49 protein-coding genes, 1 tRNA gene and 1 pseudogene (1 of these 51 running past the window's edge) are annotated in these 57,671 nt (G+C 36.1%); 26 read left to right on the plus strand and 25 right to left on the minus strand.

Annotated elements, in window-relative coordinates; translation table 11 throughout:
• Window positions 1–353: 353 nt before the first annotated feature.
• The 10 genes and pseudogenes from purT to tsaE all read right to left on the minus strand — a co-directional run bounded on the left by purT (window position 354) and on the right by tsaE (window position 10,998).
• Window positions 354–1,535, minus strand: a complete 1,182-nt coding sequence (purT, locus tag ACGH6R_RS06860; protein WP_411599249.1) for a formate-dependent phosphoribosylglycinamide formyltransferase — start codon at window positions 1,533–1,535, stop codon at window positions 354–356.
• 75 nt (window positions 1,536–1,610) lie between these two features.
• The gene (locus ACGH6R_RS06865) at window positions 1,611–2,909 is read right to left on the minus strand and encodes an adenylosuccinate synthase (protein WP_411599250.1); all 1,299 of its coding nucleotides are present in this window, start codon (window positions 2,907–2,909) and stop codon (window positions 1,611–1,613) included.
• A gap of 18 nt (window positions 2,910–2,927) precedes the next feature.
• On the minus strand, window positions 2,928–3,875 hold the full coding sequence (gene hflC, locus ACGH6R_RS06870; RefSeq protein WP_267351185.1) for a protease modulator HflC: 948 nt from the start codon (window positions 3,873–3,875) through the stop codon (window positions 2,928–2,930).
• A 10-nt stretch (window positions 3,876–3,885) separates the two neighbouring features.
• Window positions 3,886–5,091, minus strand: coding sequence for an FtsH protease activity modulator HflK (hflK, locus tag ACGH6R_RS06875; RefSeq protein WP_411599251.1), 1,206 nt, complete (start codon window positions 5,089–5,091; stop codon window positions 3,886–3,888).
• A gap of 23 nt (window positions 5,092–5,114) precedes the next feature.
• The gene (gene hflX, locus ACGH6R_RS06880) at window positions 5,115–6,410 is read right to left on the minus strand and encodes a ribosome rescue GTPase HflX (protein WP_267360540.1); all 1,296 of its coding nucleotides are present in this window, start codon (window positions 6,408–6,410) and stop codon (window positions 5,115–5,117) included.
• A gap of 21 nt (window positions 6,411–6,431) precedes the next feature.
• Window positions 6,432–6,677 (minus strand): RNA chaperone Hfq, encoded by a 246-nt coding sequence (gene hfq, locus ACGH6R_RS06885; protein ID WP_220216206.1) that lies wholly within the window; start codon window positions 6,675–6,677, stop codon window positions 6,432–6,434.
• A 292-nt stretch (window positions 6,678–6,969) separates the two neighbouring features.
• The gene (miaA, locus tag ACGH6R_RS06890; RefSeq protein ID WP_267351180.1) at window positions 6,970–7,878 is read right to left on the minus strand and encodes a tRNA (adenosine(37)-N6)-dimethylallyltransferase MiaA; all 909 of its coding nucleotides are present in this window, start codon (window positions 7,876–7,878) and stop codon (window positions 6,970–6,972) included.
• On the minus strand, window positions 7,875–9,746 hold the full coding sequence (gene mutL / locus ACGH6R_RS06895) for a DNA mismatch repair endonuclease MutL (RefSeq protein ID WP_411599252.1): 1,872 nt from the start codon (window positions 9,744–9,746) through the stop codon (window positions 7,875–7,877). Before mutL ends, miaA begins: the two co-directional genes overlap by 4 nt.
• Window positions 9,747–9,766: 20 nt before the next feature.
• Window positions 9,767–10,471 (minus strand): annotated as a pseudogene (locus ACGH6R_RS06900) (N-acetylmuramoyl-L-alanine amidase); the annotation flags it as partial.
• 41 nt (window positions 10,472–10,512) lie between these two features.
• Complete coding sequence (gene tsaE / locus ACGH6R_RS06905) at window positions 10,513–10,998, minus strand: tRNA (adenosine(37)-N6)-threonylcarbamoyltransferase complex ATPase subunit type 1 TsaE (protein WP_267360535.1); 486 nt, start codon at window positions 10,996–10,998, stop codon at window positions 10,513–10,515.
• 132 nt (window positions 10,999–11,130) lie between these two features.
• On the opposite strand from tsaE, the gene tusB reads away from it, so the two are divergent.
• The 3 genes from tusB (at window position 11,131) to ACGH6R_RS06920 (ending at window position 13,221) form a co-directional block, all read left to right on the plus strand.
• Entirely contained in the window at window positions 11,131–11,412 is a 282-nt protein-coding gene (tusB, locus tag ACGH6R_RS06910; RefSeq protein ID WP_065558459.1) for a sulfurtransferase complex subunit TusB, read from the plus strand.
• Between the two features lie 134 nt (window positions 11,413–11,546).
• Window positions 11,547–12,110, plus strand: coding sequence for a Sua5/YciO/YrdC/YwlC family protein (locus tag ACGH6R_RS06915; protein ID WP_411599253.1), 564 nt, complete (start codon window positions 11,547–11,549; stop codon window positions 12,108–12,110).
• A gap of 4 nt (window positions 12,111–12,114) precedes the next feature.
• Complete coding sequence (locus ACGH6R_RS06920) at window positions 12,115–13,221, plus strand: anhydro-N-acetylmuramic acid kinase (RefSeq protein ID WP_411599254.1); 1,107 nt, start codon at window positions 12,115–12,117, stop codon at window positions 13,219–13,221.
• A gap of 6 nt (window positions 13,222–13,227) precedes the next feature.
• On the opposite strand, the gene ACGH6R_RS06925 is transcribed toward ACGH6R_RS06920, so the two are convergent.
• Together ACGH6R_RS06925 and hda are read right to left on the minus strand one after the other, a co-directional pair.
• Complete coding sequence (locus ACGH6R_RS06925; protein ID WP_411599255.1) at window positions 13,228–14,007, minus strand: Cof-type HAD-IIB family hydrolase; 780 nt, start codon at window positions 14,005–14,007, stop codon at window positions 13,228–13,230.
• Window position 14,008: 1 nt separating this feature from the next.
• Window positions 14,009–14,692 carry a DnaA inactivator Hda gene (gene hda / locus ACGH6R_RS06930; protein WP_081299048.1) on the minus strand — a complete coding sequence of 228 codons (684 nt, stop codon included), beginning with the start codon at window positions 14,690–14,692 and terminating at the stop codon, window positions 14,009–14,011.
• Between the two features lie 575 nt (window positions 14,693–15,267).
• Between hda and mnmG the strand changes: the two genes are divergently transcribed.
• Window positions 15,268–17,160 (plus strand): tRNA uridine-5-carboxymethylaminomethyl(34) synthesis enzyme MnmG, encoded by a 1,893-nt coding sequence (gene mnmG, locus ACGH6R_RS06935; RefSeq protein WP_267351168.1) that lies wholly within the window; start codon window positions 15,268–15,270, stop codon window positions 17,158–17,160.
• Entirely contained in the window at window positions 17,138–17,746 is a 609-nt protein-coding gene (gene rsmG, locus ACGH6R_RS06940) for a 16S rRNA (guanine(527)-N(7))-methyltransferase RsmG (RefSeq protein WP_267379479.1), read from the plus strand. Before mnmG ends, rsmG begins: the two co-directional genes overlap by 23 nt.
• A gap of 33 nt (window positions 17,747–17,779) precedes the next feature.
• Here rsmG and ACGH6R_RS06945 read toward each other — a convergent pair whose 3' ends face one another.
• Window positions 17,780–19,015 carry an N-acetylmuramoyl-L-alanine amidase gene (locus ACGH6R_RS06945; protein ID WP_411599256.1) on the minus strand — a complete coding sequence of 412 codons (1,236 nt, stop codon included), beginning with the start codon at window positions 19,013–19,015 and terminating at the stop codon, window positions 17,780–17,782.
• 1,066 nt (window positions 19,016–20,081) lie between these two features.
• Here ACGH6R_RS06945 and miaB point away from each other — a divergent pair.
• From miaB to ispC, 13 genes are all read left to right on the plus strand, one after another.
• Window positions 20,082–21,509, plus strand: a complete 1,428-nt coding sequence (gene miaB / locus ACGH6R_RS06950) for a tRNA (N6-isopentenyl adenosine(37)-C2)-methylthiotransferase MiaB (protein ID WP_267351163.1) — start codon at window positions 20,082–20,084, stop codon at window positions 21,507–21,509.
• A gap of 63 nt (window positions 21,510–21,572) precedes the next feature.
• On the plus strand, window positions 21,573–22,052 hold the full coding sequence (locus ACGH6R_RS06955) for a zinc-ribbon domain-containing protein (protein ID WP_065558468.1): 480 nt from the start codon (window positions 21,573–21,575) through the stop codon (window positions 22,050–22,052).
• Between the two features lie 24 nt (window positions 22,053–22,076).
• Window positions 22,077–23,093: a PhoH family protein gene (locus ACGH6R_RS06960; RefSeq protein ID WP_411599257.1), complete on the plus strand. Its 1,017-nt coding sequence runs from the start codon at window positions 22,077–22,079 to the stop codon at window positions 23,091–23,093.
• A complete protein-coding gene (gene mrdA, locus ACGH6R_RS06965) occupies window positions 23,054–25,048 on the plus strand; it encodes a penicillin-binding protein 2 (RefSeq protein ID WP_411599258.1) in 1,995 nt (664 codons plus the stop codon). The genes ACGH6R_RS06960 and mrdA overlap by 40 nt, the downstream gene beginning before the upstream one ends.
• A gap of 2 nt (window positions 25,049–25,050) precedes the next feature.
• The gene (gene mrdB / locus ACGH6R_RS06970; protein ID WP_411599259.1) at window positions 25,051–26,157 is read left to right on the plus strand and encodes a peptidoglycan glycosyltransferase MrdB; all 1,107 of its coding nucleotides are present in this window, start codon (window positions 25,051–25,053) and stop codon (window positions 26,155–26,157) included.
• A 14-nt stretch (window positions 26,158–26,171) separates the two neighbouring features.
• A complete protein-coding gene (locus tag ACGH6R_RS06975; protein ID WP_267379494.1) occupies window positions 26,172–27,353 on the plus strand; it encodes a serine hydrolase in 1,182 nt (393 codons plus the stop codon).
• A gap of 589 nt (window positions 27,354–27,942) precedes the next feature.
• A complete protein-coding gene (rpsB, locus tag ACGH6R_RS06980; protein ID WP_065558472.1) occupies window positions 27,943–28,680 on the plus strand; it encodes a 30S ribosomal protein S2 in 738 nt (245 codons plus the stop codon).
• 88 nt (window positions 28,681–28,768) lie between these two features.
• The gene (gene tsf / locus ACGH6R_RS06985; protein ID WP_411596778.1) at window positions 28,769–29,629 is read left to right on the plus strand and encodes a translation elongation factor Ts; all 861 of its coding nucleotides are present in this window, start codon (window positions 28,769–28,771) and stop codon (window positions 29,627–29,629) included.
• A 120-nt stretch (window positions 29,630–29,749) separates the two neighbouring features.
• Window positions 29,750–30,484: a UMP kinase gene (gene pyrH / locus ACGH6R_RS06990; protein ID WP_065633747.1), complete on the plus strand. Its 735-nt coding sequence runs from the start codon at window positions 29,750–29,752 to the stop codon at window positions 30,482–30,484.
• 29 nt (window positions 30,485–30,513) lie between these two features.
• Window positions 30,514–31,071, plus strand: a complete 558-nt coding sequence (frr, locus tag ACGH6R_RS06995) for a ribosome recycling factor (protein WP_065558475.1) — start codon at window positions 30,514–30,516, stop codon at window positions 31,069–31,071.
• Window positions 31,072–31,722: 651 nt separating this feature from the next.
• Window positions 31,723–32,388 (plus strand): deoxyribose-phosphate aldolase, encoded by a 666-nt coding sequence (gene deoC / locus ACGH6R_RS07000; protein WP_220216240.1) that lies wholly within the window; start codon window positions 31,723–31,725, stop codon window positions 32,386–32,388.
• A gap of 54 nt (window positions 32,389–32,442) precedes the next feature.
• Window positions 32,443–33,204, plus strand: a complete 762-nt coding sequence (deoR, locus tag ACGH6R_RS07005; RefSeq protein ID WP_267359017.1) for a DNA-binding transcriptional repressor DeoR — start codon at window positions 32,443–32,445, stop codon at window positions 33,202–33,204.
• A 2-nt stretch (window positions 33,205–33,206) separates the two neighbouring features.
• Window positions 33,207–34,388 (plus strand): 1-deoxy-D-xylulose-5-phosphate reductoisomerase, encoded by a 1,182-nt coding sequence (gene ispC / locus ACGH6R_RS07010; protein ID WP_411599260.1) that lies wholly within the window; start codon window positions 33,207–33,209, stop codon window positions 34,386–34,388.
• On the opposite strand, the gene ACGH6R_RS07015 is transcribed toward ispC, so the two are convergent.
• Both ACGH6R_RS07015 and ACGH6R_RS07020 read right to left on the minus strand, forming a co-directional pair.
• Window positions 34,385–34,918 carry a sugar O-acetyltransferase gene (locus ACGH6R_RS07015; protein WP_411599261.1) on the minus strand — a complete coding sequence of 178 codons (534 nt, stop codon included), beginning with the start codon at window positions 34,916–34,918 and terminating at the stop codon, window positions 34,385–34,387. The genes ispC and ACGH6R_RS07015 overlap by 4 nt on opposite strands.
• Window positions 34,919–34,940: 22 nt before the next feature.
• Complete coding sequence (locus ACGH6R_RS07020; protein ID WP_267350181.1) at window positions 34,941–35,900, minus strand: aminoimidazole riboside kinase; 960 nt, start codon at window positions 35,898–35,900, stop codon at window positions 34,941–34,943.
• 284 nt (window positions 35,901–36,184) lie between these two features.
• Between ACGH6R_RS07020 and ACGH6R_RS07025 the strand changes: the two genes are divergently transcribed.
• Window positions 36,185–37,657: a glycoside hydrolase family 32 protein gene (locus ACGH6R_RS07025; protein WP_411599262.1), complete on the plus strand. Its 1,473-nt coding sequence runs from the start codon at window positions 36,185–36,187 to the stop codon at window positions 37,655–37,657.
• Window positions 37,658–37,699: 42 nt separating this feature from the next.
• On the opposite strand, the gene ACGH6R_RS07030 is transcribed toward ACGH6R_RS07025, so the two are convergent.
• On the minus strand, window positions 37,700–38,704 hold the full coding sequence (locus ACGH6R_RS07030) for a LacI family DNA-binding transcriptional regulator (protein WP_411599263.1): 1,005 nt from the start codon (window positions 38,702–38,704) through the stop codon (window positions 37,700–37,702).
• A gap of 200 nt (window positions 38,705–38,904) precedes the next feature.
• On the opposite strand from ACGH6R_RS07030, the gene ACGH6R_RS07035 reads away from it, so the two are divergent.
• Both ACGH6R_RS07035 and cysE read left to right on the plus strand, forming a co-directional pair.
• Window positions 38,905–40,173 (plus strand): oligosaccharide MFS transporter, encoded by a 1,269-nt coding sequence (locus tag ACGH6R_RS07035; protein ID WP_411589529.1) that lies wholly within the window; start codon window positions 38,905–38,907, stop codon window positions 40,171–40,173.
• Between the two features lie 168 nt (window positions 40,174–40,341).
• Window positions 40,342–41,154 carry a serine O-acetyltransferase gene (gene cysE / locus ACGH6R_RS07040; RefSeq protein ID WP_411589693.1) on the plus strand — a complete coding sequence of 271 codons (813 nt, stop codon included), beginning with the start codon at window positions 40,342–40,344 and terminating at the stop codon, window positions 41,152–41,154.
• Window positions 41,155–41,172: 18 nt separating this feature from the next.
• On the opposite strand, the gene ACGH6R_RS07045 is transcribed toward cysE, so the two are convergent.
• Genes ACGH6R_RS07045 through recN form a run of 5 tightly spaced genes read right to left on the minus strand, consistent with a single transcriptional unit; the run spans window position 41,173 to window position 46,036 of the window.
• On the minus strand, window positions 41,173–42,009 hold the full coding sequence (locus ACGH6R_RS07045) for a mechanosensitive ion channel domain-containing protein (RefSeq protein ID WP_267350191.1): 837 nt from the start codon (window positions 42,007–42,009) through the stop codon (window positions 41,173–41,175).
• 54 nt (window positions 42,010–42,063) lie between these two features.
• Window positions 42,064–42,657 carry a nucleoid occlusion factor SlmA gene (slmA, locus tag ACGH6R_RS07050; protein WP_065558483.1) on the minus strand — a complete coding sequence of 198 codons (594 nt, stop codon included), beginning with the start codon at window positions 42,655–42,657 and terminating at the stop codon, window positions 42,064–42,066.
• On the minus strand, window positions 42,654–43,112 hold the full coding sequence (dut, locus tag ACGH6R_RS07055) for a dUTP diphosphatase (protein WP_065558484.1): 459 nt from the start codon (window positions 43,110–43,112) through the stop codon (window positions 42,654–42,656). The genes slmA and dut overlap by 4 nt, the downstream gene beginning before the upstream one ends.
• Entirely contained in the window at window positions 43,096–44,325 is a 1,230-nt protein-coding gene (gene coaBC, locus ACGH6R_RS07060) for a bifunctional phosphopantothenoylcysteine decarboxylase/phosphopantothenate--cysteine ligase CoaBC (RefSeq protein WP_411589696.1), read from the minus strand. The genes dut and coaBC overlap by 17 nt, the downstream gene beginning before the upstream one ends.
• A gap of 49 nt (window positions 44,326–44,374) precedes the next feature.
• Window positions 44,375–46,036: a DNA repair protein RecN gene (recN, locus tag ACGH6R_RS07065; protein WP_411599264.1), complete on the minus strand. Its 1,662-nt coding sequence runs from the start codon at window positions 46,034–46,036 to the stop codon at window positions 44,375–44,377.
• A 345-nt stretch (window positions 46,037–46,381) separates the two neighbouring features.
• Between recN and ACGH6R_RS07070 the strand changes: the two genes are divergently transcribed.
• The 3 genes from ACGH6R_RS07070 (at window position 46,382) to metF (ending at window position 50,372) form a co-directional block, all read left to right on the plus strand.
• Window positions 46,382–46,933 (plus strand): YagU family protein, encoded by a 552-nt coding sequence (locus ACGH6R_RS07070; protein ID WP_065558486.1) that lies wholly within the window; start codon window positions 46,382–46,384, stop codon window positions 46,931–46,933.
• A 178-nt stretch (window positions 46,934–47,111) separates the two neighbouring features.
• Window positions 47,112–49,385, plus strand: coding sequence for a 5-methyltetrahydropteroyltriglutamate--homocysteine S-methyltransferase (gene metE, locus ACGH6R_RS07075; RefSeq protein ID WP_220216252.1), 2,274 nt, complete (start codon window positions 47,112–47,114; stop codon window positions 49,383–49,385).
• 111 nt (window positions 49,386–49,496) lie between these two features.
• On the plus strand, window positions 49,497–50,372 hold the full coding sequence (gene metF, locus ACGH6R_RS07080; protein WP_220216253.1) for a methylenetetrahydrofolate reductase [NAD(P)H]: 876 nt from the start codon (window positions 49,497–49,499) through the stop codon (window positions 50,370–50,372).
• Window positions 50,373–50,409: 37 nt separating this feature from the next.
• Here metF and ACGH6R_RS07085 read toward each other — a convergent pair.
• The 3 genes from ACGH6R_RS07085 to carA form a co-directional block, all read right to left on the minus strand.
• Window positions 50,410–50,486 (minus strand) — tRNA-Met (locus ACGH6R_RS07085).
• A 390-nt stretch (window positions 50,487–50,876) separates the two neighbouring features.
• Window positions 50,877–54,092: a carbamoyl-phosphate synthase large subunit gene (gene carB / locus ACGH6R_RS07090; RefSeq protein WP_411599265.1), complete on the minus strand. Its 3,216-nt coding sequence runs from the start codon at window positions 54,090–54,092 to the stop codon at window positions 50,877–50,879.
• Window position 54,093: 1 nt separating this feature from the next.
• The gene (gene carA / locus ACGH6R_RS07095) at window positions 54,094–55,254 is read right to left on the minus strand and encodes a glutamine-hydrolyzing carbamoyl-phosphate synthase small subunit (protein WP_411599266.1); all 1,161 of its coding nucleotides are present in this window, start codon (window positions 55,252–55,254) and stop codon (window positions 54,094–54,096) included.
• Between the two features lie 268 nt (window positions 55,255–55,522).
• On the opposite strand from carA, the gene argF reads away from it, so the two are divergent.
• Window positions 55,523–56,533 (plus strand): ornithine carbamoyltransferase, encoded by a 1,011-nt coding sequence (gene argF / locus ACGH6R_RS07100; protein WP_411599267.1) that lies wholly within the window; start codon window positions 55,523–55,525, stop codon window positions 56,531–56,533.
• Window positions 56,534–56,630: 97 nt separating this feature from the next.
• Entirely contained in the window at window positions 56,631–57,134 is a 504-nt protein-coding gene (locus ACGH6R_RS07105; protein WP_267358989.1) for a phosphatidylglycerophosphatase A, read from the plus strand.
• Window positions 57,135–57,243: 109 nt separating this feature from the next.
• Here the strand turns inward: ACGH6R_RS07105 and nadK are convergent, their stop codons facing one another.
• A protein-coding gene (gene nadK, locus ACGH6R_RS07110) for an NAD(+) kinase (protein WP_411599268.1) crosses the window boundary here: on the minus strand, window positions 57,244–57,671 show its 3' portion. The gene runs 451 nt beyond the window's last position; only the last 428 of its 879 coding nucleotides appear in the window; its start codon lies beyond the right edge, outside the window — the gene reads right to left on this strand; its stop codon occupies window positions 57,244–57,246.

Below are 57,671 nucleotides of genomic sequence, written 5' to 3' on the forward strand. Positions count from 1 at the left end.
GTGTTAAGCCTGCCGCCAGCGTTCAATCTGAGCCATGATCAAACTCTTCAATTTAAAGTTTGATGCTCAATAACTGTTTCTGACATATTCAAATGAATCTTCAGTGTCACTTATCAAGACTTAATTTTTTCAGTCCGTAGACTTTAATTTTTCGTCTCGCAAGTGCCCACACAGATTGTCTGTTTCTTCTTTTTAAAGAGCTGACAGCTTTTTTACCTTATCAAGTTTTGTTGATTTAGTTTGCTGTCTCAAGGGTTGCGTATGTTACTCACTTCACTTGATGTCGTCAACCCTTATTTTGGTTTTTTTATTATTTTTGGGTTGAGTGATTGCTTTTTATTCAAAACAAGGCGTTATAGTATAAATTTTATCTGATTTGTAACCTGTTTAGCTTTATCTATCGCATCGTTTATATTATTTGCTCTTGCTAATGCTACCCCCATTCTTCTTACCCCTTTAACCTCAGGTTTACCAAACAGACGTAAATCGGTCTGTTCAACGCGTAGTGCTTGGGCTAAATGAATAAAAGAAACTTGATTTGAGTCACCTTCTACCATTATTACAGCGGACGCACTCGCCCCATATTGTTCAATCGTTGGAATAGGCAACCCTAAGATAGCTCTTGCATGTAACGAAAATTCGGAAAGATTTTGTGATATTAAAGTCACCATTCCGGTATCATGAGGACGAGGTGAAACTTCACTAAACCATACTTGATCACCTTTTACAAATAACTCAACCCCAAATAACCCTCTACCTCCTAGCGCTTCCGTTATTTTTGATGCAATCTCTTTTGACAAATTTAGCGCTTGGTCAGACATGTGTTGTGGTTGCCAGGATTCACGATAATCACCATTTTCTTGTCGATGTCCAATCGGTTCACAATAAGATACGCCATCAATATGTCTTACTGTTAATAAGGTAATTTCATAATCAAAATCGATAAAACCCTCAATAATGACTTTACCACTGCCTGCTCGCCCACCTTCTTGAGCATATCGCCATGCAGATTCTAGGTCACTATTATTTTGTAAAAAAGATTGTCCTTTACCAGATGAACTCATCACAGGTTTAACCAAACAAGGAAAACCAATTTCATTAACAGCTTTTTCAAACTCTATAAAATTTGTCGCAAATCGATAAGGAGAAGTCGGTAATTTTAATTTTTCAGCGGCTAAACGACGAATCCCTTCTCGATCCATTGTTAATTGCGTTGCTTTTGCGGTAGGGATAACATTAAAACCTTGTTGTTCTAATTCTACTAATGTATCTGTTGCAATGGCTTCAATTTCTGGCACGATATAATCTGGTTTTTCTTTTTCAATTACGCTTTTTAGCTCATGACCATTTAACATGTCAATAATATAGTAACGATGCGCAACTTGCATTGCAGGTGCGTTAGCATAACGATCAACGGCAATCACCTCACAACCAAACCGCTGTAATTCAATAACAAGCTCTTTAGCCAGTTCGCCTGCACCACAAATTAAGACTTTTGTCGCCGTTACCGATAATGGCGTTCCTATTTTAGACATACTTTCCTCAACCACAATTATTTATTTGCAGAAACAAAAAATCGGGATAATTTCCCGATTTTGATTAATTTATTATTAGGCTTGGTATGGATCACGTAGAATCATGGTTTCACTTCGATCAGGGCCAGTTGAAATAATATCAATTGGCGTCTCGGTTAATTCTTCAATCCTTTTAATATAAGCTTTTGCTGCTTGTGGCAAAGCATCATAGCTTTTAATACCAAAAGTTGACTCGCTCCAACCAGACATCGACTCATAAACAGGTTTAACTAAGCTCCACTCTTCAGCCGAAGCTGGGGCATTTTTAATCACATCGCCATTAGGTAATTGATAACCCACACAGATTTTAACTTCTTTTAATCCGTCTAATACATCAAGTTTAGTTAAACAAAAACCTGAAACTGAATTAAGTTGCACTGCTTTTCTAACAGCGACCGCATCAAGCCATCCTGTACGGCGACGGCGTCCTGTTGTAGCACCAAATTCATTCCCTTGTTTACAAAGATATTCGCCAACTTCATCGAAAAGTTCGGTTGGAAAAGGGCCCGCGCCAACACGAGTAGAATAAGCTTTTACAATTCCCAAAACATAACCGACATAACGAGGTCCGAAACCAGAACCCGTTGCTACCCCACCAGCAGTAGTATTTGATGAAGTCACAAAAGGGTAAGTACCATGATCAATATCAAGTAATGTACCTTGTGCACCTTCAAACATAATTCTTTCGCCTTTTTTGCGAGCTTCTTCTAGTAGTGCAGGAATATCAGCTATCATGGCAATTAAAATATCAGCAATCGCTAATGTATCATTTAGCACTTTTTGGTAGTCAACCGCTTCTGCTTTGTAATAGTTGGCTAATTGGAAGTTGTGATATTCCATCACTTCTTTCAATTTTTCTGCAAATGCTTGGCGATCACGTAAATCACCGACACGAAGACCACGACGAGCTACTTTATCTTCATATGCCGGACCAATCCCACGACCTGTTGTCCCAATCGCTTTACTACCTCGGGCTTTTTCACGAGCTTGATCCAGTGCAATATGATAAGGCAAAATCAAAGGACATGATTCTGAAATGAGTAATCTTTCTTTGACCGGAATACCTTTATTTTCTAACTCTTTCATCTCTTTCATTAAAGCATCAGGACAAAGTACAACTCCATTGGCAATGATACTAATAACATCATTACGTAATATTCCTGAAGGAATAAGATGTAATACTGTTTTCTCACCATTAATGACTAATGTATGTCCTGCATTATGTCCACCTTGATAACGGACAACATATTTTGCTTTTTCTGTGAGTAAATCAACAACTTTACCTTTGCCTTCATCACCCCATTGTGTTCCTAACACAACAACATTATTACTCATAGACTTTTACTCATTCTGTTAGTTATTAGATTTTAATTTCATGTATTGAAAAAATTCACTATCTGGACTAATGACCATTACATCATTACCAGAAAAACTTTGTTCATAAGCTTTTAAACTTCGAATAAAACTAAAAAATTCTCTGTCTTTACCAAAAGCATCCGCATAAAGTTTAGCTGCAATGGCATCACCTTCACCACGAATCGCACGTGATTGACGTTCAGCTTCCGAAAGTATTTTTGTTTCTTGTAATGTCGCTTCTGCTCGAGTCTCTTCGGCTTTTCTTACACCTTCAAAACGTTTATCTCGTGCAATAACTTCACGTTCAGCTCGCATTCTGGCATAGATTGAGCCTGAAACTTCAGCAGGAAAGTTAATTTGCTTAATTCGCACATCGATAACTTCAACACCAAATGCACGTAAGCTTGTTTTATTACTTTCTATTTCTTTATGTTCATCCGATGATACATTTTCAGTTACTTCTTGAACACCGCCATTTAGCGCATCTTTAACGCGATTCATCAAAGAATTACGAGATTGTGTATCCGCATTAGAATCATTGATAATATCTTTATTACTTAATTTACCAATCTCAGCACGTAAACGACCGTTTAGTCTTGCTAATAATAAGTCTTCGACATTATTACCACCAGCGACTGTTTCATAATAACGATTGAAATCAATAATTTTCCATTGCACAAAATAGTCGACGATTAATTCTTTCTTTTGCACATTAAAAAATCGTTGTTCTTTATTGTTATTAGAGCTATTAGTCGTTTGAATTTTAGCATCAATTACTTTAACTGTATCCATGCCCGGGATTTTAAAATGTAAACCAGGTTCAGATAATCCAATGATTTTATTGAATCTTAAAACAACACCACGTGTACCTTCTTCAATAACATAAACGCTTGAAATATATACACCAATTAATATTAAAACTATAGGAATTAATAATTTTCTCATATTTTTCTCCTTAACGTCCCATAGTCCGCGTAGTATTTCTTACGCTGTTTGAGTTATTACTACTGTTATTTGTTTTTGGTGATTCAGATGCCGTTTGAGACTGATTTTTTACAGCTTCAGAAGAAGACACATTAAAATTATAATCACTCGTGATACTTGATGATGTTGGTGAATTAGAATTTGTCATTTCTTTATTTTGAAATAACTTTTCTAATGGTAATACCATAATGTTACCACTTTTATCATTAACAATAACTTTATTAGTTTTGGTTAATACTCTTTCCATAGTTTCAATATACAAACGTTCTTTAGTGATTTCAGGTGCTGCTTTATATTGAGGTAGGATTTTTTCAAAGCGTGCAACATCACCCGCAGCTTCAAGCTCAACACGTACTTTATAAGCATTAGCATCGGCCAAAATTCTCGCTGAGCGACCTTCTGCTTGTTGTACGATTTGGACTTTATCTGCTTCAGCCTTTTTAATTTCACGCTCACTATCACCTTGAGCACGGATAGCATCATCATAAGCATCTTGAACTTCATCTGGTGGACGCGCTACCTGAAAGTTCAAATCAACAATATTTATACCCATATCATAATGCGTAATCACATTGACCAATTCATCTTTAGTACTACTTTCAAGCACAGAGCGTCCATCAGAAATAATTGCGTCAATATTTGAACTACCGACAGCGGTTCTAAGTGCACTATCAGCCGCTTGTCGCAGACTATCTTCTACATTTGTGACATTAAATAAATATTTTAAAGGATTATTAATACGATATTGTACGTTCATCTCAACAAACACTAGGTTTTCACCTGTCGTGACGATAAATCCTTTTACATTGAAATTTTTAGTACCTTGAGTATCAACAGGATAAACTTTGTCTACTAATGGTATTCTCCAATTTAATCCGGGTTGAATAATTTCAGGTTGAACTTGACCAAAACGAGTAATTACACCACGTTGGCTTTGATTTATGGTGTAAAAACCACTTGCCCCCCAGATAAGGAGTAAAATGATAAGTATGACAACAATAATGACACTTAGCGGGAATTTATTAGCCGAAGATCCGCCATTGTTGCCTGAATTACCTTTTTTTAAGAGGTCATTAATTTTATCAAAAAAACCGCCAGATAAGTTAGATGGTTTTTTGTTATTATTACCCCATGGATCGTTATCTTGTCCGTTATTGCCGGGCTGATTCCACGCCATATTTTATTTGCTCCATTAAACAATTAGTTGTTATTTTGCGTATTGATAAAGTATAACAGATCTGGCTCTTGTTTACACAAACGGTTCCATTCAATTGCAGGCATTCTTACATCTAAATGGAAGCTACCATCGCTATTAATTACTTCGTGTTCAACTGCATTTAGCTGATATAAACGGCTTCTTAGTTTTGCTAAATGAATTGGTAAGTTTAATTGGCAAACTTGAATTTGCCTAGCAAGTCTTTCTGTTAATGCCGTAAATAAGAGATCTAATCCTAAACCATTTTCAGCAGAAATCCAAACACGAATTGGTACACCATTTGAATCACGATCAATACTTGGCTGTTTATCTTCGATTAAATCAATTTTATTCATGACTAATAGTGTTGGAATTTCATCAGCGTCTATTTCCAACAAAACTTCTTCAACCGCTTGCATGTTATCTAAAAAGTTGGGATCAGCGGCATCAACAATGTGTAATAATAAGGCTGCTTCTTGAGTTTCAAGCAAGGTTGCTTTAAATGCAGCAATAAGATCATGCGGTAAATGGCGTATAAAACCAACCGTGTCAGCCAGCACGACTTCGCCTACATCATCAACAACTATTCGGCGTAAAGTTGGATCAAGTGTTGCAAATAACTGATCTGCGGCATAGACATCCGCTTGTGTTAATGCGTTAAACAGTGTTGATTTACCGGCATTAGTATACCCCACTAAAGATACAGTCGGAATATCTGCTTTATTTCGAGATTGTCTGTTTTGATTGCGCTGTTTTTCAACTTTGGCAAGTTTAGATAAGATTAATTGAATACGATGACGAATTAATCGCCTATCGGTTTCTAATTGAGTTTCGCCTGGACCTCTTAACCCAATTCCCCCTTTTTGTCGCTCAAGATGAGTCCAACCACGAACTAAACGTGTTGATAAATACTGTAATTGAGCTAATTCAACTTGTAATTTTCCTTCATGGGTTCTTGCACGTTGTGCAAAAATATCAAGAATCAATCCAGTTCTATCGATAACACGACATTCACACAATTTTTCGAGGTTTCGTTCTTGGGTAGGCGTTAGGGTATGATTGACTAAAATAACAGAGGCATCTAATTCTTTCACTTTTTCAGCGATTTCAATAGCTTTACCTTCGCCAATAAAATATTTGGCTTGAGGCGCCTTTCTTGAAGTTGTCACGATATCGAGAATATCTATCTGAGCTGAAGAAACTAATATTTCAAACTCTTTAAGATCCTCAATATCGCTTTCTTGGGGAAAGAACACATGCACTAATAAGGCGGATTCACCACCTTTATATCGTTCAAACAATCGAACTCTCCACTGAAATTATCAGCTTTCAGTTTCCTCTTCAGGCTGAGATACCAATCCTGAAATAGGTCTTGATGGTACGACTGTTGAAATAGCATGTTTGTAAACCATTTGGCTTACCGTATTCTTTAATAAAATAACAAATTGATCGAATGATTCAATTTGACCTTGTAATTTGATCCCATTGACTAAATAAATTGAGACAGGAATATGCTCGCGACGAAGCAAATTTAAATAAGGATCTTGTAATGACTGCCCTTTTGACATGAGTTTATCCTTTATAGATGAAATAATAATGAAGATAAAATAATTGTAAACGCAAAAAATAATATTTAATGCGACATAAGATACTTCTGTATTATCAAAATAACATAAAAAGCATCGCTATAAAACTAACGAAAAGCGATTAATGCACAAATAACTAAAATTTTAATGTATTTAAACTAAAAAATACAAAAATTATACCGAATCTTGACAATTATCCAAAAAATTTTAAGAAAATGCAATTTTCTATTTTAACTTAAAAGGTTAAAAAAGAAAATTAAAACAATTGACATCATTATATATTTTGGAAAACAGAATCCATATTATCCCCATTTAACCATGTGATTGGTTGCTTCCAGCCCCTTAGCCAGGTAATCTGTCTTTTCGCTAATTGCCGTGTGGCACAAATCCCTTTAAAGACCATTTCATCATAACTTATTTCACCACTTAAATATTCCCACATTTGACGATAACCGACACAACGTATAGAAGGTAAATTTGAATGTAAATCTCCACGTTCCATTAATCGTTTAACTTCATCTTCAAAGCCAAGTTCTAACATTTGTAAAAAACGTTGTTCAATACGTTGATGCAACTCCGCTCTATTTGGTGGCATAATGGCAAATTGCATAATATCGTAAGGTAATAGTTCACCACTATGTTGTGTCAATTCAGTTAAACTTTTTCCGGAAATTAAATAAACTTCCAAAGCACGATTAAGACGCTGTGGATCATTAGGATGAATTCTACTTGCCGAAACAGGATCGACTTTTTTTAACTCTTCGTGAATTGACTGCCAACCATATTTATTGGCTTTTTCTTCAATTTGCTGACGTATTTCACTATTCGCTGCTGGCAGAGGTGAAAGTCCCTCAATTAAAGCTTTGAAATAGAGCATTGTTCCCCCCACTAATAGTGGAATTCGACCATTATTCAAGGTGTTTTCAATTGCTGAAATCGCATCAGACCGAAAATTTGCAGCAGAATAACTTTCAGACGGATCACAGATATCAATTAATTTATGAGGGTATATTTGTAATTCCGATTGTGTTGGTTTTGCTGTGCCAATATTCATCCCACGATAAATAAGCGCAGAATCCACACTAATTATATCAATAGGATAACGATCATAAAGTGCCATAGCAAAGGCAGTTTTACCTGATGCAGTTGGCCCCATTAACGAAATAATTTTTGGTTTACTCATAATAAAATTGATTGCGTAATAGTTTGAATATCAATAGGGTATAAAAACGTTTCTTGATTTAATAGTTTAATATCTATCTGTTCTAATTGAGCAAGCAATTGAATTACGTTAGCGACACTCCAACTGACCATGCTGTTATCTTCGCATTCAATAGCTAACCAACTAGCAATTTGAGTAGGATCGATAGTTGTATTTTCAGCAGATAAAAAAGAAATTAAAGCAGGTAATAACTGTTGCCAATTTGTCGTACGTAACATTTTAGGAACGTTTTGCAAATGTAATTTTGCTTTTTCAAAATAAAAATCAAAGCCTAAAAAGGTTAATTGTGCTTTATAGTGCGTAAGAACTTGCTCTTCTTTGCGATTAATTAAAATTGTTAATGGAATCAGTAATTTTTCAGATTCTTGCGATAATAATTTAATCGCATTCACTTTTTGCTTTGCAACAGGTAGCTTCATTAACATTAGTTTTTGCTCACTGTCTTCATATTTTTCCAGTAATGCAATATCAGGTTGAATAACAGTTAAAACTCGACCAAATTGGACTAATGATGAACTATCAAATTGGTGTTGTAATGATGACTGTAAAGGAGTTGTTCGTTTCGGGAATAAAGTTTCAATCACCGCTTTTTGTGGTTCAGTAATGTGATGATCCTGTGGTAAATCAATCTGTTGTTTTTGCTCTTGATTCTGACGGTTTTGCTGAGCATCAACATTAACAAGTTGTCCGTACAGCGCATTATTTTCTTTTACATTATTGGTTATCTTTTGAGGAAATGGCTTATTCGTAGAATAAGGTAACGGGTTGGTTTGTCGATTGAAAATATTATCACCCGCCGCTTGTCTATTCGGTGTAAAAGCGATTTTAGTTTGGTTATCTTCTAAAGGTAATGTGGATTCAACTGACGACTCCAGTGCCATAACAATAGCTTGATAAACAAAATCATGAACAAGTCTAGCCTCATGAAAACGAACTTCATGTTTAGCTGGATGAACATTGACATCAACTTGCTTTGGATCAAGCTGTAAAAAAACAACATAACTTTGTTGTTCGTTCGTTCGGTTTACATAAGCTTGTCGTAAAGCATGATTGAGTAATTTATCTTTAATTACGCGCCCATTAACATAAAAATATTGTAGATCGCTAACTTCATTACTAGCAACCCATCCTTGAATCAACAAATCATCATGTTGCCAATCTAACTTTACTGCTTTTTGAATGAAAGCTCGACCACACACTGATTCAACGCGCTTATCTAACTCAGATGCACGATATTGTTTAACTAATTTACCATTATGTTGCAAGTTAAATGTCACATCAGGACGCGCCAACGCAATACGTCTGATAAACTCTTCAATATGCATAAATTCCGTTTTTTCGGTTTTCAAAAAGCGACGTCTAGCAGGTGTATTATAAAATAGATCCAACACTTCAACTGTTGAACCAACTGGATGTGCTGCAGGTTTAATGGTGGGGGACATATCACGACCTTCAGCATAAACTTGCCAGGCTTCAGATTGTTCCGCAGTACGAGAAGTTAACGTTAATCGAGAAACTGAACTAATACTAGCAAGCGCTTCTCCTCTAAATCCCAGACTTACAATCGCCTCCAAATCGTCTAAAGTATTAATTTTACTTGTTGCATGACGAACTAACGCTAAGGCTAATTCACTCTTATTAATTCCACAACCATTATCTCGAACGCGGATTAATTTACATCCACCCTGTTCCAAATCAATATCAATTTGCGTACTACCAGCATCTAAACTATTTTCAATTAATTCTTTAATAACCGATGCCGGACGCTCTACCACTTCGCCAGCTGCAATTTGATTTGCTAACTGAGGTGATAGAATATGAATAGCCATTAATGTCTTTCTCCAAACTTAGGATTTTGCTTTACATAATTTTTTATACCTAGATAAATTGCTTTGGCAATTTTATCTTGATGCGCACTACTACCAATTAATTTTTCTTCCCCCACATTTGATATAAAACCAACTTCAATTAAAATTGATGGAATATCTGGGGATCGCAATACACCTAAACTTGCATGCTCAGGTTTATTTTTATGCAATTTGATTGTACCGTTCATCGCTTTTAACACTTGGGTCGCTAACTCATAGCCTACACGTTGTGAATAAGAAAATTGCAAATCGAGTACCGCTTGACTTAAATGAGCATCATGACCATCGCTCAGTGCATCGCCTGCGCCACCTAATAATTGTGACTGTTTTTCCTCTTGCTCAATCCAACGCCCAAGTTCAGTATCAGCTCGCTTAGTTGATAATACCCACACTGAAGCACCAGTAGCACTACGATTCGGCGCTGCATCAGCATGGATTGATATAAGCAAATTAGCTTTACTATTACGCGCAATCTCTGAACGTTTGGATACCGAAATAAAATTATCACTGGTTCGAGTTAATACACCTTTAAATTTTGGATCGTTATTGAGTAAAGTTGTCAGTTTTTTAGCAATAGAAAGGGTTACGGTCTTTTCATATAATTTATTTTTACCTATCGCACCTGAATCTTTGCCACCATGTCCTGCATCAACAGCAATCACCACTTTAGCAGCATAAGCAGAACTGCAAAGCAACAATAACATCACAAAAGTAAATAATTTTTTCATCATGTATTCGCTAAGTGTAGTTGATTAATAATAGCTTGACCTTTTTCCGTTTTTGCCAATAAAGTCGCTGTGCGTTCAAGTTTTAAATAGTTTAAATGAACTTCGATATCTGCAATTGGCAAAATACCTTGTGCTTGCTGTGGCCACTCTATTAAAGAAATAGATCGCGAAGCAAAATATTCACGAATCCCCATAAACTCAAGTTCTTCTGGATCATAAAGCCTATATAAGTCGAAATGATAAACTGAAAAATCATCAAATTGATATGATTCTACTAAGGTATAAGTTGGACTTTTTACATTACCAACATGCCCTAATTGTTGTAAAAAACCACGACTAAATGTTGTTTTTCCAGCACCAAGCTCACCAATTAAATAAATGACTATTGTACTATTATTATTCAATAAATAACTTAAACAATGCTTTGCTAACTGCTTTCCAAAGAAGATGGTTTGTTGTTCGTCGGCTAAAATAATAGGTTTCATAACGGATATTTTGCTTAATAAATAGTTGTTATTATATACTAATAACCTTTAAAGATGTACTAACCAAAATTAACTCAATTTTTGAGTAAATTTTAACTTTAATATCATGTGTTGACATAATAAGTGAAAAACATGCTACATACTATTTCAACGGATAACCAATCAATAATCGATCCACAACTTATCTGTGCCCAAGATGCGGTCTTATTTTGGCAAAATGGCGTATTTGTTGCGTTACAAAATACTCCTGTTCTTAATGCTATTTTAGAAAAAACTCAACATTGTTATATTTTAGATAATGATATAACAGCGCGTGGACTTGATCCGTTTATTGATAAAAGATTGCATATCATTAATATGCAACAGATGGTTGAATTAACCGTTCAATATTTTCCTCAAATGAATTGGCAATAATCAAGTAACCTTGTTAACTTTGATTTTTACTTCCTGTATCAACAATATTTCAAAATAGACAGAGCCAATTTGCAATTCAATACACCTCGGTTTAATATGATTTTCATATCCTATAATTCTATATCCAACTGTAAATGGTAAATTTATTATCAATAAAAGAAATTGATGACTTGCTAAAAAAAGGCGAAGTTGTTGCTTATCCAACCGAATCCGTTTTTGGATTAGGATGCGATCCTGATTGTCAAACCGCAGTAATGAAACTGCTTGATTTAAAACGCCGTCCCATTGAAAAAGGTTTAATTCTCATTGCCAGCCATTATGATCAACTTATTCCTTACATCGATGAGTCAGCCTTGACCTATCAACAAAAACAGTTAGCTCTTACCAGTTGGCCAGGTGCGGTTACTTGGATTTTTCCTAAGAATAAAAATACCCCACAATTTTTAACCGGAAAATTTGATTCGATTGCAGTACGTGTTACTGCTCATCCATTGGTATGTACATTATGCAACCTATTTGGTAAACCTTTAGTTTCAACAAGTGCGAATCTTTCAAATTATCCGCCTTGTTTTACCGCAAACGAAGTTGCATTACAATTTGGTGAACAGTTTCCTATTTTACAAGGTGAAACCGGACACAGGGCTTCACCTTCTGAAATTAGGGATATAAAAACCGGCCAAATCATACGACAAGGTTAGTATTATGCACAATTTATATATTGGTATTATGTCAGGTACCAGCATGGATGGGGTAGATATTGCGTTAGTTGATATTACCGCAGGAAAAGTTAAATCAATAGCCAGCAAATGTTATTCGCTGCCAGATGATATTAAACAACAATTACTGACCCTTTGTGAAACCAAACAGACTTCATTACAAGATTTAGGTGAACTGGATCATCAGTTAGGCTTAGTTTATGCCCATCATGTGAATCAATTTTTAACACACCATAAAATAGAACGTAATAAAATTAAAGCAATTGGATGTCATGGACAAACTATTTACCATTCACCATTAGGTGCAAACCCTTTTACGATGCAAATTGGCGATGCCAATATCATTGCCGCCCTAACAGGCATTACTACCATCGCTGATTTTAGACGAAAAGATATTGCTTATGGTGGACAAGGCGCACCTTTAGTGCCTGCTTTTCATAAATCACAACTTGAAAATCCATCAATTAATCGTGTGATATTAAATATTGGTGGAATAAGCAATATCACGGTACTTATTCCACATCAGCCCGTCATCGGTTACGATACCGGACCGGGTAATGTATTGCTTGACGGTTGGATAAAGGCTTGTCTTGGTAAAAATTATGATAACGATGCTAAATGGGCAAAAACAGGAAAAATGAATACCAAACTTCTCACTAAATTATTAAATGAAGATTATTTTCAATTATCCGCCCCTAAAAGCACAGGACGAGAACTGTTTAACCTATCTTGGTTACGTCAAAAATTGACAGGTATCACATTAAAATCTGAAGATATTCAAGCAACACTGGTTGAATTGACTGCATTATCTATCGTGCAAGAAATAATAAAATTATCCATTAATACAGAATTGCCATGTGAACTTTTAGTGTGTGGTGGAGGCGCAAAAAATCCACTTATCATGCAAAGATTATCTGCGTTATTGCCTAATTGGAACGTGTTAACTACTAGTGAAAAAGGAATAAACAGTGATGATATGGAAGCAATAGCATTCGCTTGGCTTGCCTATTGTCGACTTAATAATATTCCGTCGAATATTCCAGAAGTGACTGGTGCAAACCAAGCTGTATCTTTAGGGGTGATTTATCAGTAACAATATTTAAATCAAACCAAATTTTTTTAGGGCTTTTGCAATCCCATCATTATCATTGGAATCAGTGACAAATTCAGCTTGCTCTTTTAATTTGTCCACAGCATTAGCCATTGCTATCGGGTGATTAACGGTTGTAAACATCTCAAAATCATTCATCCCATCACCAAATGCGTAAGTTGGCACATCAGTGAATCCTTTTTTTTGCAATAACTGATTAATACCGTTACCTTTAGATCCACCATGATTAAAAACATCAACGCAATATGGCGTGTTACGTATAAACGTTAATTCCGGAAAAGCATCACGATAAACAGATTCACCTTCTTCGCACAACAATAACATCATTTGAATCGGTTCGTTTAGATAAAGCAGATCATTAACAGGGGGAATAGGTTGTTTAAGATAGTGATAAAACGTTTTTGCGGCTTGAGTACACTCAGAAATACGCATTATTTCATCATTATAAAAAGCTAAAGGAATATTCATTTGCTGTTTTGAAAACTGATACATTCTGGCGATTAAATCTTTATCGATATTATTCGAAAAAACTCTCTCGCCTTTATATAGAACAATTTGCCCATTCATACCGATAATAGAATCAATCGACAATTTTTTCATTAAATCGGTCACTTCACAAGGTGTACGACCTGTTGCAAGCATTGGAATAATATTATTTTGCTTTAGCTTTCTTATTGCCTCAACTGAACTTGCTAAAACCTCTATTTGACTATTAAATAAAGTCCCATCTAAATCAAAAAAAACGATAGCTTCAGGATTATTACTCATATTACAAATCCAAAATATTTTTAATAAAAGGAATCGTTAACTTACGTTGTTCCGCTAATGTTGCTACTTCAAACTTTTCTAACAAAGAAAACAGGGTACGCATATCACGATGGACACGCTTTAATAAAAATAATCCAACTTCAGTCGATAATTCAAAACCGCTTAATTGGGCTCGTAGTTGTAACGCCTTAAGCTTATCATCATCACTTAATTCTTTTAATTGATAAACTTGCCCCCAACTAAGTCGTGATACCAAATCAGGCAATATAAAAGAAACCTGTTTAGGGGGTGCACTGGCAGTAATCAATAATTTACTAATATTTTTTTCAGTCAGACGGTTAAATAAATCAAAAATAGCTTCTTCCCAATCCCGATTGCCTGCAATAGCATCAATATCATCTAAACAAACTAAATCATAATTATCCAACCCTTGTAAAATTTCGGGAACAAGGTGGAAATACTGTTTTAAAGGAATATAACTAGCCAGTTTATTTTGACTTGAGGCATGCAATAGATGAGTACGACCAGCAGCACTTGCCGACCACATATAAAATACATTGAAACCTTGCTTAACCAATAAAGTTTGCAATGAATCAAGTAATAATTGATTATCACCTATATAAAAACTGTCGAAAGTTTCACTATTTGGTAATGAAAAAGGCAACGGTAATTGTGAAAGAGTAATAAAGTAACCTCACACTAAAAAATTAATCTAGTTAAGTATAAATTTGCTTTTGTAAAAATAAAAGAATTTTATAAAAAAGGAACAATTTAAAAAAATAAAAAATCGTTATTCAAAAAACCCTCGATATATTTTATCAATAAACTATTAAAAAACAGCCAACAAAAAGACCAAAAAATAAGCAATCAAAATATATTTTTGTGGATAACTCTGTGCTAAAAGAAAGTAATAAGCTGTGATAAGGCTATTAATAACCTAAATGACAAAACCAATTGTGGATAACTAAGCTAATTATCAACAAGTTTAGATCAACAAAGATCCGATCAATTAACAGTGTTACAGGATCAATAAGATCCTATAAAATAATTACTATATCCAGTTATCAACAGAAAGGATCCACTCTAGTAGTAATAAAAATAAAAAGATCACATAAAAGATCTTATTTAATTTAAATGGCGATCAAATTAGATCATTTGACGTATTCAAAAAGATGAGTAAAATCGCTAACGCTAATTTAGATCAAAACAACATGTCTGAACTAACAATCATCTTCATAGAAAATAACAACGAGGCTTTATATGTTTTATCCAGATCTTTTTGATGTCATTATTGTCGGCGGTGGTCATGCTGGCACAGAAGCTGCCATGGCATCAGCAAGAATGGGCCGCAAAACACTACTTTTAACCCATAATATCAATACATTAGGACAAATGTCCTGTAATCCTGCTATAGGTGGTATTGGTAAAGGTCACTTGGTAAAAGAAATCGATGCCATGGGCGGATTAATGGCTCATGCGATTGATCTTGCAGGGATCCAATTTAGGATCCTTAATAGCAGTAAAGGTCCAGCGGTCAGAGCAACACGTGCACAAGCGGATCGATCGCTTTATCGAAAAGTGATCAGAACAACACTTGAAAACCAAGAAAACTTAATGCTCTTTCAACAATCCGTAGAAGATGTGATCATTGAAAACGATCAGATCACCGGAGTTAAAACGCAAATGGGCGTCTCTTTTAAAGCTAAAGCCGTCGTCTTAACGGCTGGCACTTTTCTAAATGGAAAAATCCATATTGGTTTAGATAATTACAGTGGAGGAAGAACAGGGGATCCTGCCTCAATTGGACTATCTAAATCATTACATCAATACCCATTTAGAATGGGAAGATTAAAAACAGGTACACCACCGCGTATTGATGCCCGAACAATTGATTTTTCTAAATTAGGTACACAATATGGAGATGATCCTGTTCCGGTATTTTCGTTTTTAGGTAATGCTAATCAGCACCCAAAACAGATCCCATGTTATATAACAAGCACAAACGAAACGACACATGAGATCATTCGTAATAGCTTAGATCGAAGTCCAATGTACACAGGGGTGATTGAAGGCGTAGGTCCAAGATATTGTCCTTCAATTGAAGACAAAATTATGCGTTTTTCAGATCGCAATTCTCATCAGATCTATTTAGAGCCAGAAGGATTAGATAGTAACGAAATATACCCAAATGGGATCTCAACCAGTTTACCATTTGATACGCAACTTGCTTTTGTACGTAGTATGAAAGGTCTTGAAAATGCTAATATCATCAGACCCGGGTATGCGATCGAATATGATTATTTTGATCCTCGTGATCTCAAACCTACACTTGAAAGTAAAGTGATCAAAGGGCTATTTTTAGCTGGACAAATTAATGGGACAACAGGGTATGAAGAGGCAGCTGCTCAAGGCATGTTAGCAGGTTTAAATGCCGCACGGTTTGTTTATGATCAAGATCAATGGTATCCAACGCGTGATCAAGCTTATTTAGGTGTACTGGTTGATGATCTTTGTACGTTAGGCACCAACGAACCTTATCGAATGTTTACTTCTCGTGCTGAATATCGTTTGATGTTACGTGAAGATAACGCTGATATTCGCTTAACTGAAATTGGTCGTAAGCTAGGCATGGTTGATGATTATCGTTGGCAAAAATTTAACGAAAAATTTGAAGCGATAGAACAAGAAAGAGCACGTTTACGTGATATATGGGTGCATCCACATATTGAAACTATTGATGAAGTGAATGCCGTTTTAAGTGCTAATTTAACCAAAGAAGCAAATGGTGAAGAGTTACTTAAACGCCCTGAAATGAGCTATAACACATTGAAATCATTATCACTATTTGCGCCTGGATTAACTGATCCTAGTGCTGCAGAACAAGTTGAAATTCAAGTTAAATATGATGGATATATTAAACTTCAAATTGAAGAAATCGAGCGCCAAAAACGTAACGAAGAAACATTAATTCCTGAGCATATTGATTATGCTGAAATTTCTGGATTATCAAACGAAGTTGTCGCTAAATTGAAACAGCATAAACCAGTATCGATCGGGCAAGCTTCACGTATTTCAGGCATAACACCAGCGGCAATATCAATGTTATTAGTTTATTTAAAAAAGAAGAATTATGTTAAAAAAGAAACTCACTAATCTTATTGATCAAACAGATCTTTTGATCACAGATCAGCAAATTGATCTGCTTATTGAGTATGTTGAAATGCTGAATAAGTGGAATAAGGCCTATAATTTAACTGCTGTGCGTGATCCCAACGAAATGTTAGTAAAACACATTATGGATAGTTTAGTGGTATCGCCCTATTTAGTGGGCGAACATTTTATTGATGTTGGAACAGGACCAGGGTTACCTGGTATTCCATTAGCGATCATCAATCCGGATAAACAATTTGATTTAGTTGACAGTTTAGGAAAACGTATCCGTTTTTTAAAACAGGTAAAATTTGAATTAAAACTGAATAATATTAATCCGGTGCAAAGCCGCATAGAAGACTATACCGAACAACAGTTTGATGGGGTCATTAGCCGAGCGTTTGCTTCATTACAAGATATGCTCACTTGGTGTCAGCATCTACCAAATCAACAGGGATCGTTTTATGCTTTAAAAGGTAGTGAACAAGATCCTATCCCTGAAGGGTTCGAACTTAAACAGAATATCAAACTGACTATTCCACAATTAAATGCGGATAGATGTTTAACGATTATTACTAAAGTTAATTGACGATAATTTTAATTCTTACCTGAGAAAGAAATATTAATTTTTACGCTTTTTCAGGTAATCTTTGATACCACTAACAATCGCTTTTGATACTTGATTCTGGAAAGAAGCGGTTTTTAATTTTTTTTCTTCGTTAATATTACTAATAAAAGCGGTTTCCACCAAAACAGAAGGAATATCAGGGGCTTTTAAAACAGCAAAACCTGCTTTTTCAAGTGAAGGTTTATGTAAACTATTGACGCCTTTTAGTCGATTTAATATAGCATTACCTAATAATACCCCGTTGCTAATAGTTGTTTTTTGGACTAAATCTAAAATAGTATTATCTAAATATTTATCACCACTGCGACTCACGCCACCTATTTGATCGGCATTATTTTGTGTTTGAGCCAAATAATTTGCTGCCGAACTTGTCGCCCCTCGGGTGGATAATGAAAATACAGAAGATCCTCTAACTGATCGACTGGTAAATGCATCTGCATGGATAGAAATAAAAAGATCGGCATGTAAAGATCGTGCTTTAGCTACTCGTACTTTCAATGGGATAAACACATCTTCATTACGGGTCATATAGACTTTAACATTCGGCTCTTTTTTCAATAAATTAAAAGTTCTGCGTGCAATTTGTAAAACAATATCCTTTTCTCTGGTTTTGTTATAGCCAATCGCACCCGGATCTTCACCGCCATGACCGGGATCGAGCATCACAATAATCGGGCTATTTTTCTTTTTATTAATGGGTGGTTTGATCTCAGCTTGTTGTTGGTTTAGATCACCTTTTGTATATTCTTCTAACAGGGCTAATAAAGGATCATCATCTGTTATTGAAGATTGTTTTGAAGGATAAAGATCGATGACTAAACGGTTTTTAAATTCGGCTACAGGGGGTAACGTAAAAGTATTGGGGTCTATTCCTTGCTTAGCTTCGATCATGATTCTAACCGTTTTAGCATCCAGTTGGGTAACTTGAATTGATTTGATGTAAGGATCGTGACTTAATACTTTCGATGAAATACTTTTTAAAACAGGATTTGAATTGATATTATCAATATCGATCACTAATCGATCTGGGTTAAATAATGCAGCACTTTTGTATTTAAGCTTACTATTAGATTCTAACGTAATTCGTGTATAAGTAGAGGAAGGCCAAATACGAACAGCGACCATTTGTGCCATTGCTGAAGCAAGACCAACACGAGTGACAGACAATAAACAAGTCGCAAGAATACCTTTAACTAAAAGGCGTTTTGTTGGACTGAACGTTTTTGACATATCTAGGCACTTTCAATAATTAAATTAAGGCGGATAATAACATAAATTATTGTGAATGGTAAAAGTTACCAAGAATTATAACTGTTTCGCATCGTTGCAAAAAAAGCTTTTGCTTTAATTCGAAAACATATTCATAAAATTAAAAAAAAAGAGAGTAACAGAAGTTACTCTCTCACTCAATTGGAAGAACTTTGAAAACTACCAAAAGAGTATGTTATAAACTGTATTTAGCAGTTATATCGATTCCTTTAAAAAGGAGGACTACTGATAAATAACGAGTTACTTCTCGTTAAATTTATCCCAACAAATATTAACGAGAAAATCTAGCTTAATGGCCAGTCAATTCAGTGCTAAAGTATTGTTAGTTGTAGTCCTCCAACAAATTTGCACCTACTGTTAACTAAAGTCAATCTTTAATTTAATAAAGAAAGCATTTAGTAACTGCTAAGTAGTATATCATTTAGAATAAAAATATGAAAGGTAATTTAGTGACTAAAAATTAAAAATATTTAATTGATTGATAGAGTTATTAAGAGCATCTGAAATAAATATAAAGATTATCGTTACAAAAAGACGAGTAACCTAAGTCACTCGCCCTCATTATGTCATTTAAAATCTAAATAGCAATAGTCTTAAAAACGACTACACTAGATGGATTTATTTTGTTTAAATATTTCTGAATTATTCAAATCATTTTGAAATATTTAAAATAAGTTCTGACGAGAAATTCTAACAAATGGTTAGTCATTCAAGTTGGTAGCATAACTTTGTGTAGTTCCTGCTGACAACTATGTTAATACTGAAAAATCCTATGGTAGAACCAAATGATACAAATCAGTAGTAGTAACTATAATCCAAAAAAATGAAAAATATAACAATTAATTAGTAATTTTATGTTAACTGTTTTAAGCATAAATTAAAAAGGTTAAATTGAAATTATTTTTTTTAGATAACAATTATTATTTTATTATAGACCCTACATTCACAAAGGATTACAATATGGCACGCTAAAATCGCGGATTTAAACCCGTTTTCATTTTAACAATTAAATATAGCTGAGTTATTGATGAGCAAAAAATTACATATCAAAACTTGGGGCTGCCAAATGAATGAATATGATTCAACCAAAATGGCAGATCTCCTTGAATCCACCCACGGTTTAACATTAACAGACAACGCAGAAGAAGCAGATATTTTATTATTAAATACTTGCTCGATTCGAGAAAAAGCGCAAGAAAAAGTTTTTCATCAATTAGGACGTTGGAAAAATTTAAAACAACATAATCCCGAAATTATCATTGGGGTTGGTGGATGTGTGGCTTCTCAAGAAGGTGCGCATATTCGTAAACGTGCACCTTTTGTCGATATTATTTTCGGTCCGCAGACTTTTCACCGTTTACCGGAAATGATAGAGCAAATTCGAAGTGGAAAAGGAAATCATGTTGTCGATGTAAGCTTTCCTGAAATTGAAAAGTTTGATCGCTTACCTGAACCTCGCAGTGAAGGTCCGACAGCGTTTGTCTCGATTATGGAAGGATGTAATAAATATTGTACCTATTGTGTGGTACCTTATACCCGTGGTGAAGAAGTGAGCCGACCTTGTGACGATGTAATTTATGAAATAGCTCAACTGGCAGAACAAGGTGTGCGTGAAGTTAATCTGCTTGGTCAAAATGTCAATGCTTATCGAGGACCAACCTTCGATGGCGATATTTGTTCATTTGCAGAACTACTTCGGTTAGTCGCTGCCATTGATGGTATTGATCGTATTCGTTTTACAACTAGTCATCCAATTGAGTTTACTGATGATATTATCGATGTTTATCGTGATACGCCTGAATTAGTTAACTTTTTACATCTACCGGTGCAAAGTGGATCGGATCGTGTTTTAAATTTAATGAAACGTACGCATACGGCACTTGAATACAAATCAATTATCCGAAAACTACGCAAAGTCCGTCCAGACATTCAAATTAGTTCTGATTTTATTGTTGGATTCCCAGGTGAAACACAAGAAGATTTTGAACAAACCATGAAATTAATTGCTGATGTCAATTTTGACTTAAGCTATAGCTTTGTCTATTCTGCACGCCCTGGTACACCAGCGGCAGAAATGGAAGATAACGTTTCTGAAGACGAGAAAAAACAACGTCTTTATATCCTACAAGAACGTATCAATCAACAAGCAATGCAATTTAGCCGTCGTATGCTAAATACCGTGCAACGCATTTTAGTCGAAGGACCATCTAAGAAAGATCTGATGGAACTAACGGGCAGAACTGAGAATAATCGTATTGTTAACTTTGAAGGTCATCCTAATATGATTGGTAAATTTGTTGATGTTGAAATTACCGATGTTTATCCAAATTCATTAAGAGGTAAAGTTGTGCGTACCGAGGATGAAATGGATCTGCGTGTGAGTGAATCTCCTATGTCTGTAATCTCAAGAACCCGTAAAGAAAACGATTTAGGTGTCGGTATCTACCAACCATAATAAAAATAACATATTGAATTATTAAAAAATAATATTTTATCATAATGGAAAGGAAAGAAAAAAATGCTTATTATATTCGGCTCCAGAGGTCGTGAAGTAAACGAAAAAACAGGGCAATTTAATTGCCCTAGTTGTTGTACACAGCAAAACATCAAAACTGATGAAAAACAACAACAATATACGCAAGTTAAAGTGGCAAGATATTTTACATTGTTTTTTATACCAATATTCAGTTTTCAAACATTAGGAAGATACATTAGATGTAATCATTGTCATTCAGAATATAATGAAAATGTTTTAAAATATGTACCGCCTACATTAGAAGAAGAAATTGGTCAGGATGTTGAGCAAGAATTAAAAAGTGGTACACCAATCTCAATGATGATCAATAAACTAAAAACGCAAGGATTAGATGAACAACAGGCCACAAAATTGGTTGATCAGATAGTATCGGGAAATATTGTTACTTGTCATCATTGTAAAAAGGAATTTTTAAAAGGTGTTGAAAAATGTCCTTTATGTGAAGGATATCTTAGCAATTAACATGAATGATTAGAGGGCTTATCATTGAAAATTATTACACATCAAACCGTGCTTGAACCAGATGATAATCAAAGATTAAATAGTCTTTGTGGCCCTCAAGATGACAACGTAAAACAACTTGAACGTCGACTTGGTATTGAAATTAATCATCGAGGTAATCTATTTTTAATTACCGGTGATCAGATTTGTGTTAACGCAGCCGATCAGATTTTAAAGTCACTTTATCAACAAACTAAAACCAAAAACAACATTATTGATATTGAACCCGAACACATTCATTTAGCGATAAAAGAATCCGGTGCGCTTGAAAAAATGAAAGAACATCTTCCTGCTTATACTGATCAGCATGGAAGTAAAATGGTAATGATTAAAACAAAACGTGGGGTAATCAAACCAAGAACGCCCAATCAGGCTCAATATATTGCGCATGTTTTAGATTATGATATCTCGTTTGGTATTGGGCCTGCGGGAACGGGTAAAACCTATTTAGCGGTGGCAGCTGCTGTTGATGCATTAGAAAAGCAACAGATTCGTCGGATAGTACTGACTCGACCCGCTGTTGAAGCGGGTGAAAAACTTGGATTCTTACCAGGTGATTTAAGCCAGAAAGTCGACCCGTATTTACGCCCACTTTATGATGCGCTATTTGAAATGCTGGGTTTTGAAAAAGTCGAAAAACTGATTGAAAAAAGCGTGATTGAAGTTGCGCCACTAGCGTATATGCGTGGTCGTACCCTAAATGATGCATTTATTATTCTCGATGAAAGCCAAAACACCACAATAGAACAAATGAAGATGTTTCTAACACGCATTGGCTTTAACTCAAAAGCTGTTATAACAGGGGATATCACTCAAATTGATTTACCGCGTCACCAAAAATCCGGTTTACGTCATGCAATTGAAGTTTTAAGCCAAGTTGATGAAATTAGTTTTAACTTTTTTAATAGTGAAGATGTTGTTCGTCATCCGGTAGTTGCCAGAATTGTCAACGCTTATGAACAATGGGAACAACAAGAGCATCAATCAAAAAGCAGTATTTAAGGAGTATTATTATCCCTATTACAACAAAAAAAAAGCGAACTAATATTCGGGATCATTCAGCAGAAACAAACTTATTCCTGCGTAGAGCTTTGTTTGCTTTTGTGGTAATTATCTTTTTGATTATTATTTTATTAGTGAATTTAGCGGATCTTCAAATTGCTAATTTTAGTTATTACAGTACTAAATCAAATAATAATCGTATCGAAATTATACCTATTCCTCCTAGTCGCGGCATGATTTATGACCGTAATGGAACGCCATTAGCCAGTAATAATATCACCTATCAACTAAACATTATTCCTGATAAAACCAAAAATCTGAATGAACAATTTGAACAATTAAAAAAAGTGGTTGATTTGACAGATGAAGATATTGAAAATTTCCAAAAAGAAAGACGAAATTATCGCGCTCACAGACCTGTTCCGCTAAAAGAGAACCTTAGTAAAGAACAAATTGCACGATTTGTTGTCGATCAACACAGATTTCCTTTTGCCTCAATTGTTAAAATACAACACCGCTATTACCCTTATGGTGCATCACTAACTCACATTCTGGGGTATATCTCAAAAATAAATAGCCAAGATAAAAAGCGGTTAGAAGAAGAAAATAAAACCAGTAATTATGTTGCGACGCTCAATATCGGAAAAATGGGCATTGAACGCTATTATGAAAACATATTACATGGCACAGCTGGTTATGAAAAAGTTGAAGTTAATAGTCGCGGACGTATCGTCCGACTGCTTGAACAGCATCCACCACAAGCAGGCGAAGATATCTATTTATCAATAAATCTCAAATTACAACTTTACATCGAAAAACTTCTTGCTGGGCGCAAAGCTGCTGTGGTGGCGATTGATCCCAATAACGGTGAAGTCCTAGCGATGGTATCAAGCCCTAGTTATGATTCAAATGATTTTGTTGGAGGGATATCAAGTGCAAAATATAATGAATTACTCAATGATCCGAACAAACCTTTATTTAATCGGGCTTTATTGGGGGCTTATCCACCTGCTTCAACCGTAAAACCCTTTATCTCTGTAGCTGCATTAAGTGAAGGGGTTGTAACGCCCAAAAGCGTGGTTAACGATCCCGGATGGTGGCAATTACCGGGAACAGAAAGACGTTACCGAGACTGGCTAAAATGGGGGCATGGTCGGGTTGATGTACTAAAAGCGATAGAAGAATCAGTAGATACCTATTTTTATCAAGTTGCTTATGATATGGGGATTGATCGTTTAAGTTTATGGATGACTAAATTTGGCTATGGTCAACGCACTGGAATTGATATGTCACCAAGTGAAGAGACACGCGCTGTTATGCCAAGTCGAGAATGGAAAAGTAAACGTCATAAAAAATCCTGGTTACAAGGAGACACTATCCCTGTTGGCATTGGTCAAGGATACTGGACTGCAACACCAATGCAAATGGCAAAAGCATTAACTATCTTAATTAATAATGGAAAAACTTATACCCCCCATTTTTTACTGTATAAAAAGAGTGATATTTTAAATTCCAATGAAGATCAGTTTCACATTGATCCCGTTCAATTTGAACAGCCAAATAATTTAACAGAAGTTAAAACAAATTATTGGGATTTAGCGAAAGAAGGTATGTATAGAGTGATGTTTGGTTCACGAGGAACAGCACGTAAAGTGTATGCTGGCGTTCAATATCAAGCAGCAGGAAAATCAGGAACAGCACAAGTGTATGGTTTAAGAGAAAACGAAACTTATAATGCGAACAATATTCCCGAGCATTTACGTGATCATGCATTATTTATTGCTTATGCGCCTTACGATAAACCCAAAATAGCATTGGCTATTGTACTTGAAAATGGGGGGGGCGGAAGCTCAAATGGTGGTGCGGTTGCACGCAAAATTCTTGATTTTTATCTATTAGGCAATCACTCCACTGATCTCGATGACGCAGCTCAAGATACAGGATATGAAAATTAATTATGAATAACATCAAAAAATCTTTTTGGCAAAAGATACATATTGATCCCCTTTTTTTTCTATTTATAACGCTACTACTCTGTTATAGCTTATATATACTTTGGAGTGCGAGTGGGCAAAATATCGATATGATACAAAAGCGAGTGGTACAAATACTCCTTGGTTTTTTTATCATGATATTTTTAGCTCAATTTTCACCTCGAACCTATGAAAAATGGGCTCCCTATCTTTATATTTTTTGTATTATCATTTTACTGTTTGTTGATATTTTTGGTTACACCAGTAAAGGCGCACAAAGATGGTTAGACTTAGGTGTATTGCGATTTCAACCATCAGAAATTGCAAAAATAGCCGTGCCATTAATGGTTGCTAAATTTATTCATCGTGATGGCTGTCCTCCACCTTTAAAAACCACATTACAAACCTTGGCTATTATTGGTGTGCCAACTTTACTTGTTGCAATGCAACCGGATTTAGGTACAGCTATATTAATTGTCATGTCAGGAATATTTATTATCTTTTTGGCTGGTATTGATTGGCGATTTATCATTGTTGCTGTCATCTTAATTGCTGCTTTTTTACCTATCATGTGGTTCTTTTTAATGCATGATTATCAACGTGAACGGGTGTTAACACTTTTTAATCCTGAGCGAGATCCAAATGGTACGGGTTATCATATTATTCAATCTAAAACTGCCATTGGTTCTGGAGGGATATGGGGTAAAGGATGGCTTGAAGGCACGCAATCACAATTAGAATTCCTACCAGAAAGACATACTGACTTTATTTTTTCTGTAATTGCAGAAGAATTTGGTTTTATTGGTACTATCGTTCTGTTAATTCTTTTTTTATGTTTAATTGTTCGTGGGTTAATTATTGCATCACAAGCACAAACGACATTTGGTCGGATATTATCTGGTGGTCTGATTTTAGTATTCTTTGTCTACGTGTTCATTAATATCGGTATGGTCAGTGGAATCTTACCGGTAGTTGGTGTACCATTACCTTTAATAAGTTACGGTGGCTCATCATTAGTCGTTTTAATGGCATGTTTTGGCATTATGATGTCTATTCACACACATCGATATATGTTATCTAAAAATATTTAACGGAATTCAAATAAATGAAAAAGAAATTTAAATTATCTTTTGCTATCTTGATGCTGTCAATTTGCACATCAGCATCTGCTGATATGCCTTTTCCTATTCCAGCTATTCCCCAATTAAATGCTGAATCTTATATTTTAATGGATGCCAAATCAGGCGAAATTTTAGCGGAATATAACGCTGAACAACAACGTGATCCAGCCAGTCTTACCAAAATGATGACCAGCTATGTAGTTGGTCAAGCTTTACACTCAGGTCGAATTAAAAATGATGATATGGTTGTAGTCAGTAAAGATGCATGGGCAACGGGTAACCCTGTATTAAAAGGATCATCATTAATGTTTTTGGAAGTGGGTAAAACCGTTTCTGTTTCGGATCTTAACAAAGGTATCATCATTCAATCAGGTAACGACGCTTGTATTGCAATGGCTGAACATATCGCAGGTAGCCAAGGTGCTTTTGTTAATTTAATGAATGACTATGCCAAAAAAATAGGTTTGGAACATACCCATTTTGAAACCGTACATGGACTTGATGCGCCAGGACAATATACCACAGCCAAAGATATGGTGTTATTAGGCCGCGCATTGATTCGTGATTTACCTGATGAATATGCGATTTATAAAGAAAAAGAATTTACTTATAATCTCTCTAAACCGCAATTAAATCGTAATGGCTTACTATGGGATACTACATTAAATGTAGACGGAATCAAAACAGGTCATACCCAAGCAGCCGGTTACAACTTAGTTGCCTCTGCTGTCGAGGGTAATACACGTTTAATATCGGCAGTATTAGGCGGAAGAACCTATAAAGGTCGGGAAGAAGAAAGTAAGAAATTATTAGTTTGGGGTTTTCGATTCTTCGAAACGGCTAACCCTATAAAAGCGAATATGCCTTTATTTACTGAATCCATTTGGTATGGAGATGAAAATAAAATCCAACTAGGTTCAATAGACGGTGCTTATGTTACTGTACCAAAAGGTCGTTCAGCTGATCTACAAATAAAATATGTCATTGATAATTATATTTATGCACCGATAATGAAAGGAAGAACAGTAGGTAAAATACAATTTTTATTAGATGGCAAAGTGATTAATGAACAACCATTAGTGGCACTGCAAAATGTTGCAGAAACTGGGTTCTTTGGATCTGTATGGGATTGGATTTGTCTGAAGTTCACTCAATTATTCAACTAAATTTTATTAAACCATTTGATAAGTAAAAACTTATTGAATGGTTTTTTTACATTATAAAACAATCCTTTTGGAATATCTTTAATTTTGTTAGTGATAACAATCACTTTTTAAATTGTTATTTTAAACTTTAATACTATTTAAGGTATAGAGAGATAAATTAGAAAGTTAATGAATGTCTAAATACCTAAGTTAATGATAGTAACAAACCTAATCTTTAACGATTAAAAACATCACATTAATAAAGCCAATGTTTTTATTTCTTTATGGAAAAAATACTTAAAAACCTCATAAAATTTGCCCAATTTTTTACATTTTTAATGTGACTTTTTTAAAGTACAACATTATTCTGTTCATATTATAAAAAATAACGCTAGTAAATTTTATCTAAATATGGTATAAAACGCGCGCTACTTTCCACATTCATTTTTCAAAAAAATCGTTGTGAAAGTCAGCACAAATTTTAAAATTTAATTAACGTTATAACACACACATATCATTACTCTTTTCCGGGGTGCCTTTTGTTTTATGCAATAAGGTCGGTTAAAGCGGATATGTGGAGGCATAACCCCAACGTCAAAATGAGGAAATCATGACTACAGTATCAATGCGCGATATGTTACAAGCAGGTGTACACTTTGGACACCAAACCCGTTATTGGAACCCAAAAATGAAACCATTTATTTTTGGTGCGCGTAACAAAGTTCACATTATCAACCTTGAAAAAACAGTACCAATGTTTAACGAAGCGTTAGCTGAATTAAACAAAGTGGCTGCACGTAAAGGTAAAATTTTATTTGTTGGTACAAAACGAGCAGCAAGCGAAGCGATTAAACAAGCCGCTGAAAGCTGTGGACAATACTACGTTAATCACCGTTGGTTAGGTGGTATGTTGACTAACTGGAAAACAGTACGTCAATCAATCAAACGTCTTAAAGATTTAGAAACACAAGCTAGTGATGGTACATTTGACAAATTAACCAAAAAAGAAGCACTAATGCGTGCTCGTGAAATGGCTAAATTAGAAAATAGCTTGGGTGGAATTAAAAATATGGGTGGCTTACCCGATGTGATTTTTGTTATTGGCGCAGACCATGAACATATCGCTATCAAAGAAGCTAACAATTTAGGTATTCCAGTCGTTGCTGTTGTTGATACCAACTCAGATCCAGATGGTATTGATTACATCGTTCCAGGTAATGATGACGCAATTCGTGCAATTCAATTATATGCAAATGCAGTTGCGGAAGCCGTTCGTGCTGGTCGTGAACAAAATCAATCTCCAGTATCTGAAGAAAGCTTTGTTGAAGAAGCTCCAGCAGCAGAGTAATAAACTCAAATATTTTCAGGGTCGATAATATAAATAATCGACCCATTCTAATGAAAATCATCACAATGGTTAAATAGAGGATTTAAAAATGGCTGAAGTTACCGCTTCTATGGTAAAAGAACTGCGTGAAAGAACTGGCGCAGGTATGATGGAATGTAAAAAAGCATTAGTTGAAGCAAATGGTGATATCGAAGTTGCTATCGACAATATGCGTAAATCAGGTCAAGCAAAAGCGGCTAAAAAAGCAGGTCGTGTAGCGGCTGAAGGTGTGATTATTTCTAAGATTTCTGCGGATAAAAAATCGGGTGTAATTTTAGAAATCAACTGCGAAACAGACTTTGTTGCTAAAGATGCAGGTTTCTTAGAGTTTAGCGAAAAAGTTGCTACTGCAGCATTGAACGAAAGCATTACTGATCTTGCTGCGTTACAAGCAAAATTTGAAGAAGAACGTACAGCACTAGTTGCAAAAATCGGTGAAAACATCGGTATTCGTCGTATTCAACAAATTTCAGGTGATGTAGTTGGTAGTTACCAACATGGTGCACGTATCGGTGTATTAGTTGCTGCAAACAGTGGTTGTGATGAAGAATTAGTTAAACATATTGCAATGCACATTGCTGCAAGCAAACCAGAATATGTTAGCCCAAGCGATGTTCCAGCTGATGTTGTTGAACATGAGCGCAATATTCAAATCGAAATTGCAATGCAATCAGGTAAACCACGTGAAATCGCTGAAAAAATGGTTGAAGGCCGTATGCGTAAATTTACTGGTGAAGTTTCACTTACTGGTCAACCATTTGTTATGGATCCAAGTAAGACTGTTGGTGATTTACTGGCTGAGAAAAAAGCGACTGTTGCTTCTTTCATCCGTTTTGAAGTGGGTGAAGGCATTGAAAAAGTGGAAGTTGATTTTGCAGCCGAAGTTGCTGCGATGTCGAAACAATCTTAATTGTTTCGTAAAAAACCGCCGTCAAGGCGGTTTTGTTTATCTACAAATTTTTTTAAATTATTGCTAGCTAGCCATTTTTAGCTTGTCAGGTAATTAAATAACGAAATAGTGAGACTTCATATGGTAACCCCTTTCTATAAACGTATTCTTCTTAAACTCAGTGGTGAAGCACTACAAGGCGATGAAGGTTTTGGTATTGATCCCACCGTTCTTGACCGCATGGCGCAAGAAATTAAAGAACTTATTGAAATGAATGTTCAAGTTGCTGTTGTTATTGGGGGCGGTAATCTATTTCGTGGCGCTGGTCTTGCAAAAGCCGGTATGAATCGTGTTGTTGGCGATCATATGGGGATGCTAGCAACGGTAATGAATGGTCTTGCAATGCGTGATGCGTTGCATCGAATTGAGGTTAATGCGCGTTTAATGTCAGCTATTCCACTTAATGGAGTATGTGACGATTACCGCTGGACAGAAGCAATTAGCTTGCTTCGTCATGGTAAAGTGGTTATTCTTTCAGCAGGAACAGGTAATCCTTTTTTTACAACTGACTCAGCAGCGTGTTTACGTGGTATCGAAATTGAAGCAGATGTGGTGTTAAAAGCAACAAAAGTTGATGGTGTTTATTCGGCTGATCCTGTTAAAGATCCAAATGCAACACTTTATAAAACATTAAATTATGAAAAAGTGCTTGATGATGAATTAAAAGTAATGGATTTAGCTGCGTTTACGTTAGCACGTGATCATAACCTGCCGATTTGTGTCTTTAACATGAATAAACCAGGTGCATTACGTCGAGTGATTTTAGGTGAACCCGAAGGGACATTAATTAATAATCAGGCAACAGTAAGCTGTTAGTCTTATTTATTCAATATAAGGTTTTTATTATGCTAAATGAGATTCAAAAAGAAGCGCAAGTGCGCATGGAAAAAAGTATAGATGCGTTTCAAACTCATATTTCTAAGATTAGAACAGGACGGGCATCGCCAAACTTATTAGACGGTATTATGGTTGAATACTATGGTAGCCCAACGCCGCTTCGTCAATTAGCAAATGTGGTGGCTGAAGATGCAAGAACATTGGCTATCACCGTATTTGATAAATCATTAACACCAATGATTGAAAAAGCAATTTTATCTTCTGATTTAGGGCTTAATCCAGCGTCGGCAGGTACGGTTATTCGAGTACCATTGCCACCACTAACAGAAGAACGTCGTCGTGATTTAACGAAAATTGTTCGTAACGAAGCAGAACAAGGTCGTGTGTCAATTCGTAATATTCGTCGTGATGCGAATGATCAAGTCAAAGCATTATTAAAAGATAAACAAATATCAGAAGATGATGAACGTAAATCACAAGATTTTATTCAAAAAGCAACTGACGCAGCCATTAAAAAATTAGATGCTGTACTTGTTGATAAAGAAAAAGAGTTAATGGAATTTTAATTCTTTGTTTGAAAAGCTTAGTTGATTTAACTAGGCTTTTTTCATTTTATTTATATCATTAGCTTTTAAAGTTTTGATTTGCATTTAGTGAATAATGCTTAAATATTCTAAATCAATGGGTAATGTTAGAGTGCGCATTACTTACCCAATTTCTTACCTATCCTATCAACTTGTTAAAAATTAGTGTTACTACGCCTGTTAAATTATTTAGGTAATAAAATTGCATTCATTGTATTAGACGGCAATCGGGCAGTATCCAGATTTGTATTATGAGCAATTTGTTAATTATTTTTCTGGTCAGTTTGAAAACAAAGCAATTAATGCTGATGAACTTTACTTTAAGATTATTAACCTGTTGGAAAATACTGAAGTGTTAACCACTATATTTTAATTGCTAACAAAATATTGGAATGCATTTGAAAAAGACCTGTCAATATTGATATGGAGAAATCACGGTTCATTAAAGCTGGGTCTTTATTAAATAATTTTTCTGTTTAAATTGTCTGTAGTTAGCACAGAGTTTTGTTTTTAATTATCATAATTTAAGTATATAATGTTAGGATAATAACATCTATAGTCATATAATGTTATTATCCTAACATTACTAACAATATTTACTAGATATCATTAACAATAATTAAAGGACATTTTATGGGTTATGCAAAGTATATTGATCATACTTTACTCGCAATGAATGCGACTGAAGATCAAATACGTAAATTATGCGAAGAAGCTAAGCAGTACCATTTTTATTCTGTATGTGTTAATTCAGGTTATGTTCCTTTAGTCGCTAGCTTATTAAAAGGTAGTGATGTAAAGGTTTGTTCGGTTGTTGGTTTTCCGCTTGGTGCGATGTTAACATCGGCTAAAGCATTTGAAACCGAAATGGCTGTCAAATCAGGTGCTGAAGAAATCGATATGGTTATCAATGTCGGTTGGCTAAAAAGCAATGATTGGGAAGCAGTGAAAAAGGATATTGAAGCTGTTTTTAAAGCATGCGGTGCAGTTCCGTTAAAAGTCATTTTAGAAACTTGCTTGTTAACTAAAGAAGAAATTGTAAAAGTTTGTGCTATTTGCAAGGAAATTGGTGTTGCTTTTGTAAAAACATCGACTGGTTTTAGTGTATCTGGTGCGACGGTTGAAGATGTAAAATTGATGCGTGAAACAGTCGGTGATAAAATGGGTGTTAAAGCATCAGGTGGCATTAGAGATCGTCAAACGGCTGAAAAAATGGTTTATGCTGGTGCAAATCGATTAGGCGCTAGCGCGGGTATTGCGATTGTATCAGGCGATAAAACTTCCTCTAGCGGTTATTAATTCATCCTTCATAAGCTACTGATACAGTAGCTTATGGCTATAGATGGAATAGCAATGGAAACACAACCCAAAAAAAGAGTCAATGCACTTATTGAACATTTAAAAATAATCGATAAAATTCATTTAAAACAAGCAGCACAAATGCTTGGTGTTTCTGAAATGACAATTCGTCGTGATCTTAATAATCACTCCTCATGTTTGGCTGTTTTAGGCGGTTATGTGGTTAATCAGGCACGTCATACCATATCGCAATATTTTGTGTCTGATCAGCAAGATAAGCAAGTAATTGAAAAACGTTATATTGGTAAGTTGGTTAGTCAATTTGTTGATGAAAACGATACAATTTTTTTTGATTGTGGTACGACTATGCAATTTATCATTGATGAAATTAGTGATGATATTTCTTTCACTGCCATCTGCTACTCGCTCAATTCCTTTCTGGCATTACAAAAAAAGCCAAAGTGTAAAATCATTTTATGTGGTGGGCATTATCAACTTAATAATGCAATTTTCACCAGTATTTGTTCAGATAATCAGCTCGATGTTGTTTGCCCAAATAAAGCCTTTATTTCGGCAGCGGGTATCGATTTAACTCAAGGTACCACTTGTTACCATTTTGATGAGTTAAATATGAAGCATAAAGCCATGAAAAAATCTAATCAAAATATATTAATTGTCGATCACACTAAGTTTAACCAAGTTAAGCCAGCCTTTATTTGTAACCTTGATGAATTTAATTTGGTAATGACAGACAAAGTACCTGATTTAGAATATGTTTCATATTTTAAAGAAAATAACATTGGTTTAATTTATTAATTATGAAAAACATCGCAATTTTAGGTTCAACAGGATCAATAGGCTGTAGCACTTTGGCGGTCGTTCGGCAAAATCCAACATTATTTAACGCTTATGTGCTAGTGGGTGGCAGTAATGTAAAAAAAATGACTGAACAATGCCAAGAATTTAAACCCCACTATGTGGCAATGGCAAGTGAACAAGCTGCACAACAGCTTAAAGCAAATCTTGTTGATCTAAAATTGGATATTGAAGTATTAAGTGGTGAACAAGCTATTTGTGATTTAGCACAGTTGCCCGAAGTTCACCAAGTCATGGCTGCCATTGTGGGCGCAGCAGGATTAAAACCGACGCTTGCTGCAATTGAAAAAGGAAAACGTATTTTACTGGCTAACAAAGAGTCTTTGGTTACTTGTGGACATCTGTTTATGCAAGCCGTAAAGCGATATGGCGCTGAACTGTTACCGGTTGATAGTGAACATAATGCGATTTTTCAAAGTCTGCCAACCGCCGTTCAGCATGATCTCGGGTTTGCTAATTTGGTTGATCATGGTGTGACAAAAATTGTGTTAACCGGCTCTGGGGGGCCTTTTCGAGATTGGGCAGTCAATCAATTATCTTCGGTATCACCTGCACAAGCGATTGCTCATCCTAATTGGTCAATGGGAAAAAAGATTTCCGTTGATTCCGCTACGATGATGAATAAAGGTTTAGAATATATTGAAGCACGTTGGTTATTTAATGCCAGTGCTGAGCAAATGGAAATCATTGTCCATCCACAATCAATTATTCATTCAATGGTCCGTTATCAAGATGGCAGTGTTATTGCTCAATTAGGTGTGCCTGATATGCGGACACCGATCGCTTATTCTATGTCTTATCCATTACGTATCACATCTGGTGTGCCTGATTTAGATTTTACTCAGATGTCATCACTGACGTTTAATACACCTGATTTTAATCGTTATCCTTGCTTAAAATTAGCCATTGAGGCTTCTTGTCGAGGGCAAGCTGCAACCACGACCCTTAATGCGGCCAACGAAGTGGCGGTTGAAGCATTTTTGCAAAATAAAATTGGTTTTATGGATATTGCCAAACACGTATCGGCAATATTAGATAAACTTGTTTTACCTGAACCAACCACTATTGAGGACGTTGTGGCTATCGATACATGGGCTAGAGCACAGTCAGTTAAGGTGAATTAAAGCGTTTTATACTCTCGACAGGGTGCGCCCATGGCGACCACATTTGAAGGGATATCACGATCAACAATGCTTCCGGCTGCGATAACGGTATTATCACCGATAGTTACATTTGGCAGTATAATTACATTACCGCCAATCCAAACGTTGTGACCAATAGTAATTGGTTTTGCAAACTCAAGACCACGGCATCGTGTTTGGCTATCCAGTGGATGCCCTGAAGTGTAAAAGCCGCAATTAGGTGCAACAAGCACATTATCACCAAATGTAATGTTAGCCGCATCAAGCATGATGCAATTAAAATTGGCGAAAAAGTTTTCACCAATTTCAATATTATAACCGTAATCACATTGGAATCCCGGCATTATCGTAAACTGCTCTCCTGTTTTTCCCAGTAGCGTTTGAAACAGCTGATATCGCTGTTTTTCGGCAAGAGGAGATAATTGATTGATTTGAAAGCAGAGATCTTGAGCGTAAAGCCGATCGTTAGCCAGCAAATGGATACCAGGATCATACAATAACCCAGCTAACATTTTTTCTTTTTCTGTTATTGAATTACGCCATTTGTTTAGCGGTTAATGCGGGATTATCGCTAATAAATGATTGTAAAAATGCGCTGTCAGGCAGTGCCGTTAAAGCTCCTTTTTGAGTTGTGGCTAAAGCGCCACAGGCACTGGCAATGGTCATCATACTTTCAAGCATGAGTTTATCTTCTGGCATTCCCGATGACGCAATGCTACTTAATAAACCTGCGACAAAAGCGTCACCAGCCCCCGTTGTGTCAACACTATTCACATGGTAGGAATCAAACGAAAAGGTTTTACCTTGCCATACGACAATACTGCCATCTCGACCTTTGGTCACCAATTTTAGTGGAGCATTATAGTGCTGCTGAAGTTTATTTAATGCTTCATGCCAATCTTGACTTTCTGTCAACCAAAACAGCTCTTCATCAGACAGTTTAAGAATATCTGCATCGTGACAAAACTGCGTAATAATGGTGCGCATTTCGTCTTTATCTTTCCACATTTGCTCCCGTAAATTAATGTCAAAACTAATTAACCCATTTTTAGCGGTCAGATCTTCAATAGCGGTTTTAAGTGTTTGTCGACAAGTTTGTCCAACTAATGCCAAAGAACAAAAATGTAAAATGTCTTGATTAAAATGGGGTATTGCTTGTTTTGAAAGGAATTGATCGGCTGACGGTGAGACTAAAAAAGTAAAGCTGCGTTCGCCGTTTTTACCTAAATCGACAACGACAGTACTGGTTCGATGAAGATCATCTTTTTCAAGGCTTTGGCAGTCAACATGATATTCTTTGAATGTTTTTTCCATAAAGTGACCAAACGGATCATTACCGACACGGCCGATAAACGCCGAAGGAAGACCTAACTTAGCCACGCCAATAGCAACATTTGCAGGTGCACCCCCTGCACAAGCTTGATAATTCATTTCGCCAAATGGCAATAAATCAATAACCGCATCGCCAAGAGACCAGACTTTAGTATTATTCATTTCATTACTCGATATAATATTTGGTTAATAGGGTTTAAGGTGTGTGAATAGGTTGACGATATTTCTTATTGATATCATCTGCTACATACAGATTAAACCAAGTTTAATAATTAGTCATTCGCCATAGACTAAATCATTTCAAAAAAAATTCATTGTTAACGTTAAAAATGTGTGACTTCCATCACATATTTTATCGCTTAATTTATCTATAGTTAACGTTAACAATTAAATTAATATACCATATAATCAGATAAATCTGATATCGGATGAACAAAGGGGATTTTATGTCTACTGCTATTGATAAAGCAAATCAAGCTGTTTTGCAATTAGAAACGATCATGAATAAACAGTATTACCCACATTTTCATTTAGCACCACAATCGGGATGGATGAACGATCCAAATGGTTTGATTTACTTTAAAGGACAGTATCATGCCTTTTATCAACATCATCCTTATGATGAAAACTGGGGACCGATGCATTGGGGGCACGCTGTTAGTGATGATTTAGTGACATGGCGAAGATTACCCATAGCCATTGCACCCGATCAAGAGTTTGATAAAAGTGGCTGTTTTTCCGGTTCGGCAGTCGAAAAAGATGGCGAATTATATTTAATTTATACGGGGCATATTTGGTTAAATGGTCAAGGTAACGATGAGCAAATTCGGCAAACCCAATGCCTTGCTATTAGTAAAGACGGTATTCATTTTGAAAAACAGGGAACGATTTTAACGCCAGAAGATGGCATCATGCATTTTCGCGATCCTAAGGTTTGGCAACAAGATGGGATATGGTGGATGGTTGTCGGCCAGCGAGATCGCAACGATGTGGGCAAAGTTTTACTGTATCGCTCACAAGATCTTAAAAAATGGCAATTTGATCATGTTGTGATAAGTGATATCGATCCTGATGTTTATATGCTTGAATGCCCTGATTTTTTTCCGTTAGGTGACAAATGGATTTTAATGTTTTCTCCGCAAGGTATGAAAGCTAAAGGTTACCAGTATCGTAATCGGTTTCAATCAGGTTATATTGTTGGTGATTGGCAACCAGGACAAAAATTTTCTGTTATTAAACCTTTTCAAGAAATGGATTTTGGTCATGATTTTTATGCCCCTCAATCGTTTCTTGCAGCAGATGGACGCCGAATTATTTTTGCTTGGATGGATATGTGGGAATCAGTCATGCCGAGTAAAAAAGATAAATGGATGGGAGCATTTACCTTACCCCGTGAATTGATCCTAGATGCAGACAATAATGTTCGTAACAGACCGATTAAAGAACTTGAAGTATTACGTGAAAAACCTCAATCATTAACCAATATATTGTTGAGTAGTGAATTGAAAAATACGTCGATTGAATCAATTAGTTGTGAACTTAATGTCGAAATTGATCTCTCTGAAAGTAATGCAGAACGTTTTGGCTTGCAACTGGCAGCAACTGAAGATGGTAAACAAGCAACGTTGTTATTTATTGATTTACAATCTAATCGCATTGTACTTGATAGAAGTCTTTCTGGTTTAGAGCTTAAAGGTTACCGTAGTGTACCATTACCAAAAACCGATAAGTTAAGCTTACATATTTATGTTGATGCATCATCCGTAGAAGTTTTTGTGAATAAGGATTTATATAGCTTGTCTAGTCGTATTTACCCTAAATTACCTGCGACAAGAAAGGTGAATTTATTTGCAGAAAATGGGCAGGCTAAAATCATTAAATTAGAAAGCTGGCAATTAAAATCAATCTATCAATCATGAGTCATTAACCCACCATCTCGTCTGGTGGGTTTGTCACTGTCTCTATAAAGATTGGCGTTGTAAAAATGCTGATGCAACTTGCGTTACCGTTTTTTGGGTTTGACCTGTGATGATATGTAAAGCTGCTTGTTCGCCTATTTCATAATGGGGAAGCTGTACCGTCGTTAAAGGGGGATAAAAAAGCTCGCCAGTACCCACCATATTATCATAGCCTAAAATAGCAACATCGTTAGGAATATGGAAACCATTACTTAATAAATATTGATAAGCAACAAAAGCGATCCGATCATTACCACAAATTAATACATCAAATTCAGGTTTTCTAACACAGTGTTGTTTTAATATTTCAACTGTCATCATATATTCTTGCGCAAGATTACCTTGAGATGTGGATGTATGATAACTAATTAGGTCATCTAAATTTTTACCTGCATCAAGCCAAGCTTGTTCTGCTGCTTGACGTCTAATGCTACCGGCTAAAGTATGTTCGGATAAATAGATACAAAGCGGTTTTTGATAACCTTTATTAATGACTTGCTGCATTGCTTGGTATTGACCCGAGTAGTCATCAGGAATATAACAAGCTAATTGTTCAGAATCACTAATACAGTTGGCGAGCACCACATTTTTACCAAGTAATCTTTCAGGAAGCTCAACTTTTCTTAGTCCCATGGTGGTGTAAATAATGCCATTAGGGCGATAAGACAATAGCGTGTTAATGGCATGATTCGCGTCTTTATCGTCAAATAAATTGACAATAAACGTATTCCAGCCATGTTGCTGGGCTGTTCGTTCAATAGCTTGTAGCAGTTCAACTGAAAACGGTGTCGTGGCGGTTTCTAATGCTAAGACACCGATAGCATGTGGACCAGAATGATCACCACGTATTTTTCGTGCAGATAAATCGGGAACATAATTGAGTTGTTCAATTGCTTTTTTTACCCGTTTATATGTTTCTTTATTTAATTTTTCAGGATTATTGATTGCACGCGAAACAGTCATCAATGAAACCGATGCTAACTTTGCGACATCCTTAAGTGAAGCCATAGTTAAATCCTTTTGCTCAGCATTAAAAGGTTAATAATTAGTAATTACTTAATGTGATGATACCACAAATAAAAATGATAAAAAGTGTGAGGAATGTAACATTTATGATATCTGATTCTATCTATTTAGTTTCATTTATGACAATAATGTTAACATTAACATGTTAACGTTAAACTTCCATAATATAAGAGTACTAAAATATGAAAACGATAGAAACGGTAGAAAATAAAAATTATTGGTTCTCATCAGGTTATCTTATAACCTTTTATGCAGCATGGTCTCTTTGGTGGTCTTTTTACGCCATATGGCTTAAAAGTACAATTGGATTATCGGGCGAGCAGTTAGGAATTGTTTACGCAGCCAACTCTGCCGCCGCTATGTTTTTTATGATCTTTTATGGCATTATTCAAGATAAATTACAAATCGGTAAAGCAGTTATTACGTTTCAAAGTATTATGATGTTGCTGATTGGTCCATTTATGATTTATGTCTATGAACCCTTATTAAAACACGATTTTATTCTTGGTGCTTGCATTGGTGCGCCGGTATTAAGCGCTGGGTTTATCTCTGGATGTGCTTTAGTTGATTCTTTTATTGAGCGAATAAGTCGATTATTTGGTTTTGAATTTGGTCCTGCTCGTTTTTGGGGATCATTTGGTTATGCCGCAGCAACCTTTGTTGCCGGTATTTTATTTGGTATAAACCCGCATATTAACTTTTGGATGGCATCGGCTGTTGCCGCAATCTTTTTTACCATTAATATCCTATTTAAACCTAAACATTATTCGGAGTCCTCATCGGGAAATGATAAAAATCTTGTTGTTGAAAAAACATCAACTATTCCAACGATGAGTGAAATAGTGTCCTTATTTGGCATGAAAAAGTTTTGGTTATTTGTTTTCTTTATTATTGGAACCAATAGTTTTTATACCATTTACGATCAGCAATTATTTCCTAATTTCTATACCACTTTTTTTACTCAACAAGAATGGGGTTACAAAGTATATGGTTATTTGAACTCTTTCCAAGTTTTTTTAGAAGCTATCTGTATGATTTTAGCTCCATACATTATTTATAAAATTGGCGCTAAAAGAGCGTTATTAGTGGCGGCGTTAGTGATGATTTGCCGAATTGCATTATCAGCAACATTAGATAATGTATATTTAATTTCATTAGTGAAACTTTTTCATGCTATTGAAACCCCGTTATTTATTTTAGCCGTGTTTAAATATGTTGTTGCGAATTTTGATGAAAGATTGTCTTCGACATTATATTTAGTTGGCTTTAATATCTCATCAAATATTGGGGTTATTGTGCTTTCATGGTTAGTCGGAAAACTATTTGATACTACCGGATATTCAACCACATTTTATGCCCTTGCCGGTATTGTTCTATTGATTTTGGTCATTGCTATATTTACCTTGTGTGATGAAAAAAAAGCTAAGCTAGAATCTTCATTATCATCGTAAAAATCGTCAAAAATATGGAAACAGATTGTTTCCATTTTGCTATTTAAATGATGATAATAAAATACAACACTTGCTTACTTGATAAGTTTGCGAAACAATGTTGATTATTGTGATTAATATTTATAGGTCGTCATTGTGAACATTACGAAAAAAGTGGTTGAAGCAGATATGTTGTGGCATACCATTCGGCAAGAAGCTTCTCAATTAGTTGAAAGTGAGCCAATGTTAGCGAGTTATTTCCATGCAACTTTACTCAATCATAAAAACTTGGGTAGTGCATTAAGTTATATTTTAGCGAATAAACTTGTTACCCAAGTAATGCCGGCAATTGAAATTCGTGAAATTGCAAGGCAAGCTTATGAGGCAGATACCACGATTATTCAATCAGCTGTGACAGATATCTTAGCGGTTTATGTACGCGATCCAGCAACAAACTACTATTCGACCCCGTTACTTTATTACAAAGGCTTTTTATCGTTACAGGCTTATCGAATTGCCCATTGGCTTTGGAAACAAGATCGTAAGTCGCTGGCTATTTTTTTACAAAGTCAAATCGCCATTGTTTTTGGTGTTGATATTCATCCAGCAGCCCAAATTGGCTGTGGTGTAATGTTTGACCATGCAACCGGTATTGTAATTGGTGAAACGGTCGTTATTGAAAATGATGTATCGATTTTGCAATCTGTGACCTTAGGTGGTACAGGTAAAGAAAACGGTGATCGGCATCCTAAAATTCGTGAAGGGGTAATGATTGGGGCTCACTCTACGATATTAGGCAATATTGAAATCGGAAAAGGGGCAAAAATTGGTGCTGGTTCGGTCGTGTTAGAGCCTGTTCCTGAGCATACAACGGTTGCCGGTGTGCCAGCGAAAGTGGTTGGATGCCCTGATTGTGACAAACCAGCCTTAAATATGAATCAAGATATTTTATATGAAAAAGAGGTTGTTTCAATTTCCGTCGACGTTGATCGACGGAAGTAAAAGAAAACAACTCACTCATTAGTGGTTGGTGGTGACATTGACATCCATTGTTGGATAAGGAATATTAATATTATTCTCAGTTAATGCGTTTTTAATATTTTCGAGTAACTCTGCTTTTAAAGCGCCATAATTTTCGTTTAATGTCCAAACTAAAACATTAAAATTCATTGATGATGCATCAAGTACATCTAAACGAATAATTGGTTTTTTAGTGGTTAATATATTGCTGGTTTGATTAACCGCTTGATTAAGTACCTGATAAACTTTCTGGATATCGGAGTTATAACCAACATTAATCACTAGATCTAAACGTCTTTCAGGTAGACGACTATAATTAATAATATTGGCACTTACCACTTGCCCATTCGGGATGACAACCACTTCATTAGTCGGTGTGACAATTGAGGTTGAGAAAATTTGAATTGAATCAATTACTCCTCTTTGATTGTTAATCACCACTGTCTCGCCGACTTTAAACGGACGGAAAATGATCAAAATTACTCCGGCAGCGAAATTCGATAATGAACCTTGTAATGCTAAACCGACCGCTAAACCGGCAGCACCAATGACAGCAACAATTGATGCAGTTTGTACACCTAATTGCCCTAATACGGCAACTAATGTCATTATGATAATGGCGTAATAAGATAAAGCACTAACAAATTTTACAACGGTAGGATCAACTTGGCGAATGGTTAATATGCGTTTTAGCTGACGGCTAATGAACTTGGCAATAATTCGACCAATGATAAAAATGATAATAGCAAAGCAGAAATGAAGAATATAACCAATTACTACGCCGTCATATTTATCAATAAGTGAGACTATCTGCTTTAAAATATTTTCAAAATCCATATATTATCCTCAATAAAGATTATAGAGCAGTTAGTTAAAGATTATTTTATATGTTTAAATTAATTGTTTCGCTAATAATGCCCAACGTGTATCAAAATTGGTGGTTGGTAAATATTTAAAGCCGGAACGAGAATAGCGAACCATCATCCCTTCACAAAATGCTAATAATTGGCTGGATAAAATTCGCTCATCGGTGGTAAATGCAACGCCTTCACGAATTTTTCGTTCACGTAATACTTGCTTAATTTGAGTTTCAATTCGTTCAAATAGCTGACTAATACGTTCTTGAAGTTGCTCTTGTTCAAACATTAAGGCATGCCCAGTCATAATTCTGGTTAATCCGGGATTTTTTTCAGAAAAACCCAATATTAATGCAAGAATTAACTGTAAACGGACAAAGGTATTTAGCTCATCTTGCATAATGACATTAATGCGAGAAAGTAAAATATCTTCAATGTAGACAATTAAACTTTCAAACATTTTAGTTTTACTCGGAAAATGTCGATAAAGTGCAGCTTCTGATACACCAACACTTGCTGCTAACTTTGCTGTAGTAATGCGTTGGGTACCTTCATTAGATTCAAGCATGGTGGCTAAAGCTTGCAGTATATCTTCTTTCCTATTTTTATTTTTGCTGCTCACAATCATTTTTTACCCGAATGCCCAAATCCACCTTCGCCGCGTGCTGACGCTGTAAATTCATCAACAATATTAAATTCTGCTTGTATGACAGGAACAATAATTAACTGGGCAATGCGATCACCTGCTTCAATCACAAATGGAGTTTGACTACGGTTCCATACCGGTACAAATAACTGACCTTGGTAATCTGAATCAATGAGACCCACTAAATTACCAAGTACAATCCCATTTTTAGATCCTAACCCTGATCGAGGTAAAACTAATGCCGCTAAAGTCGGATCTGCAATATGCATGGATAAACCTGTTGGCGTTAAAATGGTTTCACCGGGTTTTATCTCGGTTGTTTTATCAAACATTGCTCGTAGATCAATGCCAGCCGATCCTTCGGTTGCATAGGTTGGAAGCGGAAAATCATTACCTAAACGTTTATCTAATATTTTAATATCAATTTTTCTTTTCATCATGACTCGCTTTATATCGTGTTATAACAACTTCAAGTAACTGTGTTGCTAATTGTTGTTTACTACTTAATGGTAATGTTTGTTCACCATTTTGCCAATAAAGTGTTAATGCATTTTGCTCAGAATTAAAGCCAATTTTTTTATCAGAAACATCATTAGCGCAAATCAAATCTAGGTTTTTAGCTGTTAATTTTTTTAAGGCATAATTTTTAACATTTTCGGTTTCAGCCGCAAAACCAACCACAAAAGGGCGCTGTTCTTTTAACGCTGCAATATGCGCAATAATGTCAGGATTTTTGACTAACTTAATCAATAATTCATTACTATTATCTGTCTTTTTAATTTTATTTTCGGCGATAGTTTCAGCTCGATAGTCGGCAACGGCGGCACACCCAATAAAAATAGATGATTGTTTAGCAAATTTTAACGCTTCGTTATACATCTCATTTGCACTTTTTACATCAATTCGATTCACATTTTTGGGCGTATCTAAATTTACCGGACCACTTATTAGGGTTACCTTTGCACCCATATCAGCGGCAACTTTAGCAATAGCAAATCCCATCTTTCCTGAACTATAATTACTAATATATCGAACAGGATCTAACTCTTCAATCGTTGGGCCAGCCGTGATGGTTAGCGATATGCCTGATAATGCAGATGAAGTTGAAAAACAACGTTCAATTTGATCGACAATTGCTTGAGGTTCAACCATTCGTCCTGGGCCGTAATCACCGCAAGCTTGAAAACCATCGTCAGGGCCTAAAATGAATGTATTTCGGTTACTTAGTACAGATAGATTATGTTGGGTTGCTGCTGCTTTATACATCTGTTGATTCATGGCTGGTGCTAACGCAATATTTGCTGATGTTGCTAAACAAACCGTTGATAACAGGTCATCGGCAATGCCATTGGCTATTTTAGCAATAATATTCGCTGTTGCAGGGGCGATTAATACTAAATCCGCCCATTTTGCCAGTTCAATATGGCTCATAGAGAGTTCAGCAGAAGGATCAAATAAATCAGTTGAAACAGGATTACCTGAAACGGCTTGTAACGTCATTGTTGTGACAAAATGGCTAGCCGAGTCAGTGACGATTACTCTTACGTCCGCTCCCGCTTTTTTTAAATGGCGAACAAGATCTGGGCATTTATAAGCAGCTATGCCTCCTGTAATTCCTAATAAAATATGTTTACCAGAAAGATTCATGATCAAGTTTCCTTCACCTTCAAATCAAAATCACTATATTACCACAATTCATTTAGATAATAAGTAACTCTTTCGCATTGGCTAATGTTGCATCAGTAATTTTATCTCCGCCTAAAAGTCGGGCTAATTCATTTAAACGTCCATTATTGTCTAATTTTTGCATATCAGTTGATGTCTGTTTGCTGTTAGTTTGCTTACTGACAAAGTAGTGTTGATTAGCTTGTCCCGCAACTTGTGGTAAGTGGGTAACGGTAATAACTTGGGTAGATTGTCCAAGCTGTCTTAATAATTGCCCAACTTTAGAAGCAGTAGGGCCGCTAATGCCCACATCGATTTCATCAAATATCAGTGCCGGTGTATCCATTTTTTGAGCTGTCAAAACCTGTATTGCTAGCGCAATACGTGATAATTCACCGCCAGATGCCACTTTGGCAAGGGGCAAGGCATGCTGTCCGACATTGGTCGTAACTAAAAAAGTAACTTGGTCGGCGCCGTCTTCATTTAAACGCGTTTCATCAAAGGTTATATCAATGCTAAATTGTCCATTAGGCATAGATAATTCATGCATAATAGCCGTAACTTTTTTGGCGAGTGCTTTACTGCTCGTTAAGCGTTTTTGATGTAATTTTTGGGCAAGTTCAAGTGCAAATTGATGATATTTGGTAATATCTGCCTTTAGTTGTTCACTTTGTTCATCTTGTTGATTAATCTGTTTGAATTCGGTAAGCAAATTCTGATGCAATTCAGGAAGTGCCTCTGGTGCAACATGGTGTTTACGGGCAAGCGCTATTTGCTTTGATAGCCGTTGTTCAAGTTGCATGACACGCGCTGGATCAAGCTCTAAACTTTCGCTGTAATGGCGCAGTTCATAACTGGCTTCTTTGATCTGGATAGTGGCTTCTTCCAGCATGTTAAACACGTTACTTAAATTTGGATCGAGTTCGGATAACTCCTGCACACTGTTTTTAACACTACCAAGTAGATTACTGACATTGTATTCATCAGCTTCATCTAAAAGCATCACCGATTGTTGGCTAAGCTGAATTAACTGTTCACTATTCGATAAACGTTTGTATTCTTCATCAATTTGTTGGTATTCCCCTTCAATAGGTGAAAATTCATTTAGCTCTTTAAGTTGATATTGTAATAACTGAACATGTGCTTCACGTTCTTGTCGTGATGCTTGATACTGTTCATAAGTCTGGCGTGCTACTTTCCATTGCTTATAAGCTTGCTGCATTTGATTGAGCAGTGATGGCTCATTCATATAATGATTGAGTAATAACTGCTGATATTCACCTCGTAAAAGACGTTGGGGTTCATGTTGTCCATGAATTTGGATTAACATTTGTCCTAAATCTTTGAGTTGGGATATGGGCACAGCACGACCATTAATAAAGGCTTTTGAACGTCCATCTTGATTGATAACTCGTCGTAATATACATTCATTACCTTCGTCTAGTTGATTTTCGGTTAGCCAAGAAAAGGCGGCTGGTGTGTCATCAAGCACAAAGCAGGCTGAAATATCGACACGTTCAGCACCTAAACGGATAGATGAAGCATCGGAACGATTGCCTAAACAGAGCCCTAAAGCATCGATCGCGATCGATTTCCCTGCTCCGGTTTCACCGGTTATAGCAGTCATCCCGGTTGTAAAGTCAACTAACAGGTGATCGACGATAGCAAAATTATTGATAGTAAGTTGAGTTATCATAAAAAATTAATCAGTAAGGCTAGTGATAATATGAGCAGTATAGCAACAAAAATACTGTAAATAAATACAGTTTAATGGTGTTTTGTGAGAAAACTCGTGTTTATTGATGATTTGAATATCCACTGTCATTTGTTTTTTATAAAAGTTAAATAACGAAAATCCCGTGAATTTACGATGAAATATGAAAAAATTGAATATTTTTCTTTGTAAAATGAGTTTTAGATCAAGTTTTACCAATTATTATAATAGATTTTCTTGTGAATTAATCTTATTATACCCTCTTTCAACCTAAATTATTATGCAATATAATTTGGAAAATTTTAACAATAATTAAGGACATTTAACATGTTTGGAAATAAAACAAATCGTCAAATTATTATTTGGACAACTCTGATTGGTGGATTCATTAGTGCGTTAGTTAAATGGGGCTCAGAAGTCAACATGCCTCCACGTGTACCCGGTGAAGTTTCTCCTCCTGCAGCACATATTGATGCATGGCTTGGTTGGTTAGGTATTAATTCTCACTCGCTTGATTATGCTTATCAAACGGCTATCGTTTCAGGTGCAGTGACACTTTATCACTGGCTATTTAGTTTTGCATTTGCTTTTGTCTATGTGTTTATTGCCTACTTTTGGAATAAAATCCGATTATGGTATGGTGCATTCTACGGCATTATCATTACCGTTACCATGCATGGCTTTTTAATTCCACTACTTGGTTTCCGTCATCCTGCTTATGATCCAGAGGGTACAGTAGGTTGGTTATGGAATTTAAATGGTTATGAACTTTGGAGTGAATTTTTAGGACATATCTACTGGGGTGTGTCGATTGAAATTTGTATGATTGCCGTACTTGCTTATTTTTCAAGACCTATTCGTGGTGAATGGCGTAAATAGTCCATTTTTCTAAAAAATTAACTAAAATCCTTCTGACAATATAACGTTAGAGGGATTTTTTTGATGTTTAGATATAGAAAAAAACTATATCAATCAATAAAAAACTAGAATTATTCAATAACAGTTTTTTTTGTTATCTTTTTTGTTACTTAAGAAATGTGATGAAAGGAAAACAAAAATGAATACTGCTGTAATTGGATATCCTCGTGTTGGTAAACTTCGTGAACTTAAATTTGCTACCGAAGCTTATTTTAAAGGCAATAAAAGCCAGACTGAATTATTAAATGACGCTAAAGCATTACGTGCTGAGCATTTGCAACAACAAGCATCACATAACATTGCTTTTATCTCCTCAAATGATTTTTCGTTTTATGATGCAGTATTAGATACCGCTTGTTTACTCAATGTTATTCCAAAACGTTACCAAGATTTAAGTTTACCGGAATTGGATCGTTATTTTGCAATGGCTCGGGGTTATCAAGGTGAAAAAGGTGATGTTCGTGCATTGGCAATGAAAAAGTGGTTTAACACCAACTATCACTACTTAGTACCTGAAATTGAAGATTCAGTACAGATTAAATTAGCTGGCACAAAGCCTTTTGATGAATATCAAGAAGCGAAAGCACTTGGTATACAAACTAAACCGGTTGTTATTGGTGCGTTAACATTTTTCAAACTTGCACAGTATTTAGGAAATAAAAAACTGGTTGATTTTAAAGCTGATATTATTAAAGCTTATCAAGACATCATTCAAAAATTTACGACACTTGGCGCACAGTGGATTCAAATTGATGAACCAATTTTGGTGACTGATTTAAATAAAGATGATATTGCTTTATTTACTGAACTTTATCAGGCGATCTTATCGGTTAAAGGGACAACTAAAGTAGTGTTACAAACCTATTTTGGTGATGTTCGTGATTGCTACAAAGAATTGGTGGCGCTACCATTTGATGGTATTGGACTGGATTTTGTTGAAGGCAAACAATCATTAGCATTACTTGAAAATCATGGATTCCCGTCTGATAAAGTGTTATTTGCTGGTGTGGTTAATGGTAAAAATATTTGGAAAAATAATTATCAAAAAACATTGGCATTAGTGACTAAAATTAAACAAAAAGCGGGTAAAGTGGTGATTAATACGTCATGTTCTTTACTCCATGTGCCTTACACATTGCAAAATGAAACAAAGTTAACGATTCAACAACGTGCTTATTTTGCTTTTGCCCAAGAAAAACTTCAAGAACTTGCTGAACTGGGGCTTTTAGTTAACGAGTCTCAACCTGAAAATCATGCAGCGTTTAAAGCTAATCAAACGTTATTTACGCGTGAACGAGAAGGCGCCAATCAAGCAGTACGTCAGAAAGTCGCTGCATTAAAAGAATCCGATTTTACCCGTTTGCCAGCGTTTTCAGTCCGTGAAGCAGCACAGAAAAAAGCCTTTAATTTGCCATTATTACCTACAACAACGATTGGTTCATTCCCGCAAACACCTGATGTACGTTTAAATCGAGCAAAATTCAAAAAAGGTGAAATTTGTTTGAATGAATATACCGAGTTTAATAAGCAAAAAATTGCAGAATGCATTAAGCTCCAAGAAAAGATTGGTATTGATGTGTTAGTTCATGGTGAATTTGAACGTAATGATATGGTCGAGTATTTTGGCGAAAGCTTAAATGGTTTTGTCTTTACTGAAAAAGCTTGGGTGCAATCATACGGTACTCGTTGTGTTAAACCACCTATTGTTTGGGGTGATATTTCACGCTCTAAACCCATTACTGTTGAGTATTCACAATACGCTCAAAGCCTCACTGATAAACCTGTTAAAGGCATGTTAACTGGCCCAGTCACGATCCTTAACTGGTCGTTCCCTCGGGAAGATATTTCACAAAAAGAATCGGTCTTCCAAATTGGTTTAGCAATCAGTGATGAAGTGTTAGATCTTGAAGCGGCGGGTATTAAAGTTATCCAAATTGATGAGGCGGCGCTAAAAGAGAAATTACCACTACGTAAAGCGGATTGGAATAGTGAATATTTAGATTGGGCTATTCCAGCATTTAGATTAGTTCACAGCAAAGTACAAGCTGATACACAAATTCATACGCATATGTGTTACAGCGAATTTGCTGACATCATCAAAGATATTGATGCAATGGATGCTGATGTGATTTCGTTTGAAGCTTCTCGTTCAAATCTGCAATTGATTGACGTACTTAAAGCTAATCACTTTAAAACAGAAGTTGGGCCAGGTGTTTATGATATCCATTCACCTCGTGTCCCACCGGTTGCCGAAATTAAAGCCACGATTGAGAAGTTACTGGCTAAAATTGAAAAGCAAAAATTATGGATTAATCCAGATTGTGGTTTAAAAACGCGTGGCGAAAAAGAAGTTGTTGAAAGCTTAGAACATTTAGTTCAAGCAACATTAGAAGTTCGAAAAACACTCAATTGATAAGCTTTTTTAACGCTAAATAACGTTGTTAAGCCTTATTATTCCGCTGCCGATTTTGAGCGGCGGAAATGTCAGTAAGGACAATCGTTGGCACACGAATGGATGAAACAAATGAAAACAAATTTACTTTTTAATAAAAAAACGGTGTTCTCTTTTGAAGTGTTTCCACCTAAAAAAACGTCGCCTTTAGAGACTATCTATAGCACATTACGCGAACTTGGCTATTTTAAGCCTGATTTTATCAGTGTAACTTATGGGGCTGGTGGCAGTTTGAATGGCCAAACCACTATTGATATTGCCCACTCGGTCAAACACACTTATGGTATTGAGAGTGTTGCCCATTTACCCGGTATTAGTTTTGATAAAGCAGAAATGCAAAAAATTCTTCATGATCTTAAATGTGCTGGTATTGATAATGTGCTTGCCTTACGAGGCGATATTAATCCTAATATTGCGCCTAAAGATGATTTTCGTTATGCCAGTGAATTGGTCTCATATATTAAAGAAAATGGGGATTTTAATGTAATAGGTGCTTGTTATCCAGAAGGGCATCTTGAAACTTCAACTCTAAAACAAGATTTGATACATTTAAAAGAAAAGGTCAATGCCGGAACGGATCAACTTATATCACAGCTCTTTTTTGATAATGACTATTTTTATACTTTTTTAGATAAAGCACATGATATGGGAATTAACGTACCGATAGAAGCAGGTATTATGCCGGTGACCAATAAAAACCAAATTGAGCGCATGGTATCGATGTGTGGGGTTAATCTTCCGAAGAAGTTTAAACAGATGATGGAAAAATATGAACATCATCCTGATGCATTCCGTGATGCAGGGATTGCTTATGCTATTGATCAGATTGTTGATCTTGTTTCACAAGATGTCGATGGTATCCATTTGTATACGATGAATAATAGCTATATTGCCAGAAGAATCAGTGAGGCAGTATCAACGTTACTTGCAGTACCTAAATCGGCATAATGTGTAACTAATAGAAAAAGCTGAAATATTGAAGAGTTGGTTGCGGGGGCTGGATTTGAACCAACGACCTTCGGGTTATGAGCCCGACGAGCTACCAAGCTGCTCCACCCCGCGTCAAAGAGGTGAGCAATATTATAGTAATAAAATAATAAAGCAATACCTTTTTGGCGTAACTGCCCCATTTTTGAACACATTATCTATAAATAGACACTTTCTTTACTAAAATGTACGCCTTTTCTTAAATTTTTTAGATAAAAATCACTTTGTTTTTTGATTAAAAGCTAGGCTGCTATTTATTTCATATTAGAGTAATTGTTATTTATTCAAGCAAGAAAGGAAAAAATGTCTAATCAATATCATGGTTCATGTTTATGTGGAAAGATTAAATTAACGCTACCATTTAAAAATATCCTTAATACTATATTTTAATAGTATTAAGGTTTCTTGTTCTCAGCACATATGTCAGTCACTATTTATTTTATAGGCTTACTTTTTACCCAATATTTATGCGTAAAGTGTTTGCAATGATACAACATATTGTGCTGGATCGCAGTCTAATGCAACCGTTGTAGCATAAGCGGCATTCATTGTTGTATCATAGTGAACTTTGTACTGTATTGCACTACGACGCAGAATTTTCGATGCTTCAATGGCTGCTCGCCCAGATGTAGTATTAAGAATATAGCTATATTCGCCATTTTTAATATGGTCATGAATATTCGGGCGTCCTTCGTTTTCTTTTTTGACCATTTGGCATGGTATGCCAGCTTGTTGTAATGCCTTAGCGGTGCCAAAAGTGGCGTCAATACTAAACCCATGCGCAATGAGTCGTTTAGCGATCGCTAACAAGCGAGTTTTGTCTTGATCACGAACTGATAAGAGCGCTTTCCCCGATTTTTTCATATTCGATAAACTACCTAATTGTGCTTTAGCAAAAGCTTCGGCAAAGGTTTTACCGATTCCCATTACTTCACCGGTTGAACGCATTTCTGGCCCTAAAATAGGGTCAACACCACTAAATTTATTAAATGGTAAAACCACTTCTTTTACTGAGTAATAAGGTGGAATAAACTCACTGGTCATATTTTGTTTAGCAAGTGTTTGACCTGTCATGACCCTAGCGGCAATTTTGGCAAGTGGCAGTCCTGTTGCTTTCGACACGAATGGCACGGTGCGAGCAGCTCGAGGGTTGATTTCAATCAAATAAATTTGATTATCTTTGACGGCAAATTGCCCATTCATCAAACCTTTAACATTAAGTTCTAACGCTAATTGTTTAGCTTGCTTGCGCAATTTGTCTAAAATTTCTGGACTTAATGTATAAGTGGGTAATGAACAAGCGGAATCGCCTGAGTGAATACCGGCTTGCTCAATGTGCTCCATAATGCCGCCGATCATAATTTGTTCGCCGTCGGCAATCACATCAATATCAACTTCAATTGCGTCATCTAGAAAGTGATCAAGCAATACAGGCGCATTGTTAGATTCGCTGATAGCGGTTTTAAAATATCGCCTTAAATCGGATTCATTATAAACAATCTCCATTGCCCGACCGCCAAGCACGTAAGAGGGTCTGACCACTAATGGATAGCCAATCTGTTCGGCTTTAATGACGGCTTCTTCAATGTCAGTTACAGTAGCATTAACCGGTTGTTTCAAATTTAGTTTTTCAACAATGGCTTGAAAGCGTTGACGATCTTCAGCCTGATCGATTGCATCAGGTGAAGTACCAATAATTGGTAATCCTGCTGCTTCCAGTGCTCGAGCCAATTTAAGTGGTGTTTGTCCACCGTATTGGACGATTACACCGTTTGGCTTTTCAACGTAGGCAATTTCTAGCACATCTTCCAATGTAACAGGCTCGAAATAGAGTCGATCTGATATATCATAATCAGTTGATACCGTTTCAGGATTACAGTTAACCATAATGGTTTCGTAACCATCTTCACGTAATGCCAGCGCTGCATGCACGCAACAGTAATCAAATTCAATACCTTGCCCAATCCGATTCGGTCCACCGCCTAATATCATAATCTTAGGGCGAATGAATTGTGGTTTGGCTTCACACTCTTGTTCATAGGTTGAGTAAAGATAAGCCGTATCGGTTGAGAATTCTGCTGCACAAGTATCAACCCGTTTATAAACCGGATGAATATGGTATTGCTTTCGTCGATCACGAACGTCTTGCTCTTTAACATTCAGCAGTTTAGCGATTCGTAAATCTGAAAAACCTTTACGCTTAAGTTGCCATAATGATTCTGAATTAAGGCTAGCAAATGATTGCGATTTTAGTTGGTTTTCAAGGCTGATAAGTTCTTCAATCTGCACTAAAAACCAGCGATCTATATTGGTTAATGTGAAGACGTCATCTAAGCTGAAACCGGCTCGAAAAGCATCCGCAATATACCAAATTCGTTCAGCCCCAGCTTCTTGTAGTTCATAACGTATTTTGTTGAGGTTTTTTTCATCATCATAATTGTCAATTTTCGGATCAAAACCACACGCACCGACTTCAAGTCCTCGTAGCGCTTTTTGTAATGATTCTTGAAACGTGCGCCCAATCGCCATGACTTCACCTACTGATTTCATTTGTGTGGTTAAGCGATCATTACAACCGGCAAATTTTTCAAAGTTAAAACGTGGAATCTTAGTGACGACATAGTCGATCGAAGGCTCAAATGATGCCGGTGTTCTACCGCCTGTAATATCATTGGCGAGTTCATCAAGAGTATAACCGACTGCCAGTTTGGCGGCAATTTTAGCGATAGGAAAACCAGTTGCTTTTGACGCTAATGCGGATGAGCGTGATACCCGTGGATTCATTTCAATGACAATCAAGCGTCCATTTTTGGGATCGACCGAAAATTGAACATTTGATCCGCCTGTTTCTACCCCAATTTCACGAAGTACCGCTATCGAGGCATTACGCATGATTTGATACTCTTTATCTGTCAAGGTTTGAGCAGGGGCAACAGTAATAGAATCGCCGGTATGAATGCCCATAGGGTCAACATTTTCAATTGAACAGACAATGATGCAGTTATCATTTTTATCTCGCACAACTTCCATTTCGTACTCTTTCCAACCGATCAATGACTCATCAATCAGTAGTTCTTTCGTTGGTGATAAATCTAATCCTCGAGTACAAATTTCATCAAATTCTTGAGTATTATAAGCAATTCCACCACCGGTACCACCCATTGTAAATGAAGGGCGAATAATGCAAGGAAAGCCCACTTGTTCGAGTACAGCGTAAGCTTCTGTCAGTGAATGGGCAATACCCGAACGAGCCGTATCAAGACCAATTTTTTTCATGGCTTGATCAAAACGTTTGCGATCTTCGGCTTTATCAATGGCGTCAGCAGTGGCACCGATCATCTCAACATTAAATTGTTTTAAAATACCACGTTTTTCAAGTTCCAGAGCGCAGTTAAGGGCAGTTTGTCCTCCCATTGTGGGTAAAATCGCATTGGGTCTTTCTTGTTCGATAATTTTGCTCACCGTTGTCCAATGAATAGGTTCAACGTAGGTTGCATCTGCCAGTTCAGGATCGGTCATAATGGTGGCAGGATTAGAATTCACTAAAATAACCCGATAGCCTTCTTCACGTAGTGCTTTGCAGGCTTGTGCGCCTGAATAATCAAATTCACATGCTTGACCAATAACAATCGGGCCTGCGCCAATAATTAAAATAGTGTTGATGTCAGTTCGCTTAGCCATGTTATTGCTCCTGCTGGTAAAATTTAATTAATTCTATAAAGTGATCAAAAAGCGGGGCGGCATCATGTGGCCCAGGACTGGCTTCGGGATGTCCTTGAAAACTAAAAGCAGGTTTTTGATTATGATGAATACCTTGCAATGAGCCGTCGAATAGGGATTGATGCGTAACACGTAAGTGAGCCGGTAAACTGTGTTCATCAACGGCAAACCCATGATTTTGCGCGGTAATCATGACACGATCATGCTCAAGATCTTTAACCGGATGATTTCCACCATGGTGACCAAATTTCATTTTTTTGGTTTTCGCACCACATGCCAGCGCTAACAGCTGATGTCCAAGACAGATGCCAAATATCGGAATATTAGTGGTTAAAAACTGCTTAATGGCATCTATGGCATACGTACACGGTGCTGGATCACCAGGCCCATTAGATAAAAAGATACCATCAGGATGTAATGCTAAAACTTGTTCGGCACTCGTTTTAGCCGGCACAATGGTTAATTTGCAACCCCGTTCAACTAACATACGTAAAATAGTTTGTTTAACACCAAAATCATAGGCAACAACATGATAGGGTAAAGCACTTTCAGGTTTTGGTGTTGGATGCTCATTTTGTCTTGTCCAAATGCCTTGCGTCCAACAATAACTTTTAGCACACGTTACTTCTTTAGCTAAATCAAGTCCGGTTAATCCTTTAAAATTGAGAGCTATTTGTTTGGTTGCTTCTGCATTCTCGAGTAAAGTCTGTTTATCTTTGCCCGTTACAATAACGCCATGTTGTGCGCCTTTTTCACGTAAAATACGGGTTAAACGGCGGGTATCAATATCGGCAATAGCAACAACATTGTGTTGTTTTAGATAATTGGAGAGATCTTTTTCACAGCGATAATTACTGGCTAATAGTGGCAAATCACGAATAATAAGTCCTTTTGCGTAAACTTGATTTGATTCAGCATCTGCATCATTAGTGCCCACATTACCAATATGTGGATAAGTTAAAGTAACTAATTGTTCACAGTAAGAGGGATCGGTCAATATTTCTTGATAGCCAGTCATTGAGGTATTAAAAACAACTTCGCCAACAGTTTGACCTTCAGCGCCGATAGATGTACCGATAAATTGTGAACCGTCTTGTAATATAAGGAGGGCATAAGTTTGCATGATTAAAAAGACCTTTAAGAATAAAAAATCATTATATATGAATAAAAATTCATTTCTATTAATCTTGAGAAGATAATATTTAGCCATTTTATTACACTTTTTTATACAAAAAAAGCAATATTATTAAAATTAATTGAATAATAATGTCTCATTTTTGAGACTTGTAACGAATCACATAAATTATCAAAGATATTACTATGTTTAGCTTGAAAGTGAATAATTATTCAAATAGAATGGCGAGAATAATAATCTCGATTAGGAGCTCGTCATGCACGGTTTTTATCAGCGCCACTTTTTACGTTTACTCGATTTCACCCCAAGCGAAATTAATCAATTAATCGATCTTTCTATTCAATTAAAGCACGCTAAGCAACAAGGCACTGAAAAAAAACATCTGGTGGGTAAAAATATTGCCTTAATTTTCGAAAAAGACTCAACCCGTACGCGTTGTGCTTTTGAAGTGGGCGCATTTGATCAGGGTGCCCAAGTGACCTATTTAGGTCCAAGTGGGAGCCAAATAGGTCATAAAGAATCTATTGCAGATACTGCCCGTGTATTAGGTCGGATGTATGACGGTATTGAGTATCGAGGTTATGGACAAGATATTGTCGAAACCTTAGCGAAGTATGCCGGTGTCCCTGTGTGGAATGGATTAACCACCGAGGCACACCCTACACAGATTTTAGCTGACTTTATGACCATGAAAGAACATATCGGCAATCGGGCATTAAGCAGTGTCAAATTCGCCTATCTAGGTGATGCGCGTAATAATATGGGGAATTCGTTAATGGAAGGCGCAGCTTTAATGGGTATGGAGATTCGTTTAGTGGCGCCTAAAGCGTGCCAACCCGAATTGGAACTGGTCAAACAGTGCCAAGATATAGCAAAAACGACAGGTGCTAAAATCCTTTTAACAGAAGATGTTGCTGATGGCGTTAACGGCGTTGATTTTCTCTATACCGATGTGTGGGTTTCCATGGGAGAACCTAAAGACGTTTGGGATGAAAGGGTCAAACTGTTAGCGCCTTATCAAATTAATCAAAATGTGATTAATCTTACTCATAATCCCGATGTGAAATTTATGCACTGTTTGCCCGCTTTTCACGATATGAATACCACCGTCGGCAAGCAAATGGCAGCGCAATATGGTTTAACAGATGGTTTAGAAGTGACTAACGATGTATTTGAATCTCGACACAGTATTGTTTTTGATGAAGCAGAAAATCGTTTACATACCATTAAAGCCGTAATGGTTGCAACGTTAACCAAAGACGAATAATATAATACTCATCAATAAAAATGCTAATTAACTATCAGCATTTTGCTATGTTTGCCGACGTTAAGTCGGCATCATTTTATCAAATTTAAAAGCAAACATGACAAAACAAGCACGTAATAAAGATTTTAAAAAACACTTGAAACTTACTAATCCGATCCATTTTTTAGCGGTGGGATTAGGAAGTGGCTTATCCCCAATTATGCCTGGCACAATGGGGTCATTAATGGCGATTCCGCTGTGGTTGTTATTTAACGAGTTACAACCGATTTTATATTGGATCTTTATTTTTGTGACATTTATGTTTGGCTGTTTTCTTTGTCAAAAGACATCAGATGATACACATACACATGACTCAGGGCATATCGTTTGGGATGAATTTGTTGGTATGTGGATAACGCTATTTTTTATCCCACAATATTCACTACTATGGATTGCGATTGCTTTTGTTGCTTTTCGAGTATTTGATATGGCAAAACCTTGGCCTATTCGTTGGTTTGATAAGCGTGTGCCCGGTGGTTTTGGTATTATGGTGGATGATGTGATTGCAGCGATTTTTTCATCCCTGACTGTTTATGTGTTGGCTTATGTGATTCCCTACTGATTTAAAATAACAGCATTTTTACCTTCTTGGTATGCTCGCAGGTTAAAATGATTCCCTGCGAGCCATGATCGATAATGATTTTCTGTCTAAAATTGGTTAGCTAAATGATTTAATACATTTTTTGTGACCAACCCAATTTACTGGAAAGGTTATTAAAATAATCATAATCTCTAGAATGAATTAAATTAAATTCATATCCAGAACGGCGAATAATAACATCATAGCTTGGTTTGACCGGTAAAATAATTTGGCTATCGCAAGCAATATTCAAATCTAATGCAGTGGTTGGAAACTTAAGATGGATAGGGTTATCACTTTTGATGACTAATGGCCTTACCGCCAATGAGTGTGGAAACATTGGTGTAATAATGAGTGCATCTAAGTGAGGCGCTAAAATTGGTCCACCAGCAGACAAGGAGTAGGCGGTAGAGCCGGTTGGGGTTGCAATAATTAAACCATCCGCACGCTGTGAGAATGCATTGCGTTCATTGATATACACATCGTAATCAATCATATGCGCAACCGTGTTGGGCGTAA

The organism is Gilliamella sp. CG13 (assembly GCF_046635805.1).
GTDB lineage: Bacteria > Pseudomonadota > Gammaproteobacteria > Enterobacterales > Orbaceae > Gilliamella > Gilliamella apicola_I.

Coding starts and splice junctions, on each gene's coding strand:
- tsaE (WP_267360535.1), bottom strand. CDS start 10,998: ATGAAACCTATTATTTTAGCCGACGAACAACAAACCATCTTCTTTGGA.
- metE (WP_220216252.1), top strand. CDS start 47,112: ATGAATACTGCTGTAATTGGATATCCTCGTGTTGGTAAACTTCGTGAA.
- cysE (WP_411589693.1), top strand. CDS start 40,342: ATGTTGTGGCATACCATTCGGCAAGAAGCTTCTCAATTAGTTGAAAGT.
- purT (WP_411599249.1), bottom strand. CDS start 1,535: ATGTCTAAAATAGGAACGCCATTATCGGTAACGGCGACAAAAGTCTTA.
- carA (WP_411599266.1), bottom strand. CDS start 55,254: ATGCAAACTTATGCCCTCCTTATATTACAAGACGGTTCACAATTTATC.
- rpsB (WP_065558472.1), top strand. CDS start 27,943: ATGACTACAGTATCAATGCGCGATATGTTACAAGCAGGTGTACACTTT.
- ACGH6R_RS07035 (WP_411589529.1), top strand. CDS start 38,905: ATGAAAACGATAGAAACGGTAGAAAATAAAAATTATTGGTTCTCATCA.
- mutL (WP_411599252.1), bottom strand. CDS start 9,746: ATGGCTATTCATATTCTATCACCTCAGTTAGCAAATCAAATTGCAGCT.
- mrdA (WP_411599258.1), top strand. CDS start 23,054: ATGGGAACAACAAGAGCATCAATCAAAAAGCAGTATTTAAGGAGTATT.
- ACGH6R_RS07030 (WP_411599263.1), bottom strand. CDS start 38,704: ATGGCTTCACTTAAGGATGTCGCAAAGTTAGCATCGGTTTCATTGATG.
- tusB (WP_065558459.1), top strand. CDS start 11,131: ATGCTACATACTATTTCAACGGATAACCAATCAATAATCGATCCACAA.
- frr (WP_065558475.1), top strand. CDS start 30,514: ATGCTAAATGAGATTCAAAAAGAAGCGCAAGTGCGCATGGAAAAAAGT.
- hflC (WP_267351185.1), bottom strand. CDS start 3,875: ATGAGAAAATTATTAATTCCTATAGTTTTAATATTAATTGGTGTATAT.
- recN (WP_411599264.1), bottom strand. CDS start 46,036: ATGATAACTCAACTTACTATCAATAATTTTGCTATCGTCGATCACCTG.
- ACGH6R_RS07105 (WP_267358989.1), top strand. CDS start 56,631: ATGACAAAACAAGCACGTAATAAAGATTTTAAAAAACACTTGAAACTT.
- mrdB (WP_411599259.1), top strand. CDS start 25,051: ATGAATAACATCAAAAAATCTTTTTGGCAAAAGATACATATTGATCCC.
- ACGH6R_RS06925 (WP_411599255.1), bottom strand. CDS start 14,007: ATGAGTAATAATCCTGAAGCTATCGTTTTTTTTGATTTAGATGGGACT.
- hfq (WP_220216206.1), bottom strand. CDS start 6,677: ATGTCAAAAGGGCAGTCATTACAAGATCCTTATTTAAATTTGCTTCGT.
- carB (WP_411599265.1), bottom strand. CDS start 54,092: ATGGCTAAGCGAACTGACATCAACACTATTTTAATTATTGGCGCAGGC.
- ispC (WP_411599260.1), top strand. CDS start 33,207: ATGAAAAACATCGCAATTTTAGGTTCAACAGGATCAATAGGCTGTAGC.
- ACGH6R_RS07020 (WP_267350181.1), bottom strand. CDS start 35,900: ATGAATAATACTAAAGTCTGGTCTCTTGGCGATGCGGTTATTGATTTA.
- ACGH6R_RS07045 (WP_267350191.1), bottom strand. CDS start 42,009: ATGGATTTTGAAAATATTTTAAAGCAGATAGTCTCACTTATTGATAAA.
- ACGH6R_RS07070 (WP_065558486.1), top strand. CDS start 46,382: ATGTTTGGAAATAAAACAAATCGTCAAATTATTATTTGGACAACTCTG.
- dut (WP_065558484.1), bottom strand. CDS start 43,112: ATGAAAAGAAAAATTGATATTAAAATATTAGATAAACGTTTAGGTAAT.
- argF (WP_411599267.1), top strand. CDS start 55,523: ATGCACGGTTTTTATCAGCGCCACTTTTTACGTTTACTCGATTTCACC.
- ACGH6R_RS06975 (WP_267379494.1), top strand. CDS start 26,172: ATGAAAAAGAAATTTAAATTATCTTTTGCTATCTTGATGCTGTCAATT.
- hflK (WP_411599251.1), bottom strand. CDS start 5,091: ATGGCGTGGAATCAGCCCGGCAATAACGGACAAGATAACGATCCATGG.
- ACGH6R_RS07015 (WP_411599261.1), bottom strand. CDS start 34,918: ATGTTAGCTGGGTTATTGTATGATCCTGGTATCCATTTGCTGGCTAAC.
- tsf (WP_411596778.1), top strand. CDS start 28,769: ATGGCTGAAGTTACCGCTTCTATGGTAAAAGAACTGCGTGAAAGAACT.
- deoC (WP_220216240.1), top strand. CDS start 31,723: ATGGGTTATGCAAAGTATATTGATCATACTTTACTCGCAATGAATGCG.
- ACGH6R_RS06945 (WP_411599256.1), bottom strand. CDS start 19,015: ATGTCAAAAACGTTCAGTCCAACAAAACGCCTTTTAGTTAAAGGTATT.
- miaB (WP_267351163.1), top strand. CDS start 20,082: ATGAGCAAAAAATTACATATCAAAACTTGGGGCTGCCAAATGAATGAA.
- ACGH6R_RS07025 (WP_411599262.1), top strand. CDS start 36,185: ATGTCTACTGCTATTGATAAAGCAAATCAAGCTGTTTTGCAATTAGAA.
- mnmG (WP_267351168.1), top strand. CDS start 15,268: ATGTTTTATCCAGATCTTTTTGATGTCATTATTGTCGGCGGTGGTCAT.
- deoR (WP_267359017.1), top strand. CDS start 32,443: ATGGAAACACAACCCAAAAAAAGAGTCAATGCACTTATTGAACATTTA.
- pyrH (WP_065633747.1), top strand. CDS start 29,750: ATGGTAACCCCTTTCTATAAACGTATTCTTCTTAAACTCAGTGGTGAA.
- ACGH6R_RS06915 (WP_411599253.1), top strand. CDS start 11,547: ATGGTAAATTTATTATCAATAAAAGAAATTGATGACTTGCTAAAAAAA.
- slmA (WP_065558483.1), bottom strand. CDS start 42,657: ATGATTGTGAGCAGCAAAAATAAAAATAGGAAAGAAGATATACTGCAA.
- ACGH6R_RS06865 (WP_411599250.1), bottom strand. CDS start 2,909: ATGAGTAATAATGTTGTTGTGTTAGGAACACAATGGGGTGATGAAGGC.
- miaA (WP_267351180.1), bottom strand. CDS start 7,878: ATGAGTAAACCAAAAATTATTTCGTTAATGGGGCCAACTGCATCAGGT.
- ACGH6R_RS06920 (WP_411599254.1), top strand. CDS start 12,115: ATGCACAATTTATATATTGGTATTATGTCAGGTACCAGCATGGATGGG.
- metF (WP_220216253.1), top strand. CDS start 49,497: ATGAAAACAAATTTACTTTTTAATAAAAAAACGGTGTTCTCTTTTGAA.
- rsmG (WP_267379479.1), top strand. CDS start 17,138: ATGTTAAAAAAGAAACTCACTAATCTTATTGATCAAACAGATCTTTTG.
- ACGH6R_RS06955 (WP_065558468.1), top strand. CDS start 21,573: ATGCTTATTATATTCGGCTCCAGAGGTCGTGAAGTAAACGAAAAAACA.